At 63.0% G+C, this 55352-nt stretch carries 59 protein-coding genes and 1 tRNA gene (2 of these 60 only partly in view); 34 read left to right on the forward strand and 26 right to left on the reverse strand.

From position 1 onward, the window contains the following. A protein-coding gene (locus tag X771_RS138970) for a DUF1013 domain-containing protein (protein ID WP_023690082.1) crosses the window boundary here: on the forward strand, positions 1-266 show its end. 427 nt of this gene lie to the left of the window's left edge; only the last 266 of its 693 coding nucleotides appear in the window; its start codon lies off the left edge, out of view; it ends in the stop codon at positions 264-266. A gap of 63 nt (positions 267-329) precedes the next feature. Here the strand turns inward: X771_RS138970 and X771_RS138965 are convergent, their stop codons facing one another. From X771_RS138965 to X771_RS1000000167435, 3 genes are all read right to left on the reverse strand, one after another. Then, the gene (locus X771_RS138965) at positions 330-1049 is read right to left on the reverse strand and encodes a YafY family protein (RefSeq protein WP_023683994.1); all 720 of its coding nucleotides are present in this window, start codon (positions 1047-1049) and stop codon (positions 330-332) included. A 126-nt stretch (positions 1050-1175) separates the two neighbouring features. Further along, complete coding sequence (locus X771_RS138960) at positions 1176-1586, reverse strand: hypothetical protein (RefSeq protein WP_031199867.1); 411 nt, start codon at positions 1584-1586, stop codon at positions 1176-1178. Positions 1587-1768: 182 nt separating this feature from the next. Continuing rightward, positions 1769-1939, reverse strand: coding sequence for a hypothetical protein (locus X771_RS1000000167435; protein WP_023670139.1), 171 nt, complete (start codon positions 1937-1939; stop codon positions 1769-1771). Between the two features lie 204 nt (positions 1940-2143). Between X771_RS1000000167435 and X771_RS1000000167440 the strand changes: the two genes are divergently transcribed. Beyond that, entirely contained in the window at positions 2144-2305 is a 162-nt protein-coding gene (locus tag X771_RS1000000167440; RefSeq protein WP_023690084.1) for a hypothetical protein, read from the forward strand. 9 nt (positions 2306-2314) lie between these two features. Here the strand turns inward: X771_RS1000000167440 and X771_RS138955 are convergent, their stop codons facing one another. The 8 genes from X771_RS138955 to tkt form a co-directional block, all read right to left on the reverse strand. After that, the gene (locus tag X771_RS138955) at positions 2315-2575 is read right to left on the reverse strand and encodes a hypothetical protein (RefSeq protein WP_023690085.1); all 261 of its coding nucleotides are present in this window, start codon (positions 2573-2575) and stop codon (positions 2315-2317) included. 85 nt (positions 2576-2660) lie between these two features. Then, on the reverse strand, positions 2661-3374 hold the full coding sequence (locus X771_RS138950; protein WP_023690086.1) for an SGNH/GDSL hydrolase family protein: 714 nt from the start codon (positions 3372-3374) through the stop codon (positions 2661-2663). Between the two features lie 62 nt (positions 3375-3436). Further along, positions 3437-4177, reverse strand: coding sequence for a thioredoxin family protein (locus X771_RS138945; RefSeq protein ID WP_023690087.1), 741 nt, complete (start codon positions 4175-4177; stop codon positions 3437-3439). A 172-nt stretch (positions 4178-4349) separates the two neighbouring features. Next, complete coding sequence (locus X771_RS138940) at positions 4350-5375, reverse strand: class I fructose-bisphosphate aldolase (protein ID WP_023690088.1); 1026 nt, start codon at positions 5373-5375, stop codon at positions 4350-4352. Positions 5376-5496: 121 nt separating this feature from the next. Then, the gene (locus X771_RS138935; protein ID WP_023670132.1) at positions 5497-6699 is read right to left on the reverse strand and encodes a phosphoglycerate kinase; all 1203 of its coding nucleotides are present in this window, start codon (positions 6697-6699) and stop codon (positions 5497-5499) included. Positions 6700-6844: 145 nt separating this feature from the next. Next, the gene (locus X771_RS138930; RefSeq protein ID WP_023690089.1) at positions 6845-8731 is read right to left on the reverse strand and encodes a potassium/proton antiporter; all 1887 of its coding nucleotides are present in this window, start codon (positions 8729-8731) and stop codon (positions 6845-6847) included. A gap of 206 nt (positions 8732-8937) precedes the next feature. Next, positions 8938-9948, reverse strand: coding sequence for a type I glyceraldehyde-3-phosphate dehydrogenase (gap, locus tag X771_RS138925; RefSeq protein WP_023683984.1), 1011 nt, complete (start codon positions 9946-9948; stop codon positions 8938-8940). A gap of 155 nt (positions 9949-10103) precedes the next feature. Further along, positions 10104-12095, reverse strand: coding sequence for a transketolase (tkt, locus tag X771_RS138920; RefSeq protein ID WP_023690090.1), 1992 nt, complete (start codon positions 12093-12095; stop codon positions 10104-10106). A gap of 273 nt (positions 12096-12368) precedes the next feature. On the opposite strand from tkt, the gene X771_RS138915 reads away from it, so the two are divergent. The 4 genes from X771_RS138915 to X771_RS138900 all read left to right on the forward strand — a co-directional run bounded on the left by X771_RS138915 (position 12369) and on the right by X771_RS138900 (position 14886). Beyond that, positions 12369-12641, forward strand: coding sequence for a DUF4164 domain-containing protein (locus X771_RS138915; RefSeq protein ID WP_023670128.1), 273 nt, complete (start codon positions 12369-12371; stop codon positions 12639-12641). A 12-nt stretch (positions 12642-12653) separates the two neighbouring features. Next, positions 12654-13019: a cell division protein ZapA gene (locus tag X771_RS138910; protein ID WP_023670127.1), complete on the forward strand. Its 366-nt coding sequence runs from the start codon at positions 12654-12656 to the stop codon at positions 13017-13019. Between the two features lie 189 nt (positions 13020-13208). Beyond that, a complete protein-coding gene (locus tag X771_RS138905; RefSeq protein ID WP_023683982.1) occupies positions 13209-13868 on the forward strand; it encodes a peroxiredoxin in 660 nt (219 codons plus the stop codon). Between the two features lie 145 nt (positions 13869-14013). Beyond that, positions 14014-14886, forward strand: coding sequence for an MBL fold metallo-hydrolase (locus X771_RS138900; RefSeq protein ID WP_023690091.1), 873 nt, complete (start codon positions 14014-14016; stop codon positions 14884-14886). Between the two features lie 162 nt (positions 14887-15048). Here the strand turns inward: X771_RS138900 and rpoH are convergent, their stop codons facing one another. Then, positions 15049-15960 (reverse strand): RNA polymerase sigma factor RpoH, encoded by a 912-nt coding sequence (gene rpoH / locus X771_RS138895; RefSeq protein WP_023670124.1) that lies wholly within the window; start codon positions 15958-15960, stop codon positions 15049-15051. A gap of 244 nt (positions 15961-16204) precedes the next feature. Next, positions 16205-17263: an RluA family pseudouridine synthase gene (locus X771_RS138890; RefSeq protein WP_023690092.1), complete on the reverse strand. Its 1059-nt coding sequence runs from the start codon at positions 17261-17263 to the stop codon at positions 16205-16207. A 25-nt stretch (positions 17264-17288) separates the two neighbouring features. Here X771_RS138890 and X771_RS138885 point away from each other — a divergent pair, with 25 nt between their 5' ends. From X771_RS138885 to X771_RS138860, 6 genes are all read left to right on the forward strand, one after another. Next, positions 17289-17669, forward strand: coding sequence for a hypothetical protein (locus tag X771_RS138885; protein WP_023690093.1), 381 nt, complete (start codon positions 17289-17291; stop codon positions 17667-17669). A gap of 13 nt (positions 17670-17682) precedes the next feature. Further along, positions 17683-18096, forward strand: a complete 414-nt coding sequence (locus tag X771_RS138880) for a VOC family protein (protein ID WP_023690094.1) — start codon at positions 17683-17685, stop codon at positions 18094-18096. 85 nt (positions 18097-18181) lie between these two features. Continuing rightward, positions 18182-18256: transfer RNA gene (locus tag X771_RS138875), tRNA-Glu, on the forward strand. A gap of 591 nt (positions 18257-18847) precedes the next feature. After that, complete coding sequence (locus tag X771_RS138870; protein WP_023683976.1) at positions 18848-19429, forward strand: VOC family protein; 582 nt, start codon at positions 18848-18850, stop codon at positions 19427-19429. A gap of 25 nt (positions 19430-19454) precedes the next feature. Continuing rightward, positions 19455-20336 carry a glutathione S-transferase family protein gene (locus X771_RS138865; protein WP_023690096.1) on the forward strand — a complete coding sequence of 294 codons (882 nt, stop codon included), beginning with the start codon at positions 19455-19457 and terminating at the stop codon, positions 20334-20336. A 220-nt stretch (positions 20337-20556) separates the two neighbouring features. Further along, complete coding sequence (locus tag X771_RS138860; protein ID WP_023690097.1) at positions 20557-20925, forward strand: hypothetical protein; 369 nt, start codon at positions 20557-20559, stop codon at positions 20923-20925. 134 nt (positions 20926-21059) lie between these two features. Here the strand turns inward: X771_RS138860 and X771_RS138855 are convergent, their stop codons facing one another. Further along, a complete protein-coding gene (locus tag X771_RS138855) occupies positions 21060-21275 on the reverse strand; it encodes a hypothetical protein (protein ID WP_023690098.1) in 216 nt (71 codons plus the stop codon). Between the two features lie 283 nt (positions 21276-21558). Between X771_RS138855 and X771_RS1000000169465 the strand changes: the two genes are divergently transcribed. Both X771_RS1000000169465 and X771_RS1000000169470 read left to right on the forward strand, forming a co-directional pair. Further along, positions 21559-21960, forward strand: a complete 402-nt coding sequence (locus tag X771_RS1000000169465) for a hypothetical protein (protein WP_245262761.1) — start codon at positions 21559-21561, stop codon at positions 21958-21960. Further along, positions 21957-22472, forward strand: coding sequence for a DUF2865 domain-containing protein (locus X771_RS1000000169470; RefSeq protein WP_023690100.1), 516 nt, complete (start codon positions 21957-21959; stop codon positions 22470-22472). The genes X771_RS1000000169465 and X771_RS1000000169470 overlap by 4 nt, the downstream gene beginning before the upstream one ends. A 118-nt stretch (positions 22473-22590) precedes the next feature. On the opposite strand, the gene X771_RS138850 is transcribed toward X771_RS1000000169470, so the two are convergent. Further along, positions 22591-22947, reverse strand: coding sequence for a hypothetical protein (locus tag X771_RS138850; RefSeq protein WP_023670115.1), 357 nt, complete (start codon positions 22945-22947; stop codon positions 22591-22593). Positions 22948-23189: 242 nt separating this feature from the next. On the opposite strand from X771_RS138850, the gene X771_RS138845 reads away from it, so the two are divergent. The 7 genes from X771_RS138845 to phoB all read left to right on the forward strand — a co-directional run bounded on the left by X771_RS138845 (position 23190) and on the right by phoB (position 34386). Beyond that, positions 23190-27698, forward strand: coding sequence for a PAS domain-containing protein (locus tag X771_RS138845; protein ID WP_023690101.1), 4509 nt, complete (start codon positions 23190-23192; stop codon positions 27696-27698). A 496-nt stretch (positions 27699-28194) separates the two neighbouring features. Then, positions 28195-29223: a substrate-binding domain-containing protein gene (locus tag X771_RS138840; RefSeq protein ID WP_023670113.1), complete on the forward strand. Its 1029-nt coding sequence runs from the start codon at positions 28195-28197 to the stop codon at positions 29221-29223. A 95-nt stretch (positions 29224-29318) separates the two neighbouring features. Next, positions 29319-30779: a phosphate ABC transporter permease subunit PstC gene (gene pstC / locus X771_RS138835; RefSeq protein ID WP_023690102.1), complete on the forward strand. Its 1461-nt coding sequence runs from the start codon at positions 29319-29321 to the stop codon at positions 30777-30779. Continuing rightward, positions 30776-32092 carry a phosphate ABC transporter permease PstA gene (gene pstA, locus X771_RS138830; protein ID WP_023690103.1) on the forward strand — a complete coding sequence of 439 codons (1317 nt, stop codon included), beginning with the start codon at positions 30776-30778 and terminating at the stop codon, positions 32090-32092. Before pstC ends, pstA begins: the two co-directional genes overlap by 4 nt. A 17-nt stretch (positions 32093-32109) precedes the next feature. Beyond that, entirely contained in the window at positions 32110-32934 is an 825-nt protein-coding gene (gene pstB / locus X771_RS138825) for a phosphate ABC transporter ATP-binding protein PstB (RefSeq protein ID WP_023690104.1), read from the forward strand. Between the two features lie 41 nt (positions 32935-32975). Beyond that, positions 32976-33680, forward strand: a complete 705-nt coding sequence (gene phoU, locus X771_RS138820) for a phosphate signaling complex protein PhoU (RefSeq protein ID WP_023670109.1) — start codon at positions 32976-32978, stop codon at positions 33678-33680. A gap of 16 nt (positions 33681-33696) precedes the next feature. Next, positions 33697-34386 carry a phosphate regulon transcriptional regulator PhoB gene (gene phoB, locus X771_RS138815; RefSeq protein WP_023822590.1) on the forward strand — a complete coding sequence of 230 codons (690 nt, stop codon included), beginning with the start codon at positions 33697-33699 and terminating at the stop codon, positions 34384-34386. A 30-nt stretch (positions 34387-34416) separates the two neighbouring features. On the opposite strand, the gene X771_RS138810 is transcribed toward phoB, so the two are convergent. After that, complete coding sequence (locus tag X771_RS138810; protein WP_023690106.1) at positions 34417-35652, reverse strand: ROK family protein; 1236 nt, start codon at positions 35650-35652, stop codon at positions 34417-34419. 265 nt (positions 35653-35917) lie between these two features. On the opposite strand from X771_RS138810, the gene xylF reads away from it, so the two are divergent. The 4 genes from xylF to X771_RS138790 all read left to right on the forward strand — a co-directional run bounded on the left by xylF (position 35918) and on the right by X771_RS138790 (position 41032). Next, positions 35918-36958: a D-xylose ABC transporter substrate-binding protein gene (gene xylF, locus X771_RS138805; RefSeq protein ID WP_023683968.1), complete on the forward strand. Its 1041-nt coding sequence runs from the start codon at positions 35918-35920 to the stop codon at positions 36956-36958. 144 nt (positions 36959-37102) lie between these two features. Next, positions 37103-38419 (forward strand): sugar ABC transporter permease, encoded by a 1317-nt coding sequence (locus X771_RS138800; RefSeq protein ID WP_023690107.1) that lies wholly within the window; start codon positions 37103-37105, stop codon positions 38417-38419. A 12-nt stretch (positions 38420-38431) separates the two neighbouring features. After that, positions 38432-39229, forward strand: coding sequence for an ATP-binding cassette domain-containing protein (locus X771_RS138795; RefSeq protein WP_023683966.1), 798 nt, complete (start codon positions 38432-38434; stop codon positions 39227-39229). A gap of 156 nt (positions 39230-39385) precedes the next feature. Continuing rightward, positions 39386-41032: a CHASE domain-containing protein gene (locus X771_RS138790; protein ID WP_023670103.1), complete on the forward strand. Its 1647-nt coding sequence runs from the start codon at positions 39386-39388 to the stop codon at positions 41030-41032. Between the two features lie 39 nt (positions 41033-41071). Here X771_RS138790 and X771_RS138785 read toward each other — a convergent pair whose 3' ends face one another. The 6 genes from X771_RS138785 to X771_RS138760 all read right to left on the reverse strand — a co-directional run bounded on the left by X771_RS138785 (position 41072) and on the right by X771_RS138760 (position 44552). Further along, the gene (locus X771_RS138785) at positions 41072-41314 is read right to left on the reverse strand and encodes a YMGG-like glycine zipper-containing protein (protein ID WP_023670102.1); all 243 of its coding nucleotides are present in this window, start codon (positions 41312-41314) and stop codon (positions 41072-41074) included. A gap of 83 nt (positions 41315-41397) precedes the next feature. After that, positions 41398-41724, reverse strand: coding sequence for a hypothetical protein (locus X771_RS138780; RefSeq protein WP_023670101.1), 327 nt, complete (start codon positions 41722-41724; stop codon positions 41398-41400). A gap of 142 nt (positions 41725-41866) precedes the next feature. Then, a complete protein-coding gene (locus X771_RS1000000168925) occupies positions 41867-42043 on the reverse strand; it encodes a hypothetical protein (protein ID WP_023690108.1) in 177 nt (58 codons plus the stop codon). Positions 42044-42171: 128 nt separating this feature from the next. Beyond that, on the reverse strand, positions 42172-43206 hold the full coding sequence (locus tag X771_RS138770) for a PAS domain-containing sensor histidine kinase (protein WP_023690109.1): 1035 nt from the start codon (positions 43204-43206) through the stop codon (positions 42172-42174). A gap of 163 nt (positions 43207-43369) precedes the next feature. Then, positions 43370-43537: a DUF1328 domain-containing protein gene (locus tag X771_RS1000000167445; protein ID WP_023670098.1), complete on the reverse strand. Its 168-nt coding sequence runs from the start codon at positions 43535-43537 to the stop codon at positions 43370-43372. Between the two features lie 220 nt (positions 43538-43757). Further along, positions 43758-44552 (reverse strand): response regulator, encoded by a 795-nt coding sequence (locus X771_RS138760; RefSeq protein ID WP_023670097.1) that lies wholly within the window; start codon positions 44550-44552, stop codon positions 43758-43760. Between the two features lie 212 nt (positions 44553-44764). Between X771_RS138760 and X771_RS138755 the strand changes: the two genes are divergently transcribed. Together X771_RS138755 and X771_RS138750 are read left to right on the forward strand one after the other, a co-directional pair. Then, positions 44765-44968, forward strand: coding sequence for a NepR family anti-sigma factor (locus X771_RS138755; protein ID WP_023670096.1), 204 nt, complete (start codon positions 44765-44767; stop codon positions 44966-44968). 3 nt (positions 44969-44971) lie between these two features. Further along, complete coding sequence (locus X771_RS138750) at positions 44972-45523, forward strand: sigma-70 family RNA polymerase sigma factor (RefSeq protein WP_023670095.1); 552 nt, start codon at positions 44972-44974, stop codon at positions 45521-45523. Between the two features lie 56 nt (positions 45524-45579). On the opposite strand, the gene X771_RS138745 is transcribed toward X771_RS138750, so the two are convergent. Further along, the gene (locus tag X771_RS138745) at positions 45580-45897 is read right to left on the reverse strand and encodes a response regulator (protein WP_050485906.1); all 318 of its coding nucleotides are present in this window, start codon (positions 45895-45897) and stop codon (positions 45580-45582) included. Between the two features lie 339 nt (positions 45898-46236). Here X771_RS138745 and X771_RS138740 point away from each other — a divergent pair, with 339 nt between their 5' ends. The 3 genes from X771_RS138740 to X771_RS138730 all read left to right on the forward strand — a co-directional run bounded on the left by X771_RS138740 (position 46237) and on the right by X771_RS138730 (position 47922). Then, on the forward strand, positions 46237-46998 hold the full coding sequence (locus X771_RS138740) for a Crp/Fnr family transcriptional regulator (RefSeq protein WP_023670093.1): 762 nt from the start codon (positions 46237-46239) through the stop codon (positions 46996-46998). A gap of 124 nt (positions 46999-47122) precedes the next feature. Continuing rightward, positions 47123-47449, forward strand: coding sequence for a DUF883 family protein (locus tag X771_RS138735; protein ID WP_023670092.1), 327 nt, complete (start codon positions 47123-47125; stop codon positions 47447-47449). Positions 47450-47460: 11 nt separating this feature from the next. Next, positions 47461-47922 (forward strand): hypothetical protein, encoded by a 462-nt coding sequence (locus X771_RS138730; protein ID WP_023690110.1) that lies wholly within the window; start codon positions 47461-47463, stop codon positions 47920-47922. Between the two features lie 58 nt (positions 47923-47980). Here the strand turns inward: X771_RS138730 and X771_RS138725 are convergent, their stop codons facing one another. Beyond that, positions 47981-49513, reverse strand: coding sequence for an HWE histidine kinase domain-containing protein (locus X771_RS138725; RefSeq protein ID WP_023690111.1), 1533 nt, complete (start codon positions 49511-49513; stop codon positions 47981-47983). 154 nt (positions 49514-49667) lie between these two features. Between X771_RS138725 and X771_RS03070 the strand changes: the two genes are divergently transcribed. Then, positions 49668-49895, forward strand: coding sequence for a hypothetical protein (locus X771_RS03070; protein ID WP_023683960.1), 228 nt, complete (start codon positions 49668-49670; stop codon positions 49893-49895). A gap of 26 nt (positions 49896-49921) precedes the next feature. On the opposite strand, the gene X771_RS138720 is transcribed toward X771_RS03070, so the two are convergent. Continuing rightward, positions 49922-50842: a diacylglycerol kinase family protein gene (locus X771_RS138720; protein ID WP_023690112.1), complete on the reverse strand. Its 921-nt coding sequence runs from the start codon at positions 50840-50842 to the stop codon at positions 49922-49924. Positions 50843-51100: 258 nt separating this feature from the next. Here X771_RS138720 and X771_RS138715 point away from each other — a divergent pair, with 258 nt between their 5' ends. Then, positions 51101-52405 (forward strand): PRC-barrel domain-containing protein, encoded by a 1305-nt coding sequence (locus X771_RS138715; protein WP_023670087.1) that lies wholly within the window; start codon positions 51101-51103, stop codon positions 52403-52405. A 106-nt stretch (positions 52406-52511) separates the two neighbouring features. On the opposite strand, the gene X771_RS138710 is transcribed toward X771_RS138715, so the two are convergent. Beyond that, positions 52512-54059, reverse strand: coding sequence for an alkaline phosphatase family protein (locus tag X771_RS138710; RefSeq protein WP_023690113.1), 1548 nt, complete (start codon positions 54057-54059; stop codon positions 52512-52514). Positions 54060-54275: 216 nt separating this feature from the next. On the opposite strand from X771_RS138710, the gene X771_RS138705 reads away from it, so the two are divergent. Together X771_RS138705 and X771_RS138700 are read left to right on the forward strand one after the other, a co-directional pair. After that, positions 54276-55208, forward strand: a complete 933-nt coding sequence (locus X771_RS138705; protein WP_023670085.1) for a VOC family protein — start codon at positions 54276-54278, stop codon at positions 55206-55208. Positions 55209-55212: 4 nt separating this feature from the next. Then, on the forward strand, positions 55213-55352 hold the start of the coding sequence (locus X771_RS138700; protein ID WP_023683957.1) for an alpha/beta hydrolase. Its footprint extends 493 nt past the window's final position; only the first 140 of its 633 coding nucleotides appear in the window; it begins with the start codon at positions 55213-55215; the stop codon falls past the right edge of the window.

Raw genomic sequence — 55352 nt, forward strand, 5'->3', positions numbered from 1 at the left:
GGAATTCGGCCAATCTGCAGCCGATGGACCCGGTGACGCTGGGTCTCGCTTCGCAGATCGACCTCGACATGGAAGTCAACCGCGCCTCGCGCGGCCGCGAGCAGGCGCAGCCTGTCGGCGACACGCTGCTGCCGGCTGCCGTGACCGAGCGCCTGGTGCCGGCGCCGGAGAAGCCGAAGGACGAGGATGCCGAGCTCGACGCAAACGCCGTGTTCGCCAAGCTCTCGGCGCTCAAGTCCAAGAAGGAAGATGTGGACGACGAGTAAGGTTTGCGACAGTTCATCAAAAAAGCCCGCTTCGAGCGGGCTTTTTCATTGATTATCGAAGTCTCAGCTGCGCGCCGCCCGGTCCGGCGTCATGCCATAGTCCTCCGAGCGTTCGACGGCGCGGTAGAAGTCGGCAAGCTGCTTGCCGCGCTCAGGCTTGAAGATGCGGCCGGCGATGACCACCGAGGCGATGCGGTCGATGCGGAAGGCGCGGAAATCGTCGCGCATCTCGCACCAGGCAACCAGCGTCCAAACCTTGCCCCAGAACCACAGACCGAGCGGACGGATGTCGCGCCCGGTGCCGCGGCCGGCCTCGTCGCGGTAGTCGATGGTCAGCACCTGTCGCTTCTCGACAGCGCGCTCGATCACGTCGATCGCCTCACGCGCGGCGTCGCTCACCACCCACATCGGCGTGTGGATCTCGGTGCGGGCGATGCGGTCCTTCTCGGCGTCGGGCAGGACGGCGCCGATCTTGACCAGCGCCTCGTCGGCCGCACGCGCCATGGCCGCGCCGCCAAAGGCCCGCACCATGCGGGCGCCGGCGACCAGCGCGACGATTTCGTCACGCGTGAACATCAGCGGCGGAAGGTCGAAACCCTCCCTCATCATGTAGCCGACGCCGGCCTCGCCGTCGATCGGCACTCCGGTCGACTGCAAATCGGCGATATCGCGGTAGATGGTCCGCTCGGAAACCTCGAGCCATGTGCCGAGCTTCTGGGCGGTGACCAGCCGGCCGCCACGCAGGTGCTGCACGATCTGAAAGAGCCTGTCGGCACGTCGCATCGTATGGTCCCTCGGCTGCTTGTCTATGAATGTCATGGTCCCAAAACCGGTTCCGGGTGACATCCATGTCCTGTTTTATGCTTGTCGTTCTCCCAAAAACCGCTGCGCACTTTTGGGCGACACGCATTATGGTTTAAGTCCTTCGCGCTTGCGCTGCACGGCGACGAATTCCGCGCCGAAGGACAACTTCTTCGTTGTCGGCGTGTTCACGTCGAGCACACGCCAGTACGGCGTGATATCGTTCAGCGTCATGCCGCGTTCGAGATCCTCATTGGCGGCTTCGGCGACGGTTCGCAGATGATAGCCGATGGTGACCGGACATGTCACTTGCGCCCCATGCTCGATGGCGAGCGCGGTGCGCAAGGCGCGTACATCCATCTCGAGGCCGTTGGGGATCGTGCGGATGAAATCATCGACCTGACGGGCCGTCGGCACCAGCATCGGCTGGCCCTCGACGACGTCGCCCATTGTGCGTGGCGTCGGCTTCACGCCGTTGACGCCCGGCGTGTTCAGCCTGTCGTTCCAGCTTTTCACCATTCATGTCTCCTGACACGTTTATGGCATGGTGCTCCTGACAGCATTCTGTCAGGAGCCTTCAGCATTGTCCGTAGCAGGCGCCAAAAGTCTTTGCGCCAGCCCGAGGGGTCGCCGCCCGGGGGGCCATGTCAATGATCCGGGCGTTGCGGGGTTCGCATCCAAGCATTGTCATGTAAAACGCCTCAGATCTCGCGAATGCGGCTGTGACCCTCATACATATCCGGCCAGCCAATGTCCTTGCGGATGTCCGCGGGCAAGGAGTTCAGGAAGCGCTGGGTACGAACTTCATTGCGCATCGTGCGGATCTTGCCGACATAGTGCTGTACGCTGTTCAAAATACCAAAGCTGTTCATGACCATCTCCTCTTCTCTGATGGAGACACTATTGCATACCCCTCCTGACAGCAGTCTGTCAGGAGCATGTCAGGTCGTTGAAGAAAGCTGCGAGGTGCTTGGCGGTCGGTTCGGAAACGAGCCTTTTGTCAGGAATGGCCAAGTCGACCGAGACCATGCAAGAACCGCTTTGACAGCCTGTCGCGATGCTGCTCAAAGGCGGGCATGTCGAAACTCCTCGCGCTCGTCATCATCGGCATGATGGCCATTCAGCTGATCAAGCCGCTCGGCTGGCCGGGCCTGAAGCGGCGCGGCGATTTCTGGAAGCTGGGCCTGATCGCCATGGCGGCCATCGCGCTGGCGGGTGCGCTGGGGCACTGGACATAGCCTTGAGGGTCAGGTCGGGTCCACCGTTCCCATGGCAATCATCCGGATGGCGTTGAGGCTGGGCACGAAGAAGTAATCGCCACCGCGCGTTGTCATGAATTCCGGCAGGTTCGCCGCAATAAAAGGCGTGGCGTTGGCCGGGCCGGCCGGAATGACATGCTTGCTCGATTCGGCGCGGTTGCCGGTCAGCGTGCAGGTGTCGTTGCCGGTTTCGGAATCCAGGCCGTAGCTCATCCATTGCTGCTGGATGATATTCTGGCTCAGATCCATTGGAAGCAGGCTGCGATCAACAGTATTTGGAAATACTCATGTCAGTTCTCTGAAGCCCACCAGTCCGAGCTTGTGCCCCCTCAGGTCAATCGGCGAGCACCCATCCGACCAGATGTTCGGCCCAGGCGCGGTAACCGGCTTCCGAGGCATGAAAGCCATCGGAGGCAAAGCCGGCCTCCAGGTTGGTGATCGGCAGCCGTGGCGCCGGCACGGCGCCGCGCTCGAAACAGAGGCGCTCGCCCATGCGGTTCATTGCGGTAGCGCGGATTTCGAGAATCTTGCCGAGCAGCGGCGGCATGGCCGGCGCGCGGGTGAACTCCAGCACCGGCGACCACACCACGCGCGCCTCCGGCCATTTGGCACGCGAGGCGTAGAGCAGGCCACCGAACTCCTTCTTGAAGCGCGGTACCGAGTGGAAATTCTTGGTGTCGTTGGTGCCGATGGCGAGCACGATATGCGTCCACGGATCGGCCGACAGATTGGGCAGCACATGGTCGCGGATCTGGCCCGACGTTGCCGAGTTGAAGCCAGCGGCGCGCCAGCGCACGGCAAGGCCGGTTCGTTGCGCGATCATGACGGCAAGCTGCGCGGCAAGCCCGTTCTCGGAATTGCCGATGCCGACGGAAGCGGCCGAGGAATCGCCCAGCACCAGCAGCGAGATGGCCGGCGCCTTGCCCGATATTTCGTGCATGACCGGCCCTTGTGCCGGCAGCATGCGGGTGGTGCGGCGGCGCACGCCGAGGCCCTGCCAGACATAGACGGGGTAGGCGAGCCAGGTAAGAAGGGCCGGGAAGCGCATGGCAATACCGTTAGAGGTTAACGGCAGCCTTAGCGCATGTTTGGGCGCAGGTGAACGCGCTTCTAGTCGCAGCAGTTCGGCTTGTCCGCCTGCTTGTCCTGATATTCGTCATGCAGCCGCACCCAGTCCATCAGGCTATGATAAGGGCCATTTTCGCCGCGGCCCTTCGGTGTCATGTCGAGATAGTCGTAAGTGCCGATCTGGGCCTCGCCGCCGCGGGCGCGCGACATAAAGGTAAGGAATATGTCGCCGTTCTCGTCCTTGTAGAAAACACTGGTGCCGGGAAGGTCCTTTGACGTGCGCGGACGCGTCTCGAAATTGTAGGTGGTGTCGCCGGCCGCGATCTGCTTGTCGGTGAAGGAGACCTGCATGTCGAAGTTGAAATCCGAGGCGTGGGACGACACCCAGTCGAATTTCCAGCCCATACGCTGCTTGTAAGGCAGCAGTTCCGCCAGCGGCGCGCGCGCAACCACCACCAGCGACACGTCGTGGTGCCTCAGATGCTGATCGGCGCCGTCTATATGGTCGGCAAGGAAGGAGCAGCCTTCGCAGCGGTGGTTCGATCCTGGCGTCATCATGAAGTGGTAGACGATCAGTTGGCTGTTGGCGCCGAACAGTCCGGCCAGGTTCTTCGGACCCTGCTCGGTCTCTAAGACATAGTCCTTGCGGATTTTCATCCAGGGCAGTTCACGTCGCTCGGCGGCGATGCGCTCACGCAACCGTGTCAATTCCTTCTCGCGCGCCAGATGCGCCTTGTGCGCCTCAAACCAGTCTTCACGCGAAACCACCTTGCTGCGAGTCATGAAGTTCTCCCTGTCTGTTCACCCAAGGACGTTTGGGGTGGGCAGAAACCGACATCGCCGTCAGCTTTTGCCGAAAAGGAGATAAGGATGGACGAACTCCGTCCAAGCCGGGCTTTGCATAAACAAACCCGGGCGCATCGGCCCGGGTTGTATGACAACGGGAGGACTGCGCTCAGGCGGCCTGTTCGAGGCTCGCCTTCCATTGTCCCAGCGCCGCCAGATGGTTCATGTGGGCACGATGGGTGAAGGCGGCCTGGCCGGCGGCGACGTTCGATGCCTTGCCGCTCCAGGCCTTTTGCGGGGCGGCCTGCAAGGCGCGGCCATAGGAGAAGGTCAGCTTCCACGGATGCGGCCCGATGGCGTTGATGGCGTTGAGGTTGGCGGTAGCCTCCTCGTCCGACTGCCCGCCCGAAAGGAAGGCGATGCCCGGCACCGCTGCCGGTACGGTTTCGCGAAACAGTTTTATGGTCTTTTCCGCGACCTCTTCGGGGCTGCTCACCTTGCCTGATTTCCTGCCGGGCAGCACCATGTTCGGCTTCAGGATGGTGCCTTCCAGCACAACGCGCGCCGCATGCAGCTCGTCATAGAGCTTGATCAGCGTTGCCTTCGAGATGTCGTAGCAGGTGTCAATGTCGTGCGCGCCGTCCATCAGCACTTCCGGTTCGACGATCGGCACGATGCCGGCCTCCTGGCAAAGTGCGGCATAGCGGGCCAGCGCATGGGCATTGGAGGCAATCGAATTGGCCGAGGGCACGCCCTTGCCGCTGTCGATGTCGATCACCGCGCGCCATTTGGCAAAGCGGGCGCCGAGCTTGTAATAATCCGCGAGCCGCTCGCGCAAGCCGTCGAGGCCTTCGGTAACGGTATCGCCGGGAAAGCCGGCCAGCGGCTTGGCGCCGGCGTCGACCTTGATGCCGGGGATGGCGCCCGCCGCCTTGATGATGTCGACCAGAGGCGTGCCGTCGGCAGCCTTCTGACGGATGGTCTCGTCGTAGAGAATGACGCCGGAGATGTACTTCGTCATCGCGTCCTTGGCGCGGAACATCATCTCGCGGTAGTCGCGGCGGCTATCGGCGGTCGATTCGACGCTGATAACGTCGAAGCGCTTCTTGATGGTGCCGGAGCTCTCATCGGCGGCCAGCAGGCCCTTGCCGCCGGCCACCATCGCGGCGGCAATGTCTTCGAGACGTTCGCTCATTTTTCTTCTCCTAAGGGGGTACGTTCCGCGCGTAACGGAAGTCTACCGCCAAAGGAATGGGATCGGAAAGCTCGAATCGAATTGAAAGTTCCTGGCGTCCGTTTTTGCGCCCCCGATCCGGTCAGGCTTGTTTCTTCAGCACGTCGACGCCGGGCAGCGGCTTGCCTTCCATCCATTCGAGGAAAGCGCCGCCGGCGGTCGAGACATAGGTGAAGTCGTCGGCGACGCCGGCATGGTTGAGGGCGGCCACCGTATCGCCGCCACCGGCGACCGAGACCAGCTTGCCGGCCCTGGTGCGGGCCGCCGCGTGCCTGGCCGCCGCCACCGTGGCGTGGTCGAAAGGCTCGATCTCGAAGGCGCCGAGCGGGCCGTTCCAGACCAGCGTCGCGGCGCGGTCGATCCATTCACCGATCGTCTTCACGGTCTTTTCGCCGACATCGAGGATCATGCCGTCAGCCGGGACATCCGAAATGGCAACGGTCTCGCTGGCCGCACCCGCCTTGAATTCCTTGGCGACGACACCGTCGACAGGCAGGATGATGGCGCAGCCTGCCTCGGCGGCCTCGATCATGATCTGCTTGGCGGTCGCGGCAAGGTCATGCTCGCACAGCGACTTGCCGACAGCGGTGCCACGCGCGGCGAGAAAAGTGTTGGCCATGCCGCCGCCGATGACCAGCGCGTCGACCTTCTTCACCAGGTTCATCAACAGGTCGATCTTGGTCGACACCTTGGCGCCACCGACAATGGCGACGACAGGGCGGACCGGATTGCCGAGCCCCTTCTCCAGCGCCTCGAGCTCGGCCTGCATGGTGCGGCCGGCATAGGACGGCAACAGCCGCGCCAGGCCTTCGGTCGAGGAGTGCGCCCGGTGGGCGGCGGAAAAGGCGTCGTTGACGAAGATATCGCCATTGGCGGCGAGCCGCTCTGTGAAGGCCGGGTCGTTCTTCTCCTCGGTCTTGTGGAAGCGGGTGTTTTCCAGCAGCAGCACATCGCCCTTGTTCATGGCGGCGACCGCACTGCCCGCCGTGTCGCCGACGCAGTCGCCGGCAAAGCCGACGGGGCGGCCAAGCACCTCCGCGGCAGCCTTGGCGATCGGCTCCAGCGAGAATTCGGGCGAGGGACCATCCTTCGGGCGGCCGAAATGCGCGAGCAGGATGACCTTGGCGCCCTTACCGGACAGTTCGGCGATGGTCGGCGCGATGCGTTCGATGCGGGTGGCGTCGGTGACCTTGCCGTCGGCGACGGGCACGTTGAGGTCGACGCGCACCAGCACGCGCTTGCCGCTGATATTGCCGATATCGTCGAGTGTCTTGAAGGCGGCCATGCTGATACCTTTCCGTGAAAAATCGCCGGGACCATACCTCGCATCGATGACGATGCAAGGCTTGAGCCGGGGTGCGAGCTAAATTTTGAGATCAAGGCGAAGGCTGTCGTGATGATGCGGGACGTCAGCGTGAACCGATCGCTTGTCACCCTTCGGTCGTTATCTTTTCCGCCGTCGGCTCAAGGGCCTTCTCATTGGCTATCGCCTCTGCAGTCTGCGTCTCGGTCGGCTGGTGCCAGTTGCGGATGAAGGCGGAGACCCGATCGCCGATCTCGCCGGCGCTCAGGAACACCGGAACCCGCGCCACCGGCGCGGTCGGCTCGAAGGAGAGGCCGAGACCGGTGATCTTGCCCTTGTCGTCGACGTCGCGGACGATCAATTCGATCGGGCCGATCAGCACCCGGTCGGCATATTCGGCATGGCCGCCGAGCCGCGCCGTCACCAGCGCGCCGACGGTGAGCTTCTGCTCGGCTTCGCTCAATCCCGGAGTGTATGCGGCCTCGAGCTCTGCGGCCGAGCGGGCGGGATCGACGGCAAAGGCGCCGAAGAAGTCGGCATCCTCGGGGTCGACTACGGCGCGGCTGGCAAACAGCTTGTCAAGCAGGCGCGGATAGCGGTCGGGCACGAAGATGTAGACCTGGTCGCCGGCCGCGAGCCGGCCCATGTCCTGGAAACGCATCGAGCGGCCGTCGCGCAGCACCAGCGAGGGCCGTGCCCAGCGCGGGATGCGCTCGCCGCGCGCCACCGGGCTGCCGGGCGCGACGCGGTAGGCGAGCAGTTCGTGGTGGGCGGAGCCCGGCAGTTCGAGTTCGACCTTGTCGAGCGGCCCGAGTCTCGCCGGCACGATCAGGCCGAGCCGGCGCGCCAGCGGACCGACCGACCAGCCCTGCACCACCAGCGATACCAGCACGATGATGAAGGCGACGTTGAAGATGGTGCGGCCGTTCTCCAGTCCGCCGAGCAGTGGGGTGATGGCAAGCAGGATGGACACGGCGCCGCGCAAGCCGACCCAGGAGACGAAGGCGATCTCGGGACGCGGCAGGCGGAACGGGATCAGGCAGAGCCAGACGGCGACAGGGCGCGCGACAAACATCAGGAACAGGCCGAGCAGCACCGCCGGCACCATGATCGCCGGAAACTGCGAGGGTGTCGCGAACAGGCCGAGGATCAGGAACATGATGATCTGTGCCAGCCACGACATGCCGTCCTGGAAGCGCTTCAGGATGGTGACGGCGCGGATGTCGGAGTTGCCGGCAATCAGCCCGGCGAGATAGACCGCCAGGAAGCCCGAGCCGCCAATGGCGCCGGCGGCGGCGAACACCATCAGTGACAGGGTCAGCACGAAGATCGGCAGCAAGCCATGGTCGAGGTTGAGCCGGTCGACGAGGCGCACGATGCCGAGCCCGCCAAGCACGCCGACGACGGCGCCGAGCCCCATATTGAGCAGGAAGCCGAGGATCAGGTCGGTGACCAGCACATGGGTCTCGGGATTGGCGTGGGCGGCGATGATCTCGACCAGCGTGATGGTCAGGAAGATGGCGATCGGGTCGTTGGTGCCGGATTCGACTTCCAGTGTCGCGCGCACGCGTTCGCGCAGATTGATCTCGCCGGCGCGTAGCAGGAAGAAGACGGCCGCCGCATCGGTCGAGGCGACCGCGGCGCCGAGCAGGAAGGATTCCAGCCAGCTGAGGTCGAGCAGGTAATAGGCGGCGGCGCCGAACAGGCCAGTGGTCAGGATTACGCCGAAGGTCGCCAGCGACACCGCCGGTCCGGCCGCCTGGCGCAGCGCGTTGAGCGGCGTGCCGAAACCGGAATCGAACAGGATGACCGCCAGCGCCAGCGAGCCGGCAAAATATGCCACGCGCGCATTGTCGAATTCGATGCCGAGACCATCGACGCCGCTGGCGAGGCCGATGCAGAGGAAGAGCAGCAGCAAAGGGGCGCCGAAGCGGAAGGCGATCAGGCTCGAGAACGCTGCGGCGACGACTAGCGCTGTGCCGACCAGCGTGACGAGATAGATCGCATGCTCCATCCGTGATTTGCCCCTCGAATTCCTCTTTCTACCGATTCACGGGAGAGTGGGGCGAAGGCATGGCCGGTGCAAGGCGCAAGGATGGCTTTTTGCCTTATGCCGCTGATTTTCCGGCGTTTGGCGGCTCGGCGCGCCTTGCCCGGCGCGCTGACGAAAAACGCCCGGGCACAGCCGGGCGTTCGAAGCTGCGAGACGATGCCTTCAGGTCAGGCGATGGTCTTGCCAAAGGCGACCGAGGTGTCGGCCATGCGGTTGGAGAAGCCCCACTCATTGTCGTACCAGGACAGCACCGAAACGAAGTTGCCGTCCATGACCTTGGTCTGGTCGAGCGCCAGGATCGACGAGCGCGGATCGTGGTTGAAGTCGATCGACACATTCGGATGATGGGTGACGCCGAGAATGCCCTTCAGCTTGCCGTTGGAGGCGGCGATCACCGCTTCGTTTATCTCCTGCACGGTGGTGGCGCGCTTGGCGATGAACTTGAAGTCGACGACCGAGACGTTGGGGGTCGGCACGCGGATCGAGATGCCGTCGAGCTTGCCCTTGAGGTCGGGCAGCACCAGGCCGATCGCCTTGGCCGCACCGGTCGAGGTCGGGATCTGCGACAGGGCAGCCGCGCGGCCGCGGTAGAGATCCTTGTGCATGGTGTCCAGCGTCGGCTGGTCGCCGGTGTAGGAGTGGATCGTCGTCATCATGCCCTTTTCGATGCCGACGGTCTCGTGCAGCACTGCGGCGAGCGGCGCCAGGCAGTTGGTGGTGCAGGACGCATTCGAAATGACGATGTGGTCCTTGGTCAGCTTGTCGTGGTTGATGCCGTAGACGACGGTGAGGTCAGCACCTTCGGCAGGCGCGGAGACGACGACGCGCTTGGCGCCGGCGGTCAAATGCGCGGCAGCCTTGTCGCGGGCGGTGAAGATGCCGGTGCATTCGAGCGCGATGTCGATGCCGAGCTCCTTCCACGGCAGCTGCGCCGGGTCCTTGATCGCGGTGACCTTGAAGGTCTCCTTGCCGACGGTGATCTGGTCGCCCGAGACCGACACTTCGTGCGGGAAGCGGCCGTGCACGCTGTCATAGCGCAGCAGATGCGCGTTGGTCTCGACCGGGCCGAGGTCGTTGACGGCGACGACGTCGATGTCCTTGCGGCCGGATTCATGGATGGCGCGCAGGATGTTGCGGCCGATGCGGCCAAATCCGTTGATGGCAACTCTGACGGTCATTTTACTCTCCCTGGGAGCTGGAGGCGGCAGATGGGTCCGCAGCTTCATAGCGGCGGATGGCACAAGAATCCAGCCGCAGAAGGCCGAATTTAAATCGATTAGGTTGGTCCAGCCCCGCGAATCCGCCTTGGAGGTGCGCGGGACTGACCCTGATCTTACTTGCCGTGCAGGCGGGCTTCCGCCGCCTTGGCCGCGGCTTCGGCGGTGATGCCGAAATGCGGGTAGAGCTGCTCGATGGTGCCGGAAGCGCCGAAGCCGGTCATGCCGATGAAGATGCCGTCGGAGCCGATCAGGTGATCCCAGCCCTGGCGGATGCCGGCCTCGATCGCCATCTTGATCGGCGCGTTGCCGATCGTCTCCTTGCGGTAGGCGTCGCTCTGCTGGTCGAACAGTTCGAAGCAAGGCACCGAGACGACGCGGGTCGGGTGCCCATGCTTTTCAAGCAAATCACGGGCGCCGAGCGCGATCTCGACCTCGGAGCCGGTCGCGAAGATCGTCACCGCCGCTTCGCCGCTCGCCGCGGCCAGTTCATAGGCGCCCTGGCTCGAGAGGTTCCTGGCCGAGTGCTCGGTGCGCACCGTCGGCAGGTTCTGGCGGGTCAGCGCCAGGGTGGACGGGGTCTTTTCCGATTCAATGGCAATCTGCCAGCATTCGGCGGTTTCCACCGCGTCGGCCGGACGGAAGACATTGTGGTTGGGGATGGCGCGGAGCGCCGCCAGGTGCTCGACCGGCTGGTGGGTCGGGCCGTCTTCGCCCAAACCGATCGAATCATGGGTCATGACGAAGATCGAGCGGATGCCCATCAGCGACGCCAGCCGCATCGACGGACGGGCATAGTCAGAGAAGCACATGAAGGTGCCACCGTAGGCGATGAGGCCGCCATGCAGCGTCAGGCCGTTGAGGGCGGCCGCCATGCCATGCTCGCGGATGCCGTAGTGGACATAGCGCTGGCCGTAATCGTCCGGCGTGATGTTCTTGGTCTGGCTGGTCTTGGTGTTGTTGGAGCCCGTCAGGTCGGCAGAGCCGCCGATGGTTTCCGGCACCGCGCCGTTGATGACTTCCAGCGCCATTTCCGACGATTTGCGGGTGGCGACCTTCGGCTTGTCGGCCGACAGCTTCTTCCTGTAGTCGGCAATGACGGCATCGAAATTCGACGGCAGCTTGCCGGCGAGGCGGCGCTCGAACTCGGCCTTCAGCTCGGGCTTGGCCTTGGCGAGCCGGCCTTCCCAGTCGGTGCGCGGCTTGGCGCCGGCCTTGCCGGCGGTGCGCCAGGCGTCGAGAATGTCGGCCGGAATTTCGAAGGGCGGCGAGTCCCAGTTGAAGAATTTCCGCGCGCCTGCGATCTCGTCGGCGCCGAGCGGCGAACCGTGCGCCTTGTTGGTGCCGGCCTTGGTCGGGGCGCCGAAGCCGATGGTCGTCTTGCAGGCGATCATCGTCGGCTTGTCGGAATGGCGGGCGGCTTCGATGGCGTAGGCGATCGCCTCGGGGTCGGTGCCGTCAATGTGGCTGGCATTCCAGCCCGAGGCCTGGAAGCGGGCGACCTGGTCGGTGTTGTCTGCAAGCGAAACCGGACCGTCGATCGAGATGTTGTTGTTGTCCCAGAAGACGATCAGCTTGTTGAGCTTGAGGTGGCCGGCCAGCGCGATGGCTTCCTGGGAAACACCTTCCATCAGGCAGCCGTCGCCGGCCAGCACATAGGTGTAGTGGTCGACGAGGTCGTTGCCGAAGCCGGCGTTCATGATGCGCTCGCCGAGCGCGAAGCCGACCGAATTGGCGAGACCCTGGCCGAGCGGGCCGGTCGTCGTCTCGATGCCGGTGGCATGGCCGTATTCGGGATGGCCGGCAGTCTTGGAACCCAGCTGGCGGAAATGCTTGATCTGGTCGAGGGTCATGTCCTCGTAACCGGTCAGATGCAGCAGCGAGTAGAGCAGCATAGAACCGTGGCCGGCCGACAGGATGAAGCGGTCTCGGTCCGGCCAATGGGGGTTCTTCGGATCATATTTCAGAAAGCGGGTGAACAGCACTGTGGCGATGTCGGCGCAGCCCATGGGCAGGCCGGGATGGCCGGACTGGGACTTCTCGACGGCGTCCATGGAGAGAAAACGGATCGCATTGGCCATCCGGTCATGTTGTTCACGCGACGTCATGGTACCTCCGGGGTGGGGATTTGTGGGCTTGGCAGAGCCCAGGAAAGAGTGCGCGACACATAGCAGCCACGGGCTTTTAGTCAACAAATCGGCTGCACATTTGCCGGTCTTGTGATGGCTTTGAGACCTTATGGGGCGACCTACATTAGCGTTAGCGGGGGACAGTCGCGAGAGCTTTGTTGACGTTGCCTTCACCCGGTGCCTAATGTTTCCTTGTTAACGCGTTCTGAACGCGAAGCGATTCGGTGATGGGCAGGGCACAGGACGAAGGCCATGACCGGCGAAACCACACTCAAGGAAGTCATCCACAGGCTGGGCAAGGCCATCGAGGGGCTGGAAAACGCCGTCGCGGCCAAGCTCGAGCACGAGCGCGACTATTCCGAAGCCGAGGCTGAGGTGCAGCGCATGAACGCCGACCGTTCACGGCTGGCGCAGGAACTCGACAATTCCGAAGCCCGCGCCGAACGGCTGGAAGATGCCAACAAGGAAGTGTCGCGCCGCTTGGTGACCGCCATGGAAACCATCCGCGCGGTGCTGGACAGGTAGGAGCTGCAGGCCATGGCACAGGTCACGGTTTCCATCGACGGCAAGCAGTATCGCATGGCTTGCGACGAGGGTCAGGAAGAGCACCTGATCGACCTCGCCGAGCGGTTCGACCGTTATGTCTCGCATCTGAAGGATTCGTTCGGCGAGATCGGCGACCAGCGGCTGACGGTGATGGCCGGCATCATGGTGATGGACGAGCTTTCGGAGCTGCAGAAGCGGGTCAAGGGCATGGAGACCGAAGTGCAGACACTGCGCAAGACGCGCGACGAAGCGCTGACCAAGGCCGACAAGAACGACACCGTGCTGACCAGCGCGCTCGGCGCGCTCGCCCAGCGCATGGAAGACCTGGCCACGTCGCTGGCGGTCAACAAGGCCTGAGTCTTCCCCGCACAAACGAAAGATTGTCGGCCCAACGTCGGTCCGTAGAACGAAAGTGCTCGTTCGGTCGCCAATAATAGTTTCCTATTGTCCTGCAGCCGCGATTTTTGCGCTAAGATGCGGGAATGCCGGAGCGTTGACGCCGTCCACGGCCGCTCCTGACGAAATCTGTTGCTGGGGAATAATGCCATGAGCCTTCGTATCAACGACATCGCGCCTGACTTCACCGCCGAGACCACGCAAGGGCCGATCAAGTTTCATGACTGGATCGGCGACGGCTGGGCGATCCTGTTCAGCCATCCGAAGAATTTCACCCCGGTCTGCACCACCGAGCTGGGCACGATGGCGGGGCTCGAAGGCGAGTTCAAGAAGCGCAACGTCAAGGTCATCGGCATTTCCGTCGATCCCGTTGCGAGCCACGACAAGTGGCAGGCCGACATCAAGACGGCGACCGGCCAGACGGTGAACTACCCGCTGATCGGCGACAAGGACCTCAAGGTGGCCAAGCTTTATGGCATGCTGCCGGCGGGCGCCGGCGAGACGTCGGAAGGCCGCACGCCGGCCGACAACGCCACGGTGCGCTCGGTCTATGTCGTCGGGCCGGACAAGAAGATCAAGCTGGTGCTGACTTACCCAATGACGACGGGCCGCAACTTCGACGAGATCCTGCGCGCGGTCGATTCCATGCAGCTGACCGCCAAGCACCAGGTGGCGACGCCGGCCAACTGGAAGCAGGGCGAGGATGTGATCATCACCGCCGCGGTTTCGAACGAAGATGCGGTCAAGCGTTTTGGCGCTTTCGAGACGATCCTGCCCTATCTCAGGAAGACCAAGCAGCCGTCAGCCTAGGTTTTCTCCGTCGGAGCTATTCGGGCTTCAGTCCTATTTGTGGCAAGGCGTGCTTGACCGGCGCGCTTTGCCAGATGACCATGCTCTTGTTCAGCCCCGACGGAGAAAACGGTTCCTGTCGGGCAAGGGGCAGGGGAGCCGGATATTGGACATCGCTTCGGCCAAACCTGAGGTCGCCGGCTTCTACGACAAGCCGACCGGCGCCATCCAGTATGTCGTCACCGACCCGGTGACGAGACGCTGCGCCGTCATCGACCCGATCCTCGATTTCGACGAAAAATCCGGCGCGACGGCGACGAAGAATGCCGACGCCTTGCTGGATTTTATCCGCGAAAACGGGCTGGAGCTCGAGTGGATCCTGGACACCCATCCGCATGCCGATCATTTCTCGGCGGCGCACTATCTCCGGGAAAAGACCGGCGCGCCGACGGCGATCGGCGACAGGATCATCGAAGTCCAGGCGCTGTGGAAGGCGATCTACAACTGGCCGGATTTCCCCGCAGACGGCTCGCAGTGGGACCGGCTGTTTGGGGAAGGCGAAACGTTCATGATCGGCAACCTGCCGGTCAAGGTGCTGTTCTCGCCCGGCCACACGCTCGCCTCGATCACCTATGTCGTCGGCGACGCAGCCTTCGTCCACGACACGCTGTTCATGCCCGACAGCGGCTCGGCAAGGACGGACTTTCCCGGCGGCAGTGCCGCGCGGCTGTGGCATTCGATTGAGGGCATTCTGGCGCTGCCGGACGATACGCGCGTGTTCGTCGGCCACGACTATCAGGCCGGCGGCCGCGAGCCGTGCTGGGAGAGCACGGTCGCCGAGCAGAGGGCAAAGAATATCCACCTCGTTGCGGCGCGCAGCGAAGCCGAGTTCGTCGACTTGCGCGAAGCGCGCGACAAGACACTGCCGATGCCGCGGCTGATCCTGCATGCGCTGCAGGTCAACATGAATGGTGGACGGCTGCCGGAACCGGAGGCCAACGGCCGAAGGTATCTCAAGTTTCCGCTGGATGGGCTGTAGATCGGTTCATGCTGGTGGCGCCGTCGCCGAAGCTGCCAATCTCCCCCTCAAGGGGGGAGATCAGCTGTTGCCCGACTTTCGCTAACCGCCGACGGACGACAAAACAAAAAAGGCGGCGCCGGTTTCCCGACGCCGCCTTCTGTTCCTTAGCCGAACCCGGCTTTACGCCGCGGGCTGCGCCTCGATCGTGCGCAGCGCCTGCATCTGGCGCTTGGCGGCGGCCTTGACCGCGTCCTGCACCTTCTCGAAGGCGCGCACCTCGATCTGGCGCACGCGCTCGCGGCTGATGTCGAACTCGGACGACAGCTCTTCCAGCGTCAGCGGCTCCTCGGCGAGGCGGCGTGCCTCGAAGATGCGCCGCTCACGATCGTTGAGCACGGCCAAAGCACCCGACAGCATGCCGCGGCGGTTTTCCAGCTCGTCCTGTTCGATCAGCATGTCTTCCTGGCTTTCGTGGTCATCGACCAGCCAGTCCTGCCATTCGCCGGATTCACCTTCGCTGGCGCGGATCGGCGCGTTCAGCGACGCGTCGCCCGACAGGCGGCGGTTCATCGACACGACTTCGGCTTCCGACACGTTCAGCCGGGTGGCGATCTCGGTGATCTGGTCCGGCTTGAGGTCGCCATCGTCCAGCGCCTGGATCTTGCCCTTCACCTTGCGCAGGTTGAAGAACAGGCGCTTCTGATTGGCGGTCGTGCCCATCTTGACCAGGCTCCACGAGCGCAGGATGTACTCCTGGATCGAGGCCTTGATCCACCACATGGCGTAGGTCGCGAGGCGGAAGCCACGCTCGGGTTCGAATTTCTTGACGGCCTGCATCAGGCCGACATTGCCTTCCGAGATCACTTCGCCGATCGGCAGGCCGTAGCCGCGATAGCCCATGGCGATCTTGGCAACGAGCCGAAGGTGGCTGGTGACGAGCTTGTGCGCAGCGCTGGTGTCTTCATGCTCGGCGTAGCGCTTGGCGAGCATGTACTCTTCCTGCGGCTGAAGCATGGGAAAGCGGCGGATTTCTTCCAGGTAGCGGCTGAGGCCGCCTTCGCCGGAAACAATACTGGGTAGTGACTGGGCCATGATTGCGCCCCCTCTCTATTGGAGTGATGCCCCCGAAACGCGGCGGGCATGTGACGCGAGCACCAAAAGGCTCGCCCGCGGCAACTGATTTATATAGGAACAAAACCAGAAAAGACAGGCATTTGTTCAACACGAAACAGTGTGTCACGCTGAAGTGAACAATGCCGCTCAGGTTTTAGCTGGCTTGTTTAGACGCAATTCCGGACGGAAAACCGTTTCACACTTTTCCTGGAATTGCTCGGGTTCAGAGTTTGCGAAAGCCGCCGACGAGTTCCTCCATGTCCCCCGGTATCGGCGCCTCGAACCTCATCGATAAATGGGTAGCCGGGTGCCGAAATGCAAGGAGCCAGGCATGCAAAGCTTGCCTGGAAAATGCCTTGACCTGACCCTTCAGCCGCTCGGGCAGCCGGTTGGCCTTGGTGCGGAAGGCCTGGCCGTAATCGGGGTCGCCGATGACGGGATGGCCGATATGGGCCATGTGGACGCGGATCTGGTGGGTGCGGCCGGTTTCCAGCCGGCATTCGACCAGGCTGGCGGTGGCGAACGCCTGCTGGCCCTCGCCGAAACGCTCCTTGACGGTGAAATGGGTCACGGCGTGGCGGGCATCGTCACGGCCTTCCGGCACGACGGCGCGGCGCACGCGGTCGGCGGCACGGCCAAGCGGCGCATCGACCGTTCCGGCCGGCCGCGACGGGATTCCCCAGACCAGCGCCAGATAAGCACGTTCGAGGTCGCCGGTGCGGCCGTGGTCGGCAAAGGCCTCCGACAGCGCCTTGTGGGCGCGGTCGGTCTTGGCCACCACCATGACGCCGCTGGTTTCCTTGTCCAGCCGATGGACGATGCCCGGCCGCCTGACGCCGCCAATGCCTGAAAGACTGTCGCCGCAGTGGTGGATCAGGGCATTGACCAACGTGCCGGTCCAGTTGCCGGCGCCGGGATGGACGACGAGGCCGGCCGGCTTGTTGATGACGATCAGCTCGTCGTCCTCATAAAGCACGTCGAGCACGATGGCCTCGCCTTGCGGTTCGGCCGGTTCCGGCTCGGGCATGACGACCGATACGCGCTCGCCGGCACTCATCTTGCGCTTGGTCTCGTCGACCGGCTTGCCGTCGATCGAAACGGCACCTTGCCGGATCAGCATCTGCACCCGGCTGCGCGACATGTCGGGACCAAGGGCGCTCGCCAGCCACTGGTCGAGGCGCTGGCCGGCCGCTTCCGCGCCGGCTTCGAGCACGGTTGGCGCCGCCTCTATGAATTGTCCAGCCTCTATCAATTCAGGGGTCTCTTCGCTATGAGCGCTCATCGAAAAAAGTTCCGGAAGTTCTGCCATGGCCCGGCCCGTTGCCGATGAAGAAGAAAAGCCGCTCGATCCCGAGATCGAAAAGGTGCGCGGCAGGCTCATCCGTTTCATGGCCATCAATCTCGGCCTGCTTTTGCTGGCCCTTATGGTGGTGATCGCGGCCATTGTCTACAAATCCCGCAAGGCGCCGCCCGCGAACCCGCCGCTCGCCAACGACATTCCAGTTCCGCCCGGCGAGCCGCTCGCGGCTGACATAGTGCTCCCGGTCGGAGCCAAGGTGATCAGCCAGGCTCTGTCGGGCAATCGCATTTCGATCGACGCCGAGCTCAGCGACGGCAGCCGCACCATCTTCGTCTACGACATCGCCGAGCGCCGTATCATCGGCCGCTTCGCCATCCGCAACAAATGAGCGGGCGGCAATTGTGAGCGGCTTCGCCGAACATCGCCGGGTCGCGACCGTCGCGCTGGTCGTCGCCAACTATGATGAGGCGATTGCCTGGTATGTCGAACGGCTCGGCTTTCTGCTTGCCGAAGATGTCGATCTCGGCGGCGGCAAGCGCTGGGTGACGGTGGCGCCGGCGAACGGTCAGGGCGCAAGGCTGCTTCTGGCCGAAGCTGACGGCGCGGCGCAAGAGAAGAGCATCGGCAACCAGACCGGCGGCCGCGTCTTCCTGTTCCTCGAAACCGATGACTTTGCCCGCGACCACAAAGCGATGCTTGCGAAGGGCGTCGACTTTCGCGAAGCGCCGCGCTTCGAGCCCTACGGCACGGTGGCGGTGTTCGCCGATCTCTACGGCAATCTGTGGGATCTGATCGAGCCCAAACGGCAGGCATGAACAACGCAAATCAATGGTTCGGCGGAAGCGCTCGAAGCCCAGTTGCTTTTTCCCAAGCGTCAGCCTATATCGCCGGTTCTTGAACGCGCCCATCGTCTAGCGGTCAGGACACCGCCCTCTCACGGCGGGAACAGGGGTTCGATTCCCCTTGGGCGTACCAAGCAACCGCTTTCCTTCCGCATCATCGAAAATTTCGGGCAGCAGCCGCGCGGATCGCGTGTGACCGCGAGGGCCGGCGGCATAAGCGAAAACCCGGCAAATCCGCGTCACAGATACACCCAATTTAAGTCAGACCGCGACGCTTGAAAGCGTAGCGATCTCTGTTACTTGCGGTGCGGGGATAGCATCTGCGGCAACGCGGATTTGGTTGGGCATAGCAGGTATGAGTTCGGCAAAAATGATATGCCCGTGCTGTCACGGCAGCGGGCAGGTTTTCGATTGCTTGAAATGGCGCGAGTCGAAAGGGCATTGCTGCCCGCAAGGCACGCATCGGGCCGGCTGTCCCGGGCAGACCATGGCATGCGCCGAATGCGCGGGCCTGGGCACGCTGGCGGAAGCCGAGCTCAGAGCGGTCGCGTAGCCTCAGGTCATGCAACTCAAACCCCTTTCACCATCCAGCGCCGGCAGTCTCCGCGAGCTTCTGGCGCGGCGCTGCCAATTGCACTAGCATCATGTACGAAGCCTCGCCAAAGGGCGTTGCGGCGCGCAAGACGCCGGGGAACATAGGCGAGGGTCGGCGAGGAGGAGACCGATGCAGAAACTGCAGTCGCAGGGCGTCCATCACATCACCCTCGTCGGCGCCGGGCGCCAGACTTCGATCGATTTCTGGGAGGGCGTGCTCGGCATGCCGTTCATCTTCGAGCAGCCCAACCTCGACAAGCCAAGCGAAAGTCATCTCTATTTCGATCCCGGCGACGGCAGGTTGATCACCGTCTTCACCGACGAGAGCCGCACGCCGGTCAAGCGGCGCACGCCCACCGAACCGGGCTGCGTCCATCATATTGCGTTCTCGGTGTCGCGCGTCACTTTCCTGCAGGCGGTCGCCCGGCTCGACGAACGCGCCATCAAGCACAGCGGCGTCAAGGATCGCGGCTTCATGGATTCGATCTATTTCGAGGATCCGCTCGGCCTCTTGATCGAACTCGCCTCCTATCGCTTCGATCCGCCGGCAGGTTTCACCCATGCCGACGTGCTGATGCAGGCGCACAAGCTGCGCGTTGCGCGCGGCGACTACAACATCGCCGAAGTGCACCTTGCCGACGCGATCCAGACGCTGGTCGAGTGGTCGCGCGCGACCTTGTCGGACGACCGGACGCCGAAGAATCCATACTGACGGCCAGCAAAAGGGGAGGACCATAATGGCAAAGACAGTGATCAAGAGCGCCGGGAAATCAGCGGCCAAGCCTGCGGCGAAAGCGGCTGCGAAGCCGGCCGCAAAGGCCGTAAAGGCCGCGCCGAAGGCAGCCGCAAAGCCGGCCGCGAAAGCCGCGACAAAGCCGGCTGCCAAGAAATCCGCGCCGAAGGTCAAGGCGGCGAAAAAACCGGCGCTGAAGCTCTCGATGCTGAAGCCGAGCGTCAACAACATGACCGTCCGGGTGTTTGCCCGTGCGGCCGGGTTCGACGCCGCCGAGACCGACGCCTGGGGCCACACGCGCTCGCCCGAATATATGGCGCGCAATCCGGCGCATCTGACGCCGATGATCGAGGACAAGGGGCTGCCGCGCGGCGTGCTCTGGGAGAGCTGTGCCATCATGCAGTATCTCGCCAACAAGCACGGGCTGGAGAAATTCTATCCCAAGGCGCCGGCCAAGCGGGCGATGGTCGACAGCGCCATGTTCTACCTGATCGGCACGCTCTACCCGTATGTGGCGCGCGCCACCTATCCGGCGCTGGGTTTCCCGCACTATGCCGGCGAGGTCGGCCATAGCGACGCTCATCCGGAGAAGAAGTCCGAGGCGCAGAAGGCCGCCATGGCGGCGATTGCCGAGCCGCTGGAGGTGTTTCACTCCTTCTTCAGGGACGGCAAGCCGTTCATCGGCGGCAAGCACCCGTCGATCGCCGACATACGCCTGGCATCGACGCTGGAGTTCCTGGCCGTCATCGACTATGCGCTGCCAAAATGGGCCAAGGAGTATGTCGCTGCGATGGAGAAGAAACTCGGTAAGGCCTATGCCGAGCCGGCCGGCGACGTGCGCGGCTACATCGCCTATGTGAAGTCGCAGGCCAGCGCGCAACGCTAAGGATTCATTAACCAGAACGCTGTCTATTGAAGGCACCGCGCGACCACGGATGTACTGGCGCAAGGGTGAAGGGAAAGGTCGGCGCAATGCCGGCCTTTTGCTTTTCGCCGATGCGCCATCAGGCACGTCTCATGCTGTAAAGTCCGACATCAGGCATATTGCCATCGTCTGCTTCGACCCTACCATCATGGTCGGCGGACGACACACGAGGAGCTTTGCGATGAAGGGCGTAGCGAGAGTGTTTGCGATTGCCGGTGTTGTGTTGGTCGGAGGCTACCCGTGCAATGCCGCGCCGCTCGACACGATGGCGGAGGTCGGCGATGCCATCCAGGCGTGCTGGACGCCGCCGGCGGGTGTTGGAAATGCCAGCGTCACCTTGAGCTTCAGCTTCAAGCGCGACGGCACGCTGATCGGTCCGCCGCGGCCGACGGCGATCAAGGTCGATGGCGATGCCGATACCAGGAAGTCATTCGTCGACGCCGCAACCACTGCCCTGCAAAAGTGCCTCCCGTTGAGCTTCTCGCCGACGCTGGCGCAAGGCGTCGCGGGCAATGTCTTCACCGTGCAATTCGCTTCGCCCAAGCAGTAGGCGAGCGGGCGAGCGTTTCACCGTTTTCACAGAAACGGCGACCCCTCTCTCGTTGTCTTGACGCAATTCCCAGGGGAAAGCGCTACGCGCTTTTCCCGGAAAAACGACTCACACTTTTCCTGAAGTTGCTCTGATCAGTTGTGCGGGCGTCTGATATCGACATGCCGCTGCAGTTCCGGCGTCTCGAAGACGTAGTCGGCCCAGGCGGATTCCGGAATCTGTCCGGCCAGATAGCATTCCAGCAACAGGCTCTGTTCGGGATCGAGCGCTCTCGGCGCCCGCTCATGGTCCAGCCCCAGCGAGTGGAACAGGTTCCTGGTCAGGCCAGAGACAGTGAAGTGAATAGACATCTTCGTCTCCTTTGCCCGACACAACGCGAGACACCGGAGAAAGGTTTCATCCGCAAGGGCCCGATAACGCGGGATCGATGATTGCGGCGGCCCGGGCTCGCCCGAGCCTGGCCTGGTCGCAATCTTGAAACAAAAGTGTAATAGCGAATTTACAGGAACCGGCATAATACACTCGGCATAAAATACCTGGCGGTTGCTGGCGTCTCTTGAATTAGACTTACCTCACGCATTGAGGCTCAATCGGCTGGAGCGGCGATCGGCTCCACAGGGGTACAAGGACCAGGTGTCGCCGATGATGCGTTTGTGGCTTGTAGTGACCTTTGCACTGGTGTCGGCAAGCGTCCTCGGCATTTCGGCTTCCCTTGCCGATCCATGCGCCGCGCTCAGGAGCCAGCTGGCACCGTCCGGCCGCAGCGGCGGGATCAGCTCCGAGCTTGCGCAGCTGCGTCGCCAGCTTGCGGCGATCCAGGGGCTGGAGAGGCAACGCCGGTGCACGGCGCAAAGTGCGGTGGGGGGCTTCTTCAATGCTTGCGCCGACCTCGCCAAAAGCCGCACACAGGTGCAACGCCAGATCGCCGGCGCCGCGATTTCGCGCCGGGATGCGTCCGGACTGCAGGCCAGGCTCGTCGCGCTCGGCTGCACGCCCGCCGCCGGGCAACAAGACAGCGTCCGGCTGGCGCCATGATCGGCAGCAATTCGATGCTGTTTTGCGTTCGTCTCTCCGACGGCTATTTCTTCCCGGCGCCGAAATCGCAGTTCGTGCAAGGCGGCGATGTCAAGGAGATGGTCGATCAGTGCCGCTACATCTGCGACGATGCCGGCGTCGACCTGTACACGCTCAGTGATCCAAGCCTTGAAACCGAAGAGATGGTCGCGCTCGATACGCGCACATCCTACAAGGACCTGCCGACGGCCTTCAAATATCGCAATGATGCGAACTTCAGGGCCTGCGACCTCAAGCGCTATCACCGGCGCGTTGCCGAGCTGAGAGCGCGCACGGTGACGCCAGCCAATATGGCCAACGCGATCATTCCTTTGCCGTCAGCGAAGCCGGATCTTGGCACCGTGGCGCAACTTCTCCAGCCTGGCGCAGACGCTGCAGAGGCCAGGGGCGCCGCCCAGCGACAATCGGTCGAGCCATTGGCCGGCTCGCGGCCGGTCAGGGTGGTCGGGCCGGCTTTCTTCCCGGCGGAGTAACCTGCGCCTAGAGCGTTTCACCGTTTCACCGAAACGGCGAACCGCTCTATGTCTTTGTTTTACGCAATTCCGGACGGAAAACCGTTTCACACTTTTCCTGGAATTGCACTAGTACCAGCTATTCGCAAACCATCCTGTAGCGTTTGCCGGGTTCGCTGACATTCTTGCAGGTGAGCGGATTGGCCGGTTCGGAAGCCATGCTGGGAGGGCTGGACCTGACGTGCCGCCTTGGCGCAGCTATTTGTGTCGTGTGCCTGCGTGCCGCGGGCCGGTAGGGCTCCTGCGGCGGCGGCGTCGGAAACACACCGGCTGCCGCCTGCATCCGGCTGGCCTCAGTCTGCGACGGATCGCGATCCCAGACCCGCCTGATATCGAGCGGCTTCGGGATCACCACCGTGCCGTCATAGCTGCGTGCGCAGCCGCTGCCCGCAAGCAGCGCCATGCACAGGAAACAAGGCACGATCCAACCGGTCATCAGCAACACCCCCGCCGACTTATAGCCCGGCCGGGGTTCCGCCGACAACCGGCGGAATACCGCAGGGCAATGTGGCTCTGGCCGCAGTCTGGATTGGTTATGGTTAGCGGATCATTAATGCTTCTCGGGCACATTCCGCCGGCGAACCGCTGAGGGGGTTCGGCCTTGGCTTTCGGGGTGGGAACGGGATGGCTGACGGGACTGTTGGAACACGCGGCGGACGCGGTTCCCGAAAAGGGGTGGTGAACGGCGAGGATACGTCCGTCGGGGGTTCGCCCGAAGCGCTGCGCGAACTGGTCGGGGCCGGCGCCGACTGGGTCTGGGAGACCGACGCCGAGCTGCGCTTTTCCTGGCTTTCGGAGAACTACCAGGCCGCCACCGGCATCGATCCCGCCAGCATTCTTGGCCGTTTCCGCTTCGATTTCCTCAAGCAGATGGTGCACGGCAATCGACACGCCGCCGCGCATCTGGAGGATCTGCAGGCGCATCGGCCGTTTCGCGACTTTGTTTATGAGTTGAAGGGCGGCCGTCCCGGCTGCCGCTGGGTTTCGATCACCGGTTCCCCGCGGTTCGACGGCGAAGGCGAATTCATCGGCTATCGCGGCATCGGCCGCAACGTCACGGCACTGGCCGGTGCGCTGGACGAACTGCGGCAGGACGAGAGCGATCCGCCGGCCGGCGAGGCTACGCAGCACCTCGCCGATCTCGAGCGGACAATGGATGCCATGCATATGGGCGTCGTGGTGCTTGACGCGAAGTTCGACACGCTCATCGTCAACAAGGCCTATCGCGAGCTCTCCAGGATTCCCGACGGCGCCGTCACGGTCGGCGCGCCGTTCAGCCTGTTGATGGAACTCAACCGCCGCAACGGCATCTACGGCGATCTCGATGAACAGCAGTGGCAGCACTACCTCGCCACCCGCATCGAGGAGATCAGCGCCGGCTCGGTTGCGCCACGCGAATTTCTCCATGCCAATGGCAGGACGATGATGTTCTCCGTGACGGCGTTGTCCGGCGGCAAGCGGCTGTTGACCTACTACGACGTCTCCGAGCTCAAGCGTCGCGACGCCGAGATCGAGAGTGCCAACGCCAAGATCACCGAGACCTTCGCCAATCTTCGCACGATGGTCGACCAGATGCCGATCGGCGTGCTCGTCCTCGATGCCGACATGCGCGCGGAGGTGATCAACCGCGCCTTCTATGATTTCTGGGAAATCGATCCCCGGCGCGCCGGCATCGGCTGCGGCTTCCGCGAACTGATGCAGGCCAGCCGCGATATGGACCCGTACGGTGCTGACGATGCGGAATGGCAGGACCACATCGCCGAGCGCGAAGCAGAAATCTCGGCTGGCCTGGTGGGCTCAAGGCAACTGCCACGCAATGACGGCCGTACGCTGATTGCCTCGCTGGCGCCGCTCGCCGGCGGCAAAAGGCTGATCTCCTATGTCGACGTCACCAACATGAAGGATCGCGAGGCTGAACTCGCCCAAGCGCTGGAGAAATCGCGGCTGGCCGAGGCGGTGATCAACGGCGTCAAGGACCCGATCTTCGTCAAGGACGACAATCTGCGTTTCGTCTTCGTCAATGAGGCGTTTTCGGCACTGTTCGGACAGAGCCCGCAAGCGATGCTGGGCAGGCCCGGCGGCGACTTCCTCAAGCAAAAGGACGCCGCGCAATTCGAAGACAGCGAACGCGCCGTGCTGGCGACCGGCACGCCCTACGAGGTCGAGGAGACTTTCGACGCCGAGGGCGCCAGCCGCTCGCGCATCGTGCGCAAGAACCGCGTCGGCATGCCCAGTGGCCGCAACTATGTCGCCGGTTTCCTGTTCGACATTTCCGACATGAAGCGCCGCGAGACCGAGGCCGAGGACGCGCGCAAGAACCTCGCCACGGTGCTGGAGTCGCTGCCGGCGGCCGTCATCATCTATGACCGCGACGACAAGTTCATCTTTGCCAATCGCAAGCTGCAGGACACGCTGCCGGCGCTGAAACCGGCATGGCAGCCCGGCCGCACCTTCCGCGAGGCGTTGGAACTTGGACATTCCGTGGGATATTTCCGCTTCAGTGGCGATCCGGAGACCGACAAGCTCTATGACGGCGATCGAGACATCTGGCTGGATGCCATTCTCGCCCGCTACCGCCTGCCGAACTCCTCCTACGAACGGTGCAATCCCGACGGCCGCTGGTATCAGGTCTACGATATGCGCACCGAGGACGGCACCTTCATCGGCGTGCGCGTCGACATCTCGGAGATCAAGAGCCGCGAAAAGGCGCTGCAGGAAAGCATGCGCCAGATCGACCTGTTCCGCCACGTCATGGACGAACTGCCGGTCGCCGCCTTCATCAAGGCGCAGGATCTGAGCATGGAATTCGTCAACAAGGCCTGGTGCGCGCTGACGGGCATCCCCAAGGAGGAGGTCATCGGCCGAACCGATCTCCAGCTTTTCGGCATAGACGACGCCGAAACCTACACCCATGACGACACCCAGGTCGTCGTCACCGGCCGCGGCCGCGAGATCGAGGAGCCCGTTACCCATCGCGACGGCACGGTGCGGCAATTGATGACGCGCAAGAGCCGGCTGGTGGCGCTCGATGGGTCGGTGCACCTGGTCGGGTCCAGCACCGACATCACCGACGTCAAGGCGCGCGAGCAGGCGTTGGAAGAGAGCATGCGCGAGAACGAGGTGTTCCGCAATCTCATCGACAACGTGCCGGTGTCGATCTACGCCAAGCGCTCCGACCTCAGGCAGTTCTACGTCAACAAGGGCTGGTGCGACCTCACCGGCCTCCGCAGGGAAGACGCGATCGGCAAGACGGACATCGAGATTTTCGGCGAGGACGGCGAAGCCTTCGTCAACAGCGATCTCGCCGTGCTGCGCACAGGCGATACACAGGAGATCGAGGAAACGGTGACGCTTGCCGACGGCAGCGTGCGCCACCAGTTCGCCCGCAAGGGCGCGATGATCGCGTCCGATGGTTCGCTCTATCTGATTGGGTCGACCACCGACATCACCGAACTGAAGCTGCGCGAGGCCGAACTGCGCGAGGCGCGGCAGCGCGCCGTGTTGGCCGACCGCGCCAAGTCGGAATTCCTGGCCAATATGAGCCACGAAATCCGCACGCCGATGAACGGCGTACTCGGCATGGCCGAGTTGCTGGCCAAATCCGACCTCGATCCCAAGCAGAAGACGTTCACCGATATCATCGTCAAGTCGGGTAACGCGCTCTTGACCATCATCAACGACATACTGGACTTCTCCAAGATCGATGCCGGACAGCTGGTGCTCGACCCTGCGCCCTTCAACCTGCCCGAAGCGATCGAGGATGTGGCGACGCTGATATCGACGCGCGCCAAGGAGAAGGACCTTGAACTCATCGTGCGCGTCGAGCCGGGCCTGGAAAGCCTGTTCGTCGGCGATGTCGGTCGCATCAGACAGATCGTCACCAATCTGGTCGGCAACGCGGTGAAGTTTACCGACGAAGGCCACGTGCTGGTCGACGTGACGGGACAAAGGGGGCCGACGGGGACAAAGCTTACCGTTTCGGTCACCGACACCGGCATCGGCATTCCGCAGCAGAAACTGAAGCTCGTCTTCGAAAAATTCAGTCAGGCCGACACCTCGTCGACGAGACGCCACGAAGGCACAGGGCTCGGGCTCGCCATCACCTCGCGGCTGGTCGAGTTGATGGGCGGCGAGATCGGTGTCGAGAGCGCCGAAGGCAAGGGCTCGACCTTCTGGTTCACCGTGACATTGCCCAGGGCCGAGGAACAGACCGGACGGCGGATCATGCCGGTCGATGTGACCGGCTCACGGGTGCTGATCGTTGACGACAATGCCGTGAATCGATCGATCCTGAGCGAGCAGATGGCGTCATGGACCTTCGATTCCTGCGCCGCCGAAAGCGGACCCGAAGGGCTGAAGGTGCTGGTCGCCGCGGCTGCCTACGGCGTGCCGGTCGACTGCGTCGTGCTCGATTATCAGATGCCGGGGATGAGCGGCGCCGAAATGGCGCGCGTCGTGCGCAACACCGCAGGGCTGGCCGACACGCCGATCATCATGCTGACTTCGGTCGACCAGTCGCTCGCCAACACCAGCTATCGCGATCTCGGCATCGACGCCCAGCTGATCAAGCCGGCGCGCTCCTCGGTGCTTCTGGAAACGCTGGTCGCCACCATCCAGCGCCACCATCACAATATCACGGGCGGCCGTGTGCTGCCGGCGGCAAGCAGCGGTTCCGGCGGCGGCAGGAACGAACCGTCGCCGGCAAAGCCGCCGCTCGCTGCCTCGGAACGGGCCCTGCTGCAACCGCCGCCGGTTCGTGCCCGCGCCCGGGCCGCCGGGGATGAACGCCGGCTCGACATCCTCGTTGCGGAGGACAATGAAGTAAACCAGATGGTGTTCACCCAGATAATCGGCGAAACCGGCTACAGTTTCGAAATCGTCGGCAACGGGCGCAAGGCGCTCGACGCCTTCGGCCGGCTTAATCCGCGCATGATCCTGATGGACGTCTCGATGCCGGAGATGAACGGGCTCGAGGCCACCGCCGCAATTCGCCGGCTTGAAGAACATACGGGTATGCATATCCCGATCGTCGGCGTCACCGCGCATGCCTTGAAGGGCGACCGCGAGCGCTGCCTGGAAGCCGGCATGGATGACTATTTGCCCAAGCCGATCAGCCCCAGGGCGCTGCTCGAAAAGGTCGAGCGCTGGGTCGGCATATCAGGCGAAGCCCAACGAGACGCTGGATAGCAACCTGCGGCGCCGCCGGGATTCGGCCGCGCCGCAACAGCCAAGGCTATGGTGCGATCGCACCATATCAAAGCTGGCGCCCAGTCAGGACAATGGTCGCAACGAAACCGCTCATTCAGTTACGGGCGGGAGCAAGCGACCGCCGACAAGAAACAGCGTCGAATCTACCCCAACGGACCTGTTTTTGGCGATGGCTCGGCCAAAATTCGCTCTGGCCACGGGCAACGCGCTCCCGTCCGGTTTTTCTTTCTCGGCATCGCGGCCTGCGGTGTGCCGGGACTTGATGCCAGCACGAATCGCGCAAGCGTCTGATTCCAGCGGCAACTTCCATCCCCACAAACCGGCTTAAAGGCTGCGGCTCACGAGGCGTCTGTGCGACGTTACCGGGCTGACACGAAACTGTCATGCGACTGTAATAATCGAAGGCTATTGGCCTCAGCGGGCGCCGGTTTGAAGAGGGCGCCAAGAGACCATCTTCCGAACAGGAGCAGGCCACATGAAGAAATTCCTCGTTACGGCATCGGCCGTGGCGGTAGCGTTCGCCGCATCGTCCGGTGTCGCCGCTGCGCGTGACCAGATCCAGGTCGCCGGTTCGTCGACCGTGCTGCCTTACGCCAAGATCGTCGCCGAGCAGTTCGGCGAAACCTTCACCAACTTCAAGACCCCGGTGGTCGAGTCCGGCGGCAGCGGCGCCGGCATCAAGGAATTCTGCAAGGGCGTCGGCGAAGACACTATCGACATCGCCAACTCCTCGCGTCCGATCAAGAAAGACGAGCTGAAGTCCTGCGCCGACGCCGGCGTCAAGGACGTCCAGGAAGTCCGCATCGGCTATGACGGCATCGTCTTTGCCACCGACATCAAGGGTCCGGATTGGGCGCTGGTTCCCGCCGACATCTACAAGGCGCTCGCCGCCAAGCTGGTGGTCGACGGCAAGCTGGTCGACAACCCGAACACCAAGTGGAACCAGGTCAATCCGAAGCTGCCCGACTGGGATATCGCCGCCTATATTCCGGGTGAGAAGCACGGCACCCGTGAAGTGTTCGAGACCAAGCTGCTCGACGCCGGCTGCGACAAGGCCGCTTTGAAGGCTGCCGGCATCGCCGACGACAAGGAAATCGGCAAGACCTGCATCGCCATCCGCAAGGACGGCAAGGCTGTCGACATTGACGGCGACTACACCGAGACGCTGGCCCGCATCGACTCCAACAAGACCGGCGTTGGCGTGTTCGGCCTCGCCTTCTACGAGAACAATGCCGACAAGCTGAAGGTCGCTACCGTGGAAGGCATCGTGCCTTCGACGCAGACCATCGCCGATGGCACGTACCCCGTGTCGCGGCCGTTGTTCTTCTACGTCAAGAAGGCGCATCTGGGCGTCGTTCCCGGCCTCAAGGAATATGTCGAGTTCTTCCTTGATGACCAGATGATCGGCCCGGAAAGCCCGCTCGCCCAGTACGGCCTGGTTTCCGCTCCCGACGCCGAACGTCAGGGCCAGCGCGACGCCTTCGCCGCCGGAAAGACAATGTAATCAACGAACGGATCAGGGCGCGGATGAACTCCGCGCCCTGATTTCGCCGCTTGCCGCAACGGCGGCGGCGATCTGAATTTTCCCTGGGGTGGGTTATGTCGTCCTTGCTCGTACTCTCCATAGTCATCGCCATAGGCGTGGTCGCTTTTGTGGTCGGCCGCCAGGGCGCCGCGGCGCAGGATACCGGCAAGGTCAAGCCGCATTCGCGCGCGCATTATCATGGCTGGTGGGCCTTTCTGCTCGCGGTCCTGCCTGCCGTCCTTTTGCTCGCCGTCTGGGATATCGGCTCTTCCTTCTATCTCGACCGGCATATCCATGCCGCTTTGCCCGAGCGCACCACCGACACAAAGGTCGCCAGCGAAGCGCTCGACGCCAGCCTGGTGAAGAGCCTGGCCAAGGGCTTGCGCCGGCTCGATGGCGATACCGCACTTCCCGCTACTTTCGCCGAATTGCAGCCGCTGCTCGCCGCCAAGGGCGTGGCACTGGCCAGCGACACACAGGACTATATGATCCCGATCGCGGTCGAGGCGAACCAGGTCCAGGACCGGCTCGGCCTGTTCGGCGCCGTGCTGACCTTCGCGCTGTCGGTCGCCGGCGCCTTCTATGCGCTGAGGCAGATCGCGCCGCGCGCCAGGGCGCGCAACAATGTCGAGAAGCTGATGCTGTGGGGGCTGCTTGCGGCCTCGACCATCGCCATCCTGACCACGGTCGGCATCGTGCTGTCGATGCTGTTCCAGACCATCACCTTCTTCGAAAGCGTATCGCCGATGAGCTTCTTCTTCGGCACGGTGTGGGATCCGCGTTTCGCCGCCGCCGGTTCCGGCGGCAGCCAGGGTCAGTTCGGCCTGATCCCGCTACTCGCCGGCACGCTCTACATCGCCGCCGTTGCGCTTCTGGTCGCAGTGCCGGTCGGGCTGATGTCGGCGGTCTACATGTCCGAATACGCCTCGCGCAGCGTCCGGTCGGTGGTCAAGCCCGCGCTTGAACTGCTGGCCGGCATCCCGACCATCGTCTACGGCATCTTCGCCGTGGTCACGCTCGGACCGTTCCTGCGCGACCTCTCGGCAGCCCTCACCGGCGGCTCTCCCTTCATCCAGGGCCAGAGCATCTTCACCGCCGGCCTGGTGATGGGCGTCATGCTGATCCCGGTCGTGTCCTCTTTGTCCGACGACATCATCACCGCGGTGCCGCGCGCAATGAGTGACGGCTCGCTCGGCCTCGGTGCCACGCGCTCCGAGACGATCAAACGGGTGATCCTGCCGGCGGCACTGCCCGGCATCGTCGGCGCCATCCTGTTGACGGCGTCGCGCGCCATCGGCGAGACGATGATCGTCGTGCTGGCGGCGGGCGTCGCCGCCAATCTGACGGCCAATCCGTTCGAGGCGATGACGACCATCACCGTCAAGATTGTCAACCAGCTGACCGGCGATCTCGAGTTCAACTCACCGCAGACGCTGGTCGCCTTCGCGCTCGGCCTGACGCTGTTCGCGCTGACGCTGGTGATGAACATCGTCGCCCTCTACATCGTGCGCAAGTACCGGGAGCAGTACGAATGACCGACATCCCCCTGGACACGATGGCGGGTGCCGTCGCGCGTCCGCGCCGCGACATCGGGCTGAAGGCGCGCTATGCCGCCGAACGCCGGTTCCGCATCTATGGCGTGATTGCGATCTCGGTCGGCCTGGCGTTCCTGGCCATCATGCTGATCACCATCGTCTCGAAAGGCTACACCGCCTTCTGGCAGACGACGGTGACGCTGCCGGTCACCTTCGACGAGAAGGTGATCGATCCCTCCGGCAAGCGCGCCACCGACCCTACCGTGCTGATCAAGGCGAACTATCCCAAGCTCGCCGAAAACGCGCTGGTGGCCAAGCTCGGCATCGATCCGGCCAACAAGCCGATGATGCTGAAGCTCAAGGGCTTCCTGTCGGAAGGCGCGCGGGTCCAGCTGCGCGACATCGTCTCCGCCGATCCGTCGGTGATCGGCACGACGCGTGACGTCGACATCCTGGCCGCCGCCAATCTCGACTCGGCCTTCAAGGGCCAGATCGACCTCGGCGTCGACGAAGCGCGCCGCAAGGTGTCCAACCAGCAGATCGACTGGATGAACAAACTCAAGGCCGACGGCGTGATGGCCGAGCATTTCAACACCGGCCTGTTCAGCTATGGCGCCTCCAGCCGGCCCGAGACGTCGGGCATGGGCGTGGCCATCATCGGGTCGTTCTACATGATGGTGATCGTGCTGTTGCTGGCGCTGCCGATCGGCGTCGCCGCCTCGATCTATCTCGAGGAATTCGCCAAGAAGAACCGCTTCACCGACCTGATCGAGGTCAACATCAACAATCTCGCGGCGGTGCCGTCGATCGTCTTCGGCCTGCTCGGCCTTGCCGTGTTCATCAACTTCCTAGGCATGCCGCGCTCGGCTTCCTTCGTCGGCGGCCTGGTGCTGACGCTGATGACGCTGCCGACCATCATCATCGCCACGCGCGCCGCCCTTGCCGCGGTGCCGCCGTCGATCCGCTCGGCGGCGCTCGGCCTCGGCGCCTCCAAGATGCAGATGGTGTTCCACCACATCCTGCCGCTTGCCGCTCCGGGCATCCTTACCGGCACCATCATCGGCCTGGCGCGTGCGCTCGGCGAGACAGCACCGCTGCTCTTGATCGGCATGGTCGCTTTCGTCGCCGATTATCCGACGACGCCTTTCGATCCGGCGACCGCGCTGCCGGTGCAGATTTATATGTGGGCAAACGAGGCTGAGCGCGCTTTTGTCGAGCGCATGTCCGGCGCCATCATCATCCTGCTCGTCTTCCTCATGGCCATGAACATCACCGCGATCGTGCTTCGGCGCCGGTTCGAGCGGCGCTGGTAGAAAAAAGGCAATTTGGTATGAACATCATGACCGAACAGTCCCTTGAAAATGCAGTGGGCGACAAAATGAACGCCAAGTCGAACGAAGTCATCAAGATGCGCGGCGACAAGGTCGGCGTCTTCTACGGCGAGAAGCAGGCGTTGTTCGACGTCAATCTCGACGTGCTTCAGAACCAGGTGACGGCGCTGATCGGCCCGTCCGGCTGCGGCAAGTCGACCTTCCTGCGCTGCCTCAACCGCATGAACGACACCATCGATTCGGCGCGGGTGACCGGCAAGATCACGCTCGATGAAGACGACATCTACGACAAGAACATCGATGTCGTCGAACTGCGCGCCCGCGTCGGCATGGTGTTCCAGAAACCCAACCCGTTCCCGAAGTCGATCTACGAGAACGTCGCCTACGGCCCGCGCATCCATGGGCTGGCCAAGCGCAAGTCCGACATGGACCAGATCGTCGAGCAGAGCCTGAAGAAGGCTGCGATCTGGAACGAGGTCAAGGACCGCCTGCAGGAGCCCGGCACCGGCCTGTCCGGCGGCCAGCAGCAGCGCCTGTGCATCGCGCGCGCCATCGCCGTGTCGCCGGAGGTGATCCTGATGGACGAGCCCTGCTCGGCGCTCGATCCGATCGCCACCGCCCGTGTCGAGGAGCTGATCGACGAACTGCGCCAGAACTACACGATCGTCATCGTCACCCACTCGATGCAGCAGGCGGCGCGCGTGTCGCAGCGCACGGCGATGTTCCATCTCGGCTATCTCGTCGAGGAGGGCGCCACCGACAAGATGTTCACCAACCCCGACGACAAGCGCACCCAGGACTACATTACCGGCCGCTTCGGCTGAGCCGTCCGGCGGGTGAATTTTCAGGCACGAGGACCAAGATCATGGGTGAACATACCGTCGCCTCCTTCGATGAAGAGCTCGGGCAGATCAGCAAGCTGATCCGCGACATGGGCGATCTGGCAGGCTCGATGGTCAGCGGCTCGACCAGGGCGCTGCTCAATTCGGACAATGCGCTGGCACAGCGTGTCGTTTCCGACGACGCCATCATGGATGCGCGCCAGCGCGAACTGGACGACCGCGCCATCACGCTGATCGCCAAGCGCCAGCCGATGGCCAACGATCTGCGCGCCGTGGTCGGCTCGATCCGCATGGCGGGCGACCTCGAGCGCATCGGCGATCTCGCCAAGAACATCGCCAAACGCGTCGGCACCGTAGGCTTGAGCGTCACGCCGCGCGACCTCTCGCACTCCATCGATGCCATGGCGCAACTGGTGCTGATCCAGGTGCAAGGCGTCGTCGAGGAATATGCCGCCACCGATGCGGCAGCTCTTGCAAAACTCAGGAATGACGACGAGCGCATCGACGTCAAATACACGTCCGTGTTTCGTGAGCTTTTGACCTACATGATGGAAGACCCTCGCAACATCACCGCCTGCACGCATCTCTTGTTCTGCGCCAAGAATCTTGAGCGCATCGGCGATCATGTCACCAACATCGCCGAAAATGCGTATTATGTGCTGACCGGCCAGCAATTGCCCGCCAATCGTCCGAAGCAGGACGAGACGGCGATGGCCACGCCGGCCTGATGAGGGTGAACTGCCTATGATCGCGCCACGCATCATGGTCGTGGAGGACGAGGAGCCGCTAGGCGTTCTCCTCCGCTACAACCTCGAATCCGAAGGCTATCAGGTCGAGGTGGTGACACGCGGGGACGAGGCCGAGATCCGCCTGCAGGAAAACGTGCCCGATCTCCTGGTGCTCGACTGGATGGTGCCGGCTGTCTCCGGCATCGAGCTCTGCCGGCGGCTTAGAGTGCGGCCCGAAACCGAGCGGCTGCCGATCATCATGCTGACCGCGCGCGGTGAGGAAAGCGATCGCGTGCGCGGCCTGTCCACCGGCGCCGACGACTATCTGGTCAAGCCATTCTCGACGCCGGAGTTCATGGCGCGCGTGAAGGCGCTGCTGCGCCGGGCCAAGCCGGAAGTGCTGTCCAGCGTGCTCAAGGTCGGCGACATCGTGCTCGACCGAGAATCGCACCGGGTCTACCGCAAGAAGAGCGAGATCAGGCTCGGACCGACCGAGTTCCGGCTGCTCGAATTCATGATGCGCCATCCCGGCCGCGTGTTCTCGCGCAGCCAACTGCTCGACAATGTCTGGGGCGAGACGATCTATATCGACGAGCGAACCGTCGACGTCCATGTCGGGCGCTTACGCAAAGCGGTCAACAACGGCCGCATGCCGGATGTCATCCGTACCATTCGCGGCGCCGGCTACGCGATCAGGGAAGACTAGGATGCTGCGCGTCGCGCCGTTGCCGGCCATTCACGCGACATGCTTGCCGGATTTGGGCTGAATACCCGGCGCAAAAATCTCCTGATCGACGAAGCCGAGCGCGCGCATGGCACAGCCTTCGCGGATCAGCGGCAGCTCGTTGGGCTCGGTGTCGAAGGAGATCGACTTCGAGTGCTGGCCGCCGGCGGTCTGGGCGATCGCTTCGCGCAATGCCGGTTCGATCAGGTCGAACGCGGCGGCGCTGACGCCGACCATGGCGACGGGGGCCGGGTCGATCAGCGCAAACAGGCTGCCGAGGCCGAAGCCGAGCGCCTCACCGGCCCTGCGATAGGCTTCGCGCTCCGGGCCATCGGTTTCGCGGGCGCGCGCGGCGAGTGCGCGCATATCAGCGTCGCCGATATCGACCGGCTCGGCATCTTCGCTCATCATTTTGGCGCTGCGCCAGATGGCGTAGTTTCCGGCATAGGCCTCGACGCAGCCGCGCCGCCCGCAGCGGCAGAGCGCGCCGCCCGGACGGTGGATCATGTGGCCGAACTCGCCGCCCGAGGAATGGGTGCCGGTGAACAGTTCGCCTTTCAGCACCAGGCCCATGCCGATGCCGTGCGACAAGAGGATGGCGATAAAATTGTCGCGGTAGCGCTCGGGCTGGCGCCATTGCAGCGCCACCGCCATCATGTTGCAATCGTTCTCCATGGTGGCAGGAATGCCGAATTCCGCTTCCAACATGTCGGCGAAGGCAATGTCGGTCAGTGGCGTGATCGGCGACCACAGCATGGCGCGCGCCTGCGAATCGGTGATGCCCTGGATGCCCATGGCAATGCGGGCGATGCTCTGGACATCGAGGTCGGGATCCTCAAGCCGCCGCCGGACGATTGCTACGCATTCGCCAATCAGCTCGTCGCGCGGCTTGGTCAGCGTGTCCAGCCGGCGCTGTTCCTCGGCGACGACGTGGCCGGCATAGTCGATGACGGTGACGGACAGGAAATTGAGCGACAGCACGACGGTCATCACCGCCGCCGCTTCCGGGTTGAGACCAAGGCCCACCTGCGGCCGGCCGCGTTTCAGTGCGCCGGTCTCGCCAGGTTTGCCTTCAATCAGGATGCCTTCTTGAATCAGATCAGACGAGATTGCCGATATGGTCGAGTGGCTGAGGCCGGTGGTCGCCGCAATCTCGGTCCGCGACGGCTGGCCGGCCCGGCGCACGGCTGAAATCACCATCGCACGGTTGCGACGGCGCAGATCGTCGTGGCGGATTCCAACCGACATTTGTTTCCTCCCGGCCTCCTCGCGCCTCATGATAGTGAAGGCGTTCGACGGCACCAGCCAAATATTGGCAGACGCCGGCAGCCCTGTCATTGTTTATTGCGGACCTCGAAAAAATTCGGCACGGCCATCAGAATCCATCAGAATCGATGTTGACAGCGCCTTATCATTGAGCCAGTATTTTTTCGAGGCTCGAAAAAATAGGGCCTCTGTGTGCCGGCCCTCGGGCCAGTTTTGTCGCGCCGCACGCGGCGCAGGGAGGATTATGATGAACAGATTTGCAGCCGCCATGCTGGCGGGTGTCGCCATGTCGCTGGCGCTGATGTCGGTCGCGCAGGCGAAGGACAAGGTCATCGGCGTGTCGTGGTCGAACTTCCAGGAAGAGCGCTGGAAGACGGACGAGGCGGCGATGAAAACGGCGATCGAGGCTGCCGGCGACAAGTACATTTCCGCCGACGCGCAGTCCAATCCCGGCAAGCAGCTGACCGACGTCGAAAGCCTGATCTCGCAAGGCGCCAACTCGCTGATCATCCTGGCGCAGGACGCCTCGGCCATCGGCCCGGCGGTGCAGAAGGCCCTGGACGAAGGCATTCCGGTCGTCGGCTATGACCGCCTGATCGAGAACAAGGACGTCTTCTACCTGACCTTCGACAACAAGGAAGTCGGCCGCATGCAGGCCCGTGAAGTGTTCAAGGCGAAGCCCGAGGGCAACTATGTCTTCATCAAGGGCTCTGGCTCGGATCCGAATGCCGATTTCCTGTTCTCGGGCTCGATGGAAGTGCTCAAGGAGGCCATCGACTCGGGCAAGATCAAGAATGTCGGCGAGGCCTATACCGATGGCTGGCTGCCGGCCAACGCCCAGAAGAACATGGAACAGTTCCTGACCGCCAACGACAACAAAGTCGATGCCGTGGTTGCGGCGAATGACGGCACCGCCGGCGGCGTTGTCGCCGCGCTGACGGCGCAGGGCCTCGCCGGAACGGTTCCGGTCTCGGGCCAGGATGGCGACCATGCCGCTCTGAACCGCATCGCACTCGGCACGCAGACGGTGTCGGTGTGGAAGGACGCGCGCGAACTCGGCAAGAACGCCGCCGAGATCGCCTCGCAGCTCGCCGATGGCAAGAAGACGGGCGACATTGCCGGCGCCAAGGACTTCACCACGCCTGGCGGCAACACCGTCAAGTCGCTGTTCCTGACCCCCGTCGCGATCACCAAGGACAACCTCAACGTCGTCATCGACGCCGGCTGGATCAAGAAGGACGAAGTCTGCACAGGCGTCGCCGCAGGCAGCGTCGCGGCTTGCAACTGATCTCGACGACTTGAAGAAATGAGGCGCCGCGGCTGTCAAGCCGCGGCGTTTTCTCTACGAGAATTGTGTGTTTCCGCCATCGGCGGCAAACTTCTAGGCTGTGGTCCGGCATCCGCGCCAGACGGCAAGCCGCTGGAGGACATCATGACCGACACGACCTCAAATCCGCAGGCCGATACGGCACGAGCGTCTGAACTCGGCGCGGTCGCCCGGTTCCTGAAGGCGACCGAGCTCGACACGCGCATGCTCGGCATGGTCGGCGCGCTGCTGGTCATCTGGGTCGGCATACATATCCTGTCGGGCGGGCTTTTCCTGACGCCGCGCAATCTTTGGAACCTGTCGGTGCAGACGTCCTCGGTCGCGATCATGGCTACCGGCATGGTATTGGTCATCGTCATGCGCAACATCGACCTTTCGGTGGGCTCCGTCGAAGGCGTGATCGGCATGATCATGGGCGTGGCACAGGCCGAATTCCTCATTCGCGTCATCGGCTTCCAGCTTGGAAACCCCTGGCTCTGGATCGTCGCGCTTGCCGCCGGCGTGGTGCTTGGTCTGCTGATCGGCGCGTTCCAGGGCTTCATCATCGCCTATATGCAGGTTCCGGCCTTCATCGTGACGCTTGGTGGCCTGCTGGTCTGGCGTGGCATGGCATGGCTCATCACCAGCGGGCGCACGGTCGCGCCACTCGACGCCACCTTCCAGCTGATGGGCGGCGGACCACGCGGCTCGATTGGCGCCGCTGCCAGCTGGATCGTCGGCATCGTCGCCTGCGCGGCGGTCGCCTTCGCGCTGCTCAACGGTCGCTCGCAGCGCAAGCGCTTCAGCTTTCCACTGCGCCCCGTCTGGGCCGAGACCCTGCTTGGCGTGGTCGCTTGCGCGGCCATCCTCGGCGCCGTGTGGATCGCCAATTCCTATCCATGGCCGATCGGCATCGTGCGCCAGTACGCACAGCAGAACGGCATCACCGTTCCCGAAGGCGGGCTGTTCATCGCGCATGGCATCGCCATACCGGTGCTGATGGCGGTGATTGTCGGCATCATCATGACGTTCATCACCAAGCGCACGCGTTTCGGCCGCTATGTCTTCGCCATCGGCGGCAATCCGGAGGCAGCGGAACTCGCCGGCATCAACACGCGCTGGGTGACCATGAAGGTGTTCATGATCATGGGTGTGCTGGCTGCAATCAGCGCGGCGATCTCGTCGGCCCGTCTCAATGCGTCAACCAATGCGCTGGGCACACTGGACGAGCTTTTGGTGATCGCGGCCGCTGTCATCGGCGGCACGTCGCTCGCGGGCGGCGCCGGAACGGTGATGGGCGCCATGCTCGGCGCGCTTCTGATGCAGTCGCTGCAATCCGGCATGTTGCTGCTCGGCATCGACTCGCCGCTGCAGAGCATTGTCGTTGGCGCTGTCCTGGTCATCGCCGTCTGGCTCGACACCGTCTACCGCAAGCGCGTCTAGGGAGGAACGATTATGGAAAAAACTGCTCCCACCGGTACGCCACTGATCGACATGCGCAACATCTCGATCGCGTTCGGTGGCATTCGCGCCGTCGACGATGCGTCCATCGATCTTTTCCCGGGCGAAGTGGTGGCGCTGCTTGGCCACAACGGCGCCGGTAAGTCGACGCTGATCAAGATCCTGTCGGGAGCCTACAAGCGCGATGCCGGCCAGATCCTGGTCAACGGCCAGGAGGCCTCGATCTCCAATCCGCGCGACGCCAAGAAATACGGCATCGAAACGATCTACCAGACGCTTGCGCTGGCCGACAATGTCGACGCTGCCGCCAACCTCTTCCTCGGCCGCGAACTGATGACCGCGTGGGGGACACTCGACGATGTCGCCATGGAGGCCGAGGCGCGCAAGGTGATGGGCCGGCTCAATCCGCGCTTCCAGCGCTTCAAGGAGCCCGTGATCAAGCTATCGGGCGGCCAGCGCCAGTCGGTGGCGATCGCACGCGCCATCCTGTTCAACGCCCGCATCCTGATCATGGACGAACCGACGGCCGCGCTTGGGCCGCAGGAGACGGCGCAGGTCGGCGAACTGGTAAAGCAGCTCAAGGCCGACGGCATCGGCATTTTCCTGATCAGCCACGACATTCACGACGTGTTCGAGCTTGCCGACCGGGTCTGCGTAATGAAGAACGGCCAGGTCGTCGGCACCGCGCTCACCACCGATGTGACGCAGGACGAAGTGCTCGGCATGATCATCCTGGGAAAGTGCCCGCCCGGCGCCATTCCCGGTCCGGGTGCGCTGAAGATCGCGGCCTGAGACCACGCTATCGTCAGCTGTCATGTTCACTGATGCTCGAGATCGATAAGCCGGCTAAATATGCATGATATGCCAGCTGTCATTATGGCTTGGCCGCGCCATTGTCTTGCCGCGGCGACTTGCCCATAAAGATCCCGAACCGTCCATGGGCCTGCGTTGAAGAAGTTTTTCCCGATCCTTGCCTTCATTGCCGTTGCACTGATCAGCCTGACGATGGCGGGCTTCGCCTATTTCGCGACCCAGGAAGCGGCGCGCATCAAGTTCGAGGCGACGGCCGACGACGCGCTCAACCGCATCGAAAGCCGTATCGATCTGCATCTGTCACTGCTGCGCTCGACGCAGGCGCTGTTCGACGCCCGCAATGGCGAGATTTCAGGTAGCGAATTCAAGGCCTTCTTCAGCGCCCTCGATGTCGATAACAATTTCGCCGGCCTGCGCGGCATCGGCTATCTCAGGCTGGCCAAGACCGGTGACGAAGCGGCGGTCGAGCGCGACATGTTGCGCGACCGCGGCGCCGCCCACACGGTTTATCCGGACACGACACAGCCATGGCGCACGCCCGTCGTGCTGTTCGAGCCGCTCGACCCTGCCAACGAATCCACCATCGGCTACGACATGTTCACCGAGCCGGTGCGGCGCGAGGCGATCGAAAAAGCGATGGCCGATGACGCACAGCACGCAAGCGGTCTGGTCCAGCTCGGCCAGGACACTGGCGCGGCGCAGACCTTTACCGGTTTCCTGGTCTTCGTCAGGCTCAATGTCGAAACCGCGCCGGATGGTATCAATGCGTCCAGATCATCGACATCAGGCCTTCTCTACGCGGCCTTCCGCGCCCGCGACCTGTTCCAGACCGCGCTCAGCCGCACGCCTTTGCTGCCGGTCAACACCGCGGTCTATGACGGCACGGCCGACGCCGACAATCTTCTGTTCCAGTCGGAAACGCCGCCGGTTGCGAGCTTTGGCGACAGGCTGTTGGTGACGCGCAAGATCATCGTCGCCGGTCGGCCGTGGACGGTGCTGTTTCGGCCGACAAGTGCATTTTCGCAACCGTCCTCGCGCGCCATTCCGGTCATGCTCGGGCTGTTCGGCCTGCTTCTGGCCGGGGCCATCGCGTTGGTGGCGCGCTACCAGGAGCGCGCCTACGACGCCAAGTCGCTGCTGCATGAAACGACGGAAAAAAGCCTGCTCGAAAAGGATTTGATGCTGCAGGAGATGAAGCATCGGATCAAGAATTCGATCACGCGGGTGCTGGCGATTGCGCGCCAGACGGCAGCGCAAGCAACCGACGTGAAGGAGTTCTCAACTTCCTTCTCAGCCCGCCTGCAGGCAATGGCGGCTTCCCAGGATATGCTGACGCGTTCGCGCTGGCAGAAGGCCGATCTTGGCGACCTGCTGCGCATCGAGCTCGGCCAGGTGTTCGGCAAGGAGCTTCCGGAAGGGATATTGTCAGGGCCTCAGGTGCTGCTCGACGAGAGGACGACGCAGGCGCTTGGCCTGACCTTTCACGAACTGGCGACGAATGCGCTGAAATATGGCGAGGCCGGCAATTCCGTGGGTGCGCTCAAGGTCGACTGGTCGTTCGAGGGGCGCGGGTCCGAGCGGATGCTGGTTCTGAACTGGCGCGAGGCCGGGCAGAAGGAACTCGAAGCGCCGGCGAAGACCGGCTTCGGCACCAAGCTGATCGACCTCAATGTCACGCGCGAATTGCGCGGCACGATTGCCCGAGATTTTCGCATCGATGGGCTTACGGTGGAAATCAGGATCCCGCAGCCTGATGCAGTCAAACAAACGGAGACCGGCTGACCGGTCTCCGTCGCGATTGTCTGACGCTTTTGAAGCGGATCAGCAGCGAGCGGTGTAGAGCCGGCCGCGATTGTCGCGATACTGGCAATAGCCGTTGCGCAGGTTGCGCACCAGCAGGCCGGAACCGGCGCCAACGGCTGCGCCGATCAGCGCACCCTTGCCGCCGCCGATCAGTCCGCCGGCCAAAGCACCGACACCGGCGCCGACACCGACATCCTGCTCGGTCGTGCTGCAGCCGCTGACGGCGACCACCGCAACCATGGCAATAATCAATTTCCGCATAGAATCTCTCCTCACTTTTGTCCTCACTTTAGTAAGCTCCAGCCGCTATTTAGCACGAAACAGCAGCCTTTGCCCGCTCGATCTTATTGTTGGCTAAGAGAGTCTTTTTCGCGGCGCGTGGCGTTCGACGCGACCACGACACTGGAAATCTGCAAAGACGCGTCGAGGGTGCCGTCCGGGCGCACGTTCCAGACGATCTGGTCGTAATCATCCTCCAGCGCGGGGTCGACCGTAAGACATTTGGCAACGACGTGCTCGGCCTGACCCTGCACGTCGCCGGCAGCGAATGGACGTTCTGCCGTGCATGCTTCGGCGGTTTCGAAAACACTGACCGGCACCGGCAGTTCACGACATTCGGTCATGTTGTTCGAACAGCCAATTACCAAAAGCAAAGCGGCGATGTGTTCCACGGCGATACGTCCTCTCGCCATAAGAACGGTCCACAGCCGTCAAAGTTCCTGTGCCGAAAGGGGCGTTAATAATTGGTCGGCTACGAGCTGGACAGCTTCTGAGCCAGGCTGCTTGGGAGCAGCGTGAACCTGAGCATCTGGCTCAGGCCAATTGCGACGCCACGATCAGCACAACAGCGGCGACGAGCGCGACAGCGGCGAAGCGAAGCAAGGGGTGCCAGGCGTGCTGCAAAGGCGAGGCTGAAGCATCAGGATCCTGAAAGCCGCTCATCGAGACCCGCGCGGCCTGCTCCAGCCTGTTCATATCGGCCACCGTCATGATCATTCCTCCCATACTTGCGTTGCAGGCCGCGGCCGAACATCGGTTGAATCGGTCAAGATCCAGCAATCTCTGGGAACCACAGCATCGGATTTTATGGTGAACAGCCGGTTAAGGAATCCCGCCGCTCATTCGGTTTCGAAATTGCCGTGCGGAACCACCAGGCGATATTCGAGGCGGTCACTGGTGATCTCCAGCGTCGCCGTGCCGTTCAGCGATGCCGGCACGACACGTTCGAGGGCAACGCTGCCGAAGCGTTTCTCGGTGCGTCTGTTATCATTGGCGACAATGGCCTCGACCCAGGTCAGCGACAAAGCCGGCTTGTCGGCGGCCTCTGCGACGTTCGACAGATCGGCGGTTACCTCGACAAAGCCGTCCGGCCGCGCCAGGGCGCCGTAGCTGAATGAATTGACGGCGAGTTCGTGCATTGCCAGTCCGATATGAATGGCGGCGTTGGGATTGAGGTAGGGGTTGACGCCATTGAAGCGCAGGCTCTGCGCGGGATCGGCGCCGTAGCGAACGACCTGGCCGCGGATAAGCTCGCGAAGTGCTGCACCCCGCCAGTTCGACGACGTTACCAGATCCTGGGAGGAAGCCAGTGACTGCAGGCGGCCGCGAAAGCGCTTCAGGAAATCGTCGGGTGTCTCGGAATAGCGGCCGGTCTGGGTGGCAATACTCTGGATGATGGCCAACAGGTTCTTGGAGCGGTGGCTGACTTCGCGCAACAGCGTCTTCAGCGTCTGTTCGCGGCGTTTCTGCTCGGTGGTTTCCACCATCGTGGTGACGACGCCCTGCACGTCGCCGCGATGGCCCCGATCGGCATCGACCCATACCTGGAACCAGCGCATGCCATCACTGGTGGGAACACTCAGTTCAAGGCGTTCCGGATTGCCGGAAGCGATCACATTGCTTTTGGCGGCGGCGATTTGCTCAGCTTGCGCCGGTGGCAACGCGCCGTTGCTGTCGGCTGTGTCGGAAACCCACGGCGCACGCATGTTGCGGGCCCATACAGTCTTCAATTCACGATCCTGATAGAGGACGGAAATGCCGGCATTGTGCAGAGCGTGAAGCAAGGCCCGGCCAAGCTGCATTCCGCTTTCAGCCGGGTGCAGTGCGATCACCTCGTCGCCCTGTCCGCTCTCGCCTCCGCCAATGGAACGCATCAATCACCTGTCCACCTGATCAGGACCGAACGATTCACTTGGACTCAGTTCCTGAGTAGGTCCCCAGAAAAGGTCCGCCGGACGATGTCCCGTTGGAGGACATCGCCCGGCGGTGGCTGGAAACCGTTTGAGGGGTGCGGCTTCCAGTGTTCTTCGCCCGCTCCTACGATGCCCGTCTGAACAGGCCGGCCAGAAGCGAGATGACGAGGAAGGCGAGAAAGATGAAGAACAATATTTGCGCGATACCGGCCGAGGTACCGGCGATGCCGCCGAAACCAAGCGCGCCGGCGATGATCGCCACGACGAGAAATACGAGCGCCCAGTAGAGCATGATCTGTCTCCTTCCGATACTGGATCAAGAACGTGAGTGATTGCTGTTTGTTCCACCATTTGCCGAAAAAGAAGGTCTTTGGAAGAGGCCCGGACGCGAATTGATTCGCGCGCGTGAGCGCCATACGGCGCGACGGGCAGCCGCCGATCGCCGGGTTAGGCGATCGCCAGTGCCGCCAACGCTGCGAGGCGGCGAAAAGTTGGAGATTGAAGGCCCTACTTCACGCGGCGGCCTTGGCCTGCCGGTCGAAGAACAGCGCTTGGCTGATCAGCGCCTTGACCATGTCGGGATTGAACGGCTTGGTGACGAGGAAGGCCGGTTCAGGCCGCTCGCCGGTCAGCAGACGTTCGGGGAAGGCGGTGATGAAGATTACCGGCACCGAAGTCGACGACAGGATTTCGTTGACCGCATCGATACCCGAGCTGCCATCGGCAAGCTGAATGTCGGCCAGCACCATCTTCGGCCTTGTCTTGCCGAACATCGCCACCGCCTCGGTATGGGTGCGCGCGGTTCCGACCACGTGGTGGCCGAGGCTCTCGACCATTTCCTCGATGTCCATGGCGATCAGCGGCTCGTCCTCGATGATCAGCACATCGGTCGCCACCTGGCGAGAGATCTCGTTGCTCGCCTGGGCAAGCAGTTCGGAGAATTCCTTGGCGTCGACATCGAGAATTTCAGCTGCCTCGTCTTCACCGAAGCCTTCGACCGCGACCAGCAGGAAAGCCTGGCGTGGCCGTGGCGCAATGGCGTTCAGATTGGCGGCGGCGCGCTGCTCCCATGCCGATTGCGCCTGCTCCTGCGGAACGCGGATGGCAATGGAGGTGAACAGTTTGGCGAATACCTTGTAGAGCGCGATGCGGTCGCTTGACGCTTGCGGGAAGATGTCGACGTCGGCGATGATGGCTTCGAGCATCGCGGCTACCAGCGCATCGCCACTCTCCTGCGATCCGGATACGGCGCGTGAAAAGCGGCGCAGGAACGGCAGGTGCGGAGCGATGGTTGCGGAAAGGCTCATGGTAGACGTCTCCCTCAGATGACGTGATTGCATAGATTGCAGGTCAAGCTGATTGCAAGCCCCAACACCCAAACGCGGGTTTTGCGAAAAAGTTCCGACACTTGTGGAACGAAACTGCACGGGCGACGTTTGTGGTGCGATGGGCAACCAGACGAGGGGGCCGCTTTGCGTTGTGTAATGGGGCGGCTCGGGGCGCTGGATTTAAGGGCGAAATGAAGGACATGAATAAAGAAACGCTGGCTGGCGCCGCTGACAGGCGCCGGGCCAATTCCGGCGACCCGCTCGGGGCGAATTCGGAAATTGGCCGTAAACTCAAACAATATTATGACGAGCTGGTCTCGGACAATGTGCCGGATCGCTTTGCCCAGTTGCTCAGCCAACTGGAAAAGGCCGAACCCGCACAGAAGAAGGACTGAGGCATGGCAGCTGTCTCACAAGGGTTCAAGACCGACCTGCTCGGCTCGATCCCGAGCCTGCGGGCTTTTGCCGTGTCGCTGACGCAGAATGCCGACAAGGCCGACGATCTGGTGCAGGAGACGCTGGTCAAGGCTTGGGACAAGCATGAGAGCTTTCAGCCCGGCACCAATCTCAAGGCATGGCTGTTCACCATCCTGCGCAACGAGTTCTATTCCCAGATGCGCAAGCGCGGCCGCGAGGTGCAGGACAGCGACGGCATCATGACGGCCAGGCTTGCCGTTCATCCGGCTCAGCACGGCCAGCTTGACCTCAAGGATTTCCGCGGCGCGCTCGAGCAACTCCCCGAGGACCAGCGCGAAGCCATCATCCTCATCGGCGCTTCAGGCTTTTCCTATGAAGAGGCCGCCGAAATCTGCGGCTGTGCGGTCGGAACGATCAAGAGCCGGGTCAGCCGGGCCCGCACGCGGTTGCAGGAGATCCTCAAAATCTCCGGCGAAGACGAATACGGGCCGGACGCGATCTCGTCCCAGGTGACGGGTTCAAACGCTGCCTGACGGCGGAGGCCCCGTTTGCGGGCCTGGGCTCTTTACACATACGCATCGAAGATATCTCAGACTGGCGCGCGGCCGCAGGCCGCCGCCAGAGCCTCGACGAGATCGGTCCCCGAATAAGGCTTGGTGACCAGGCGGATGCCGGGAAAAGACCCTTTGATCTCATCGGGGTCCGAATAGCCGGAGGCAAAGACAAACGGCAGGCCCGATTGGCGCAGCCGCGCGGCGAAATCGAGTGTGGACGTTCCGCCCAGCATGAGGTCCACGATAGCGGCGTCGAACTCGCCAACGACCTTCTGCTCATCGATCTCGGCCAGAGCGCGGGCAATCACTACGTCGTTCGCGCCATGGTCGCGGCAAAGCTGCTCGACATCCATGGCGATCAGGAATTCATCCTCCAAGACAAGAATTCGCAATCCCTCAAGCAATGGCGGCACTTGGCAATCTCTCCTCAATTCTTGCAGCATCGGGTACAGTGACTCCAGTCAACCGCATCGCGGACCTTGGGGGATCGGTCAGGCCTTAATCCGAAAAGTTCGCCCACCGGCTCTACTCCACAAGCGAGCTTCGAATTCGCCTCAGTGGAGTGTAGCGAGTCATGATCGCTATTTGCCATCCTGTCATTTAAAAAAGACATGCCATCGGCAGCGGAACCGCGGCCGTGCAAAGGCGTAGCACTCAGTCTCTGGCAAGAGACTTTCGAAAGAGGGATCGAAATGTCTGGCCAGAATGGTCGTTCGTTTTCCAGCCGTCAGTACCCATGCGAGATCTGCCCGCTTCGGCCATTGCCGGTGTTCCGGGAATTCGAGAAGCAGGAGCTTGCCTATGTCAGCATGTTCAAGAAGGGCGAACTGGCCGTCGACAAGGGCGCCACAGTGCTGGTCGAAGGCAGCCAAAGTGCTCATCTCTACACCGTGCTTTCGGGCTGGGCCTTCCGCTACAAACTATTGTCGGACGGCAGGCGCCAGATCCTGAACTACTCCATGCCCGGCGATCTTATCGGGCTGCAGGGCAGCCTGATGGGCGAAATGCAGCACTCGGTCGAGGCGCTGTCGCCCATGCTGTTGTGCGTCTTCGAGCGTGAAAACCTGCACGAGCTCTACCGCAACCATCCGGGCCTTGCTTACGACATTACCTGGCTGGCGTCGCGCGAGGAGCGCATGCTGGACGAGAACCTGCTCAGCGTCGGTCGGCGCACGGCGGTCGAGCGCACCGCCTATCTCATTGCCTTCATCGCCAGCCGCGCGGCGGCAGTCGGGCTCAACGGCAAGGCGCCGGTGCAAATCCCGATTACCCAGCAGCATGTCGCCGATACGCTCGGCCTGTCGCTGGTCCACACCAACAAGACGATCCGCAAGCTCATCGATCGCAAGCTGATCGCCTGGCGCGACGGCGGTTGCGAAGTGATCGACGGGGAGGGGCTGAAGGATCTCGCGCGCTGGGAGGGCCTAAGCGAAGGCCGTCGGCCACTGATCTGACAGGCAGGCCTCCATCTGGGGCTGGACTCGCACTTGCAAACACCCTTTCATGGATACGGTCTCCGATTTCGGAACCATGACGTGTGTCGGGCGTTTGAAGCCAAGCAAACGCAAGGAGTTTAGAATGGCAACTGCCGCAGGAAAAACCGCCAACGAAAGTCAGACGAACGCCGACCTCGAAGCCGACATTCGGCAGTTGAAGGCGGATATCGAAAAATTGACCAAGCAATTGGCCAAGACCGGCGAACATGGTTACGGCACGGCGCGGCGCGCTGCTGCTGAAGGCGTCGACCAGTTGCGCGCGCAGGGCGAAGCCGTCTTCGACAGCCTGCGTGGCAACGCCAAGGATCTTGAGGCCCAGATCACGGCCAATGTGCGCGAGAAGCCGGTCACTTCACTGGCGATCGCGGCCGGCGTCGGCTTCCTGTTTGCGCTTCTTGCCCGGCGCTAGTTTCGACAGAGATGGGCATGCTGGCACCGCTTATCTCGGCCTTGGCCTCGGGTGAAGCCATTGCCGCCATGCGCCGCGCGCGCACGGCGGCAATCGTCTATGGGCTCGCCGCCGTGGCTGCCCTGTGCGGCCTCGGATTCCTCCTGGGGGCGGCCTACATCTGGGCGGCTGACCGTTATGGCTCAATGGCCGCCTGTCTCGGCTTCGCGGCCGGTTTCCTGGTAACGGCCGCGCTTATCGTGCTCATTCATCAACTTGCGGCCGGAACGCGTGCGCGCCGACGTGCGCGAAGGCGCAATGCCGACCTGAAGGCGCTCGGTATCACTGCGGCGCTTGCCGTGCTGCCGGCTTTGCTCAAGGGGAAAGGCGGCAAGGGCGTCATTCTCGGCCCGATGATCGCGCTCGCGGCCTATGCCATCTACCGCGAGAACGTCAAACCGGATCCGGGCGATCCGGACAGCGAAGCCGACTAAAGCGCGTGGCGCTGATGCGCTTTTCCCGGGAAAATCGCTTCGCACTTCTGGAATCGCTTTAGGCCGGCAGATCTTCAAGCGGCATCGATATTTCGGCGAACACGCCTTCGCTGCGGAATTCGTGGGTCACCTCGCTCGATAAAACCTTGGCGAGGCTGCGGCGGATCAGGATAGAGCCGAAGCCCTGGCGTTCCGGCGGGTCGACTTTCGGCCCACCGCTTTCGCTCCAAGTCAGCACAAGGCGGCGCGCGCCTTTCTTGCCCGCCGCCTTCCAGTCGACATCGACCTTCCCCGAGCCAACCGACAGCGATCCGTATTGCAGCGCGTTGCTGGCCAGTTCGTGCATGATCAAACCGAGCCCCACCGCCTGGTCGGGCGAAAGCAGCAGCTCCGGACCGGACATCACGATGCGCGGCCGTTCTGCCGAATCGAACGGCTTCACCTCGATCTGCATCAGTTCGCGAATACCGATGCCGCGCCATTCGCGATCCGACAGCAGGTTATGGGCAGCGCCCAGCGCCTGCAGCCTGGCGCCGAAGGCTTCCAGGAATTCGCTTGGGCGGCGAGCGTGGCGAACGGTCTGCGTCGCCAGCGCCTGCACCGTCGCCAGCGTGTTCTTGACCCGATGGTTGAGCTCGCGCAGCAGCAGCCTTTGCCGGTCCTCGCCGAGCTTGCGTTCCGAGATGTCGTAGTTGACGCCAAAGATCAGCGTCGGCTTGCCTTCGCCGTCGCGCTCGATGACGCGGCCGCGGGTGACTATCCAGCGCGGCGGATCGAAGCCTTTGACACGGTATTCGCCGAAATAGTCGTCGCTGCCGGTCAGGGCATCGCGAAAGCGCGTCTCGGTCTGGTAGACGTCGCGCGGGTCGATGGCGGCCAGAATGTCGCGCGCCCGCAGCCGGTTCGAACGCGGCAGGTTGAACAGCTCCGACAAACGCACGTCGCATTCGATCATGTCGGTGCGGATATCCCAGGCCCAACTGGCGAGCGAGGCGGCGTCGAGCGCTATGGCTCGGCGCTTTTCCTCCTGCGCCAAAGCAGCCGTGGCAATGGCGCCGCTGCGGGTGGCGTCCTTGAGGGTAAACAGGCTGGCGGCGAGGCTGGCCAGCGATTTCAAATGATCGAGCGCGGCAGCGGACGGAAATTCATGCGGCTCCCGGTCGAGTACGCACACCGTACCGACGCGCGCGCCGGCAACCACCATCGGCGCGCCGACATAAAAGCGGACATGGTGTTCGCCGGTGACCAGCGGGTTGCGGGAGAAGCGAGGGTCGATGCTGGCATCCGGCACCACCATGGGCTCGTCGCCGGCGGCAATGGTATGGGCGCAGAACGATATGTCGGTCGCGGTTTCGGTCTCGTTGAAGCCGACACAGGATTTGAACCACTGTCGTTCGGTGTCGAGCAGCGTGACGAGCGCGATCGGCGCCTGCATCACGGCTGCGGCAAGGCCGGTGATGCGATCGAAGTCGGGATCGGAGTCGGTGTCGATCGCGTCAAGCCTATGCAGTACGGCAACCCGCTCCGGCGCCGCCACGGCGCGGCGGACCTCAACCGGCAAACCAGCCTGCTTCGCCACCTTGCTATCCACCAAGCCCCCTCGCTTGCAGGCCCCACCTGCGGTGGCGCGCATCTCGCGCGGCCGTCGCGCGCCGGAACTTTTGTAGCAAGCAATCGTTACTCCACCATGTTTCGCCGGCGATGGTTTTATCCACCATCCCGGTTGCGCGATAGGAACGCCGCCGATGACCAAGATCGCCCCTGAAAACAAAGCCCGTCAGGGGCGCTGGGGTTGGCACGGCCTGCGCATATTGGTCGCCGCGTTGCTCCTGGCTTTCATTGCTTGGGGAGCGGCCGAGATTTATGGCCAAAAGATCGATCCAGATACCCCTGAAAGCCAGGGGCAGCCCACCGGCCAGAGCGCGCCGGCCAACCAGAGCGCGCCAGCCGGCGAGGGGCAGTCGGGCGGCTAGGGTTTTCCGCGTCATTCGTAATCGCATCAGGCGGCCTTCGCCTGGGCGGCTTGCGCCGGAACCAGGACGTTCAGTGCGCCAGGGTGGATCTGGATTGTCGTTTCGCGGTCCAGCTTGACCAGTTCGCCGTCGATGACGGCGCCGAATTTCTTGCTCCCTGTATGGATCTTCACGATTGCCTTGTCGGCCTGATGAGTTTCGACATGATCGCTGTCGCGCCACCTGCCTCGAGCCATGTCGAAGAGCGCCCTGACCAGCTCGCCACGCTGCCGCGCCACGGTTACATAGATGCCGAGCACGCCGCCGGCAGGATTGTCGGCATAAGGCAGATGGCCTTCGCCAAACAGATTGTTGGAAATGCCGATGCCGCTGATGCGGGTCACGATTTCGGCTTCGCCGACCGTCAATGTCACCTTCATGGCTGGAGGATTGTTGATCGTCGTCCAAGCGGCCTTGGCCGAAGCGCGGATCTTTCCCAGGCGCGAGGCAAATTCCATATTGTCGCGCAGCTTCACCATTCTGGCGTGCAGGCCGATCGAGAACTGATGCACGAACGGCCGGCCATTCGCGCTCGCGATATCGACCGCCATGATCTCGCCGTCGGCAAAGGACTTTAGCGCGCCATCGATGGTCTGCGGAATTCCAAGGCCGCGGGCAAACAGGTTCATGGTTCCTGCAGGCAGGACGGCCAGCGCCTTCTTGCCATTCATCAGCCGCCCCGCGGCGGCCGAAATGGTGCCGTCGCCGCCACCGGCCAGCACGACGTCGATGTCGCGCCGCGCGGCGACCTTGTCGAGCCCCGCGACAATCTCTTTGCCGGCGACGATGTCGATATCGATGGAGTGACCAGCCGCCTCGAGCGTCTGGCGCATGCGGTCCGTTAGCGCGGAAAGATCGGTGGTCCGCAAGGTGCCGCCGTCCCGGTTCAGCACCGCTGCAAATCGCATGCCCCGCTCCGTATTCTTTTTTAAAGGCCGGTATGCCAGCCGCAGGCTGAAACGGGCAAGCTTGGCAAAGGTTCCATCGGCCGGCGGGAATATCGGGCGATTCCGCGGACTTGCCCAGGGTATTTCGATGCTCCCGTTTTTTCGGAACAAGCGCCTTGTCACAACGTTGTGATCCCATTGGAGGCGCCGCCTTCGGTCTCCCGGCAAGTGGTTTGCCGATTGCGGCGCGCATGAGATCACGCAAGAGGAGACTTAATCATGATCCGCACACTGTTCGCGACGACCGCACTGGCAACGCTGATCGCTACCGGTGCGTTTGCGCAGTCAACGACGACCCCGGCGACGACCCCAGCGCCGGCTGAAGCCCCTGCTACCATCGCGCCGGCGCCGCAACAGGCCGACGGCGCGCTGATGACCAATATCATCGGCGAGTCCGTGTACAATGGCACCGGCGACGATGCGCAGAAGATCGGTGACGTCAGCGACGTCGTCCTCGATGAAAACGGCCAGGCGAAATCCGCCATTATCGGCGTTGGCGGCTTCCTCGGCATAGGCAGCAAGAACGTCGCCTTCGACTACGGCAAGTTGCAATGGGTCGAGAGGAATGGTGACCGCTGGCTCGTCGCCGAGACGACGAAAGAAGCGTTGACGGCGCTGCCCGACTTCGACCGTAAGCCCTACGATCCGGCCTCGGCGCCTGCTTCCACGGCGCAGAACGACCCGCAGAAGCCGGTTGATCTCAACGCCGCGCCGTCAGAACCGGCGGTGAAACGCGCTGACGGCAATCTCGCAACCAACATCATCGGCGAGAATGTCTACAATGGCACTGGCGACGATGCCCAGAATATCGGCGACGTCAACGACATCGTGCTGACCAAGGATGGCAAGGCGCAGTCGCTGGTGATCGGCGTCGGCGGCTTCCTCGGCATGGGTGAAAAGAACGTCACCTATGATTTCGCCAAGGCGCGGTGGGCCGAAAAGAACGGCGATCGCTGGCTGGTGGCGCAGACGACCAAGGAGGAACTGCAGGCGCAGCCTGATTTCGACCGCAAGCCCTATGATCCGGCGCCCGTGACGACAACCTCCGACGCGACGCAGCCGACTGCTCCGGCTGCCCCGACGGCCGTTGCACCGGCTGACAATGCTCAGCCAGCGGACAAGACCGCGGAAGCTCCGGCCGGGACAAAAGCCACCGATCCGACGCAAACGGCAGCGATCGACAAGTCCACATTGACCGAAATGCCGGTCGGTAACATCAGAGGCGACGACCTGAAGGGCACCACCGTCTATGGCGCCAACGACGCCAAGGTCGGCGAGATCGGCGACGTCGTGCTCACGCCCGACAGCAAGCCGGATGCCGTCATCATCGATGTCGGCGGCTTTCTAGGCATCGGCGCCAAGGAGGTCGCGGTCGGCATGGACAAGCTCAAATTCATGACCGACAAGGACGGCAACAAATATCTCTACACCAACTTCACCAAGGAGCAGCTGCAGGCGCAGGCCGCCTATGACAAGGGCAGCTATGCTGAGAAGCGCGACCAGCAGCGGATGATGGTACAGTAAGGGAATAGGCAGTAGGGATTAGGCAGTAGGCGAAAAACCAAGCGACTAGGCATCAGGCCGCCGGAAACATTCTGCTGCCTGCTGCCTGCTGCCTGCTGCCTGCTGCCTACTGCCTGCCCACATACCCCACCACCCCCTGGCCCGTCAGCTCTGCAAGCGCCAGCGACTGGTCGAGATGCTCGGCGCGCCAGGCAAGCAGCCGCTCGGCAAATTCAAGCCGCACGCTGAGATAGGCCGGGTCGGCGGCAACGTTGGCCAGTTCGCCCGGATCCTTCTGCATGTCGAAGAGCAGCGGCGGCAGGCCGCCGCCGAAATGCACGTATTTGAATTTTTCCGTACGGATGACGGCGAGGTTGCACTGGCGCGAGCCGATGTCGAAATGCCGTTCGGCTTCACCGCTGGCAATCGAGCGGAAGTCGAACTCCCAATGCGCCGCGTCGCGCCAATCCTTAGGCGGTTCATCTTGCAGGAACGGTTTTAGCGAGCGGCCGTCGAGATGCAGCTGGGCGTCGGCGTCCAGCAGATCGAGCAAAGTCGGAAAGATGTCGACGGCCTCGGTGAAGTGGTTGACGGTCGAGCCGGCTGCATTGCCGTGACGCGGGTCGCGCACGATCAATGGGATGCGATAGCTGCCGTCGAAGAAGCCGCCTTTGCCCAGCATGAAATGGTCGCCCATCATCTCGGCGTGGTCCGAAGTCAGCACGATGATGGTGTCATCCCAGGCATTCGCCGTCTTGATCGCTTGCCAGATGCGGCCAAGCTGCGCGTCGACCTCCGAGATCATGCCGTAATAGATCGCGCGGATGGCCCGGATGTTGTCGTCGCCCCAGTCGCGCACGTGGCCGTCGGTGCCGGGGCGGAAGCTTCTCCGCTTCTGGCGACCAAGGTCGTAAGCCAGATAGGGATGGCTCTCAGCTTCCACCTGCCAACTTTCCTGGCGGCGGAAGGCAGGACCATCGGCTGGATCATACAGAGTGTTGTACGGCTGCGGCACGACAAAGGGCGGATGCGGGCTAATGAAGGAGACATGCGCGAACCATGGCGCATCCTGCTCGTCGAGCCAGCGAATGAATTCGCCGGCAAGAAAAGCGGTCGGCGTCTCGTCCCTGGAATAGACAGGCGGCGCGTTGGTCACGGCGTCGCCCGCTTCCCCGCCCACGGGACGATGGATGCCGGGAGAGCCCGCGCTGGTGTCGACGCCACGTGCCTTCAGCCATGACAGCCATGGTTTCTGATGCTCAGGCAAGAACTGGCGAACGCTGAAGCCGGGCAGCACGCCCTCATAGCTTTTCAGCCGGGGATCGCCCGGCGCCATCGTGCGCGGATCGGGCGAGACATCGGTGTAGCCGAACAAAGTCGGATCATAGCCGAGGGCGCGGGCCGAAAGCGCCATGTTGCCGTGGCGGGCGTCGAGCGGCGTGCCGTTGCGGCAAACGCGATTGTTCATCTGGTAGAGGCCGGTGTAGAGGCACGCGCGGGCCGGCGAGCAGGGCGCCGCGCCGCCGTAATGCCGCTTGAAAAGGACGCCTTTGGCGGCGAGCGCATCGGCATTCGGCGTCTTCACCACGGGATGGCCGGCAGCCGACAGGCAATCGCCCCGCCATTGGTCGCAGGAGATCAATAGGATGTTTGGGCGTCTGCTTTTCGCGGCCAATGCTCTATCCTGTCACGTCGGGAAGACGTTCAATGAACCGGAATTTGGCGGCAGCGCAAGCCTGTCAGCCCTGCCTAAATGGTGAACGAAAATTTCCTGCTGTTCACTGTTGGGATACAGTCCATTCTGAGTTTGCCGCCTTTGCCATTGCCGGGCGGCCCCTCATATAGGCGTGGACAGCGGCAACGGCCGCAAACCCAAGGGAAGGAGCAAGACATGCTCGACCAGATCAAGGGCCTGCATCACGTCACGTCGATGGCCGGCGATGCGCGGCAGAACAATGATTTCTTCACGCACAAGCTCGGCCTGCGCCGGGTCAAGAAGACGGTCAACTTCGACGCGCCAGATGTCTATCACCTCTATTATGGTGACGAGCACGGTACGCCCGGCTCGGTGATGACCTATTTTCCGTTCCCGGACATTGCCAGGGGCCGCCACGGCGTCGGCGAGGTCGGTACCACGGCCTATTCGGTGCCGGCCGGCACGCTCGGCTATTGGGAAAAGCGCTTCGCCGATGAAGGCGTTGCGGGTGTCTCCCGCGAAGAGACGTTCGGCGAGAAGCGGCTGGCCTTCGCCGGTCCCGACGGCGACGGTTTCGCGCTGGTCGAAGACAAGGCGGACAGCCGCGCGCCATGGTTGAAAGGCGGCATTCCCGCTGATGAGGCGATACGCGGCTTCCACTCGGTCTCGCTCAGATTGAAGGATGGTGGCGCCACGGAAGAGCTGTTGAAGTTCATGGGCTATGAGCAAGTGGACAAGTCCGGCAGTGTCAGCCGGCTCGCCATCAAGAACGGCAACGGCGCTGATGTCGTCGATATCGAATCGCTTCCTACCGCGGGCTTTGCCAATCTCGGCGCCGGCTCGGTCCACCATGTCGCCTTCGCGGTGGAGAACCGCGCCCAGCAGCTCGAAGTGCGCAAGGCGCTGATCGATACGGGTTATGGCGTGACGCCGGTGATCGACCGCGACTATTTCTGGGCGATCTACTTCCGAACGCCGGGCGGCGTGCTGTTCGAAGTCGCCACCAATGAGCCGGGCTTCGACCGCGACGAGGACACCGCCCATCTCGGCGAAGCCCTGAAACTGCCGACGCAGCACCAGCATCTGCGGCCCTATCTTGAAGAGCATCTGCAGAAGCTGGAAGGCTGAGACGATGAGCAAGGAAGCTTACATCCATAAGGCGCTGCCGGGTTCGCCCGGCGGCCCGCTGCTCTTCGTCTTTCACGGCACCGGCGCGGACGAGAGCCAGCTGCTGTCGCTCGGGCGCGACCTCGCGCCACAGGCGACGATCGT

Source organism: Mesorhizobium sp. LSJC269B00, assembly GCF_000502815.1.
In the GTDB taxonomy this organism is placed as follows: Bacteria; Pseudomonadota; Alphaproteobacteria; order Rhizobiales; family Rhizobiaceae; genus Mesorhizobium.

What these genes read in the sequence shown, in the direction of transcription:
- X771_RS138965 (WP_023683994.1), bottom strand. Translation starts at nt 1,049, where the DNA reads ATGCGACGTGCCGACAGGCTCTTTCAGATCGTGCAGCACCTGCGTGGC.
- X771_RS138960 (WP_031199867.1), bottom strand. Translation starts at nt 1,586, where the DNA reads ATGGTGAAAAGCTGGAACGACAGGCTGAACACGCCGGGCGTCAACGGC.
- X771_RS1000000167435 (WP_023670139.1), bottom strand. Translation starts at nt 1,939, where the DNA reads ATGAACAGCTTTGGTATTTTGAACAGCGTACAGCACTATGTCGGCAAG.
- X771_RS1000000167440 (WP_023690084.1), top strand. Translation starts at nt 2,144, where the DNA reads ATGTCGAAACTCCTCGCGCTCGTCATCATCGGCATGATGGCCATTCAG.
- X771_RS138955 (WP_023690085.1), bottom strand. Translation starts at nt 2,575, where the DNA reads ATGGATCTGAGCCAGAATATCATCCAGCAGCAATGGATGAGCTACGGC.
- X771_RS138950 (WP_023690086.1), bottom strand. Translation starts at nt 3,374, where the DNA reads ATGCGCTTCCCGGCCCTTCTTACCTGGCTCGCCTACCCCGTCTATGTC.
- X771_RS138945 (WP_023690087.1), bottom strand. Translation starts at nt 4,177, where the DNA reads ATGACTCGCAGCAAGGTGGTTTCGCGTGAAGACTGGTTTGAGGCGCAC.
- X771_RS138940 (WP_023690088.1), bottom strand. Translation starts at nt 5,375, where the DNA reads ATGAGCGAACGTCTCGAAGACATTGCCGCCGCGATGGTGGCCGGCGGC.
- X771_RS138935 (WP_023670132.1), bottom strand. Translation starts at nt 6,699, where the DNA reads ATGGCCGCCTTCAAGACACTCGACGATATCGGCAATATCAGCGGCAAG.
- X771_RS138930 (WP_023690089.1), bottom strand. Translation starts at nt 8,731, where the DNA reads ATGGAGCATGCGATCTATCTCGTCACGCTGGTCGGCACAGCGCTAGTC.
- gap (WP_023683984.1), bottom strand. Translation starts at nt 9,948, where the DNA reads ATGACCGTCAGAGTTGCCATCAACGGATTTGGCCGCATCGGCCGCAAC.
- tkt (WP_023690090.1), bottom strand. Translation starts at nt 12,095, where the DNA reads ATGACGTCGCGTGAACAACATGACCGGATGGCCAATGCGATCCGTTTT.
- X771_RS138915 (WP_023670128.1), top strand. Translation starts at nt 12,369, where the DNA reads ATGACCGGCGAAACCACACTCAAGGAAGTCATCCACAGGCTGGGCAAG.
- X771_RS138910 (WP_023670127.1), top strand. Translation starts at nt 12,654, where the DNA reads ATGGCACAGGTCACGGTTTCCATCGACGGCAAGCAGTATCGCATGGCT.
- X771_RS138905 (WP_023683982.1), top strand. Translation starts at nt 13,209, where the DNA reads ATGAGCCTTCGTATCAACGACATCGCGCCTGACTTCACCGCCGAGACC.
- rpoH (WP_023670124.1), bottom strand. Translation starts at nt 15,960, where the DNA reads ATGGCCCAGTCACTACCCAGTATTGTTTCCGGCGAAGGCGGCCTCAGC.
- X771_RS138890 (WP_023690092.1), bottom strand. Translation starts at nt 17,263, where the DNA reads ATGAGCGCTCATAGCGAAGAGACCCCTGAATTGATAGAGGCTGGACAA.
- X771_RS138885 (WP_023690093.1), top strand. Translation starts at nt 17,289, where the DNA reads ATGGCCCGGCCCGTTGCCGATGAAGAAGAAAAGCCGCTCGATCCCGAG.
- X771_RS138870 (WP_023683976.1), top strand. Translation starts at nt 18,848, where the DNA reads ATGCAGAAACTGCAGTCGCAGGGCGTCCATCACATCACCCTCGTCGGC.
- X771_RS138865 (WP_023690096.1), top strand. Translation starts at nt 19,455, where the DNA reads ATGGCAAAGACAGTGATCAAGAGCGCCGGGAAATCAGCGGCCAAGCCT.
- X771_RS138860 (WP_023690097.1), top strand. Translation starts at nt 20,557, where the DNA reads ATGAAGGGCGTAGCGAGAGTGTTTGCGATTGCCGGTGTTGTGTTGGTC.
- X771_RS138855 (WP_023690098.1), bottom strand. Translation starts at nt 21,275, where the DNA reads ATGTCTATTCACTTCACTGTCTCTGGCCTGACCAGGAACCTGTTCCAC.
- X771_RS1000000169470 (WP_023690100.1), top strand. Translation starts at nt 21,957, where the DNA reads ATGATCGGCAGCAATTCGATGCTGTTTTGCGTTCGTCTCTCCGACGGC.
- X771_RS138850 (WP_023670115.1), bottom strand. Translation starts at nt 22,947, where the DNA reads ATGACCGGTTGGATCGTGCCTTGTTTCCTGTGCATGGCGCTGCTTGCG.
- X771_RS138840 (WP_023670113.1), top strand. Translation starts at nt 28,195, where the DNA reads ATGAAGAAATTCCTCGTTACGGCATCGGCCGTGGCGGTAGCGTTCGCC.
- pstC (WP_023690102.1), top strand. Translation starts at nt 29,319, where the DNA reads ATGTCGTCCTTGCTCGTACTCTCCATAGTCATCGCCATAGGCGTGGTC.
- pstA (WP_023690103.1), top strand. Translation starts at nt 30,776, where the DNA reads ATGACCGACATCCCCCTGGACACGATGGCGGGTGCCGTCGCGCGTCCG.
- pstB (WP_023690104.1), top strand. Translation starts at nt 32,110, where the DNA reads ATGAACATCATGACCGAACAGTCCCTTGAAAATGCAGTGGGCGACAAA.
- phoU (WP_023670109.1), top strand. Translation starts at nt 32,976, where the DNA reads ATGGGTGAACATACCGTCGCCTCCTTCGATGAAGAGCTCGGGCAGATC.
- phoB (WP_023822590.1), top strand. Translation starts at nt 33,697, where the DNA reads ATGATCGCGCCACGCATCATGGTCGTGGAGGACGAGGAGCCGCTAGGC.
- X771_RS138810 (WP_023690106.1), bottom strand. Translation starts at nt 35,652, where the DNA reads ATGTCGGTTGGAATCCGCCACGACGATCTGCGCCGTCGCAACCGTGCG.
- xylF (WP_023683968.1), top strand. Translation starts at nt 35,918, where the DNA reads ATGAACAGATTTGCAGCCGCCATGCTGGCGGGTGTCGCCATGTCGCTG.
- X771_RS138800 (WP_023690107.1), top strand. Translation starts at nt 37,103, where the DNA reads ATGACCGACACGACCTCAAATCCGCAGGCCGATACGGCACGAGCGTCT.
- X771_RS138795 (WP_023683966.1), top strand. Translation starts at nt 38,432, where the DNA reads ATGGAAAAAACTGCTCCCACCGGTACGCCACTGATCGACATGCGCAAC.
- X771_RS138785 (WP_023670102.1), bottom strand. Translation starts at nt 41,314, where the DNA reads ATGCGGAAATTGATTATTGCCATGGTTGCGGTGGTCGCCGTCAGCGGC.
- X771_RS1000000168925 (WP_023690108.1), bottom strand. Translation starts at nt 42,043, where the DNA reads ATGACGGTGGCCGATATGAACAGGCTGGAGCAGGCCGCGCGGGTCTCG.
- X771_RS138770 (WP_023690109.1), bottom strand. Translation starts at nt 43,206, where the DNA reads ATGCGTTCCATTGGCGGAGGCGAGAGCGGACAGGGCGACGAGGTGATC.
- X771_RS1000000167445 (WP_023670098.1), bottom strand. Translation starts at nt 43,537, where the DNA reads ATGCTCTACTGGGCGCTCGTATTTCTCGTCGTGGCGATCATCGCCGGC.
- X771_RS138760 (WP_023670097.1), bottom strand. Translation starts at nt 44,552, where the DNA reads ATGAGCCTTTCCGCAACCATCGCTCCGCACCTGCCGTTCCTGCGCCGC.
- X771_RS138755 (WP_023670096.1), top strand. Translation starts at nt 44,765, where the DNA reads ATGAAGGACATGAATAAAGAAACGCTGGCTGGCGCCGCTGACAGGCGC.
- X771_RS138750 (WP_023670095.1), top strand. Translation starts at nt 44,972, where the DNA reads ATGGCAGCTGTCTCACAAGGGTTCAAGACCGACCTGCTCGGCTCGATC.
- X771_RS138745 (WP_050485906.1), bottom strand. Translation starts at nt 45,897, where the DNA reads ATGGATGTCGAGCAGCTTTGCCGCGACCATGGCGCGAACGACGTAGTG.
- X771_RS138740 (WP_023670093.1), top strand. Translation starts at nt 46,237, where the DNA reads ATGTCTGGCCAGAATGGTCGTTCGTTTTCCAGCCGTCAGTACCCATGC.
- X771_RS138735 (WP_023670092.1), top strand. Translation starts at nt 47,123, where the DNA reads ATGGCAACTGCCGCAGGAAAAACCGCCAACGAAAGTCAGACGAACGCC.
- X771_RS138730 (WP_023690110.1), top strand. Translation starts at nt 47,461, where the DNA reads ATGGGCATGCTGGCACCGCTTATCTCGGCCTTGGCCTCGGGTGAAGCC.
- X771_RS03070 (WP_023683960.1), top strand. Translation starts at nt 49,668, where the DNA reads ATGACCAAGATCGCCCCTGAAAACAAAGCCCGTCAGGGGCGCTGGGGT.
- X771_RS138720 (WP_023690112.1), bottom strand. Translation starts at nt 50,842, where the DNA reads ATGCGATTTGCAGCGGTGCTGAACCGGGACGGCGGCACCTTGCGGACC.
- X771_RS138715 (WP_023670087.1), top strand. Translation starts at nt 51,101, where the DNA reads ATGATCCGCACACTGTTCGCGACGACCGCACTGGCAACGCTGATCGCT.
- X771_RS138705 (WP_023670085.1), top strand. Translation starts at nt 54,276, where the DNA reads ATGCTCGACCAGATCAAGGGCCTGCATCACGTCACGTCGATGGCCGGC.